We start from the raw sequence: 43,462 nt of genomic DNA on the forward strand, positions 1-43,462 counted from the left end.
CCGGTGGTCCGGTCGTCGCCGGGTGCGGGTCCGTCGTGGCTGGTCGCGCAGTTTCCCGCGCCCCTTGGGTTGGGCGGCTTGCGGCTTGCGGCGTTGCCAAGTCGCCTCAGCTGCCGGCGCTGCCGGGCCGTCCTGGCTTGCGGCGTTGCCAAGTCGCCTCGGTGGCCCCCTTGGCTGCGGGCAGTCGTGCCGCTGGGGCGGCACGGGTGGGCGCGGCGGCACCCCGCATGCGCGGGTGAGCGGTCCCACCCCCGGCCGGCCCCGGGCTACGCCAGCAGCCCCGAGGACCTCCAGAGTCGTCGGCCGACTCCCCGCAGTACACCGATGTCGTCCAGGAAGTCCGTCAACCGCTTCGCGCCCGTCTGCATGACCTCGCGCCGGTGACCGCTGGCCTTCACCTGGGCCATGGCCTGCCGTTTGTCCAGGCCGACGTTGGTGTAGACGTCCGGATTGACGAAGGCCACCGAGAAGATGCGGGCGAACTCGCCGGAGGTGACCCGGGTGAACTCCTGCGACCACTTCGGCGCGGTCAGCATCTGGCGGCGGAGTTCCTCACGGGCGTACCGGACATGGCGGGCCTCCTCCACCACGTGGATGCGGGTGACGCCCCGGATCAGGGGCTGCACGCGCTCGTCCGGGAAGGTCAGCCGCTGCATCCAGTCGAGGACCTCCTCGCCGAGCAGCGTGGCCGTGAAGGAGCCGGGCGTGGTGGAGATCGTCTTGAACAGCCGGCCCATGTTCTGGTGGACCCGGCTCACCGGGTACCAGGGCGTACCGCCCTGCGCGATCAGCCGGGCGAACATCTTCGAGTGCCGGCACTCGTCCTCGATCTCGGTGAGCGCGTACCGCACATGCGCGCTCGTCGCCGCCTTGTCGTAGATGTGCCGGACCAGCAGCTGCATCAGGATGATCTCGAACCAGATCCCCAGCGAGGCCAGCGCCGCCGCCTCGTGCCGCGACAGCAGGATCCGCTGCTCCTCGCCCATCCGCTTCCACAGCGGCGTGCCGTACAGCGACACCAACTCCGGCGGCCAGAACCACTTGCCCTCCTCGAAGGGCGCGTCCCAGTCCAGCTCCTCGTCGGGGTCGAAGGAGTGCCTGGCGGAGGACGCCAGCAGCCGCTCGGCCACCTGCTCCCGGTCCTTGAGCAGGCCCAGCGCGTCCCGCAGTCCGTCCAGCGCGTCGGCATCCGTGAGGGTCGTCATGGCTCTTATGAGACTGCTTGTCAGCAAGACCGTCAATCCCCCGGGTGGGACTTCTCGTCCCGAAGGCGTCCCGAAGGCGTCCTGAAGGCGCTGTCACACCCATGGAGTAACGTGCTGACGTGTCCACGCCTCCGCCGCCGCAGAACCCCTACGGCCCCCCGAACCCCCAGGGTCCCCAGAACCCTTACGGGCCGCCGGCCCCGCAACCTCCGCAGGGTCCGTACGCCCCCGGCCCCTACGGGCAGCAGGCCCCGCCGCCGTACGGGCATCCGCCCGCGCCGCAGCAGCCGCAGCCGTACGGCGCCCCGTACCCTCCGCCGCCCTACGGCTGGGCCCCGCCGCCGAAGAAGAGCCGGACCGGGCTGATCCTCGGGATCGTGGGCGGTGTCTTCGGCCTGGTCGTGGCGGGCGTGGTGGCGCTGGTGCTGATCGGTGTGAAGGTCGAGGGCGGCTTCCCGGACGCCGAGTACCGGCTGACCCTGCCCAAGACCCTCCTCGACGGCCGCTACGACCTCACCCAGGACCTCTCCGACACCCAGGGCGAGGAGATCGAGCAGGAGATGGACGGCGCCTGGGACGCCAAGGTCACCGACTCCCAGGTGGGGCAGTACGGCCTGGGCGGTGACGACACCCAGGGCGCGCTGCTGGTCTCCGGCATGTACGGCCGGTTCCAGAACACGGACGACAACCGCGACGACATGCTGAAGGGCGTCGGCGAGGCCGACGGCCTCACGGTGGCCGTCAAGCCCAAGGACTTCCGTCCGAACGGCTCGGACACCACGGTCACCTGCGAGGTGGTCACCCAGACGGAGGCCGGTACGACCCTGACGTACCCGGTCTGCGCCTGGGTGGACGGCAACACGGCGGCCGTGGTCGCCGAGATCACCGCGGCGAACATCGCCCAGGACCCCGCCGAGGTCGACCTGGAAGCGGCCGCCGAGACGACGCTCAAGGTCCGCTCCGAGACCCGCAAGCCGCTCTAGGCCTCCGGGGCTCGCGAGGACTCGCGGTCCGGGCCGCTCAGACCGAGCAGCCCAGGTCCTCCGGCACCGCGAAGCTCACGGGTTCCGCGCCCTGCGCCGGGAACGACGTGCGCAGGGTGAAGGCGTACGGCGTCGGGCCGTTGGTGCGCAGGTGCAGCAGCCGGGCCTCCGCCTCCGCGACGGTGGGGCGGTGGCCGGCCGGCACCCACCACAGGGTCGCCATCGCCTCCCGCACCCGCTCGAACCACTCACGCCGGCGCGAGAGCATCTCGCGGTGGCGGCCCTGGTACATGTACGCGGTCAGGGCGTTGGTGTCCCGCCACACCGACATGTTGACGATCAGCCACTCGTCGCCGAAGACCTGGATGTCGGTGGCGTCACCCTGCTCGGACTGGAGCCGCCAGACGAAGCCGTCCGCGGTGTCGGCGTCCGCGTTGACCGGGTCCAGCGCGTCGACGAAGTCCTTCAACTCCGGTGAGTCCAGCGGGAACCTGAGGCGGGCGATGTTGACCTGGGCGAGTTCGAAGGCGGCGGATTCCGTGGTCTTGGTCCTCGTGGCGTCAGTCATGCGCGAACGGTAGGACGGACCTGTCTCCTCCGGAACCCCCCGTCTCACGAAGCGAGCACCGCCTCCATCACCGCCCTCGCGATCGGCGCCGCCACCCCGCCCCCGGTGATCTCCCCGCGGTTGGCCGACCCGTCCTCCACCACCACCGCCACCGCCACACTCGGCTCGATGTCCCGCTCGCCCCGCGCCCAGGAGATGCACCAGGCGTACGGCGTCCCGGCGTTGCCGAGGCCGTGCTGCGCGGTGCCGGTCTTGGCTCCGACCCGCGCGCCGGGGATCGCCGCCCTCGCTCCCGTGCCCTCGCGCACCACGTCCTCCATCAGCTCCTGCAGTCGTACGGCGGTCGAGGGATACATCGCCTGCCGTGCGGAACGGGAGCCGGCCGTGGCCACCGTGGCGCCACCCCGCCGCGTGGTCCGCTCCACCAGGTACGGCTCGCGCACCTGGCCCCCGTTGGCCACCGCCGCCGACACCATCGCCATCTGCAGCGGAGTGGCCCGGGTGTTGTACTGCCCGATCGACGACAGCGCGAGCTGTGCCCGGTCCAGCGAGGTGTCGAAGGTGCTGGTGGCCACCGAGAACGGGATCCGTACGTCCGTGTCGTTGAAGCCGAACGCCTGTGCCGTGCGCGACATCCGGGCGAGCCCCACGTCCACGCCGAGCTTCGCGAACACGGTGTTGCACGACCACTCGAAGGCCTCCCGCACCGGAGCGTCCGCGCAGCCGTCGCCCGAGTTCGTCAGACGGGTCGTCGTCCCCGGCAGCCGGTACGGCACCGGCGAGTCGGTCGGCTCGTCCAGGTCCGTGACCACGCCCGCGTCCAGCGCCGCCGCCGCGGTCACCACCTTGAAGGTCGACCCCGGCGGATAGGTCTGCCGCACCGCCCGGTTCAGCATCGGCTTGTCGGGATCGCCGTTCAGCCGCGCCCAGGCGGCTTCGGCGCCCGGGTCGTTCCCGGACAGCAGGGAGGGGTCGTACGACGGACTCGACACCAGCGCGAGCACCCGCCCCGTCGCCGGTTCCACCGCCGCCACCGCGCCCTTGCGGCCGCCCAGTCCCTCGTACGCGGCCTGCTGCGCACGGCGGTCGAGGGTCGTGACGACGTTCCCGCCGGCTGGGCGGCCGCGCGTCACGTCGTTCCACAGGGGGAACGGCGAGAGCATCGGGTCCAGGCCGGAGAGCACGTCGTCCTCGGCGTGCTCCAGGAACGTCGTCCCGTACTCCTGGGAGGCGAATCCGGTCACCGGCGCGTACAACGGCCCGTCGCGGTACGTCCGTTCGTAGCGCAGCTGCTCGCCGGTGTCCCGGGAGCCGGTGACCGGCGCGTCGCCCACCAGGATGTCGCCGCGCGGCTGGCCGTAACGGGCGATGGGCTCACGGCGGTTGGCCGGATTGCCGTCGTAGGCAGCGGACCGGACGACCTGGACGCGCGCGGCGTTGACCAGGAGCGCCAGCAGGAGCAGGGCGCAGAAGACGGCGGCGTGCCGGATGTGCCGGGTCACTGCGGGACCTCCCGGGTCGTGGGGTGGACCTCCCGGGTCATGGGGTGGACCTTCCGAGCCGTGGGGTGGACCTCCCAGGTCATGGGGTGGACTTCCCGTCGTAGTGCCGCCGCGCCGAGTCGCTGACCCGGATCAGCAGCGCCACGATCGCCCAGTTGGTGACGACCGACGAGCCGCCCTGCGCCAGGAACGGCATCGCCATGCCGGTCAGCGGGATCAGCCCGGTCACGCCGCCCGCGATCACGAACACCTGCAGCGCCACGATCGAGGCCAGGCCGACGGCGAGGAGCCGGCCGAAGGGGTCGCGCAGGGCGAGGCCGGCCCGGTAGCCGCGCTCCACCAGCAGGCCGTAGAGGAGGAAGAGCGCCGACAGGCCGGCCAGGCCCAGCTCCTCGCCCGCCGTCGCCAGGATGAAGTCCGACTTCGCGGCGAAGCCGATGAGAATGGAGTGGCCGAGGCCGAGTCCGGTGCCGAGCACGCCGCCCGCGGAGAAGGAGAAGAGCGACTGGGCCAGCTGGTTGGGCCCCAGGCCCGCCTCGATCGACGCGAACGGGTGCAGCCAGTCCTCGATCCTGCTGTGGACGTGCGGTTCGAGCCGGCCGACGGCCACCGCGCCGAGCGTCGCGAGCAGCAGCCCCACCGCGATCCAGCCGGTGCGGCCGGTGGCGACGTACAGCATGATCACGAAGAGGCCGAAGAAGAGGAGGGACGTGCCCAGGTCCCGTTCCAGGACCAGCACGCCCACGCTCAGCAGCCAGATCGCGACGATCGGGCCGAGGACCCGGCCGGTCGGCAGCTGTATGAACCAGATCCTGCGGCCCGCGTACGCCAGTGCCGTGCGGTTGGCCGCCAGGTACGCGGCGAAGAACACCGCGAGCAGCACCTTCGCGAACTCGCCCGGCTGGATGGAGAACCCGGCGATCCGGATCCAGATCCGGGCGCCGTTCACGGCCGGGAAGAAGATCGGCAACGTGAGGAGCGCGAGCGCGGCGACCACGCTGACGTACGCGTACCGCTGGACGACGCGATGGTCGCGCAGGGCCGCCACGACCAGGATGAACAGCGTGATGCCGAGGGTGGACCACACGAGCTGCGTGGGCGCCGCCCGGTCGCCGGGTGTCTCCAGGTCCAGTCGGTAGATCAGCACCAGGCCGATGCCGTTGAGCAGCACACCGATCGGGAGCAGCAGGGGGTCGGCGTAGGGGGCGCGCAGGCGCACCGCGAGATGCGCCAGCAGCGCGAGCACGCCGAGCCCGGCGCCGTAGCCCGCGGCGCCGGGTGGAAGGGTGCCGTGCCGGGCGAGACCGACCGCGCAGTAGCCGTACACCGACAGCAGGACGGCTACGACGATGAGGGCGAGTTCGATGCCACGGCGGCGGGGGAGGCGTACCACGGGGGCGGGCGCGTCGGCCGAGGCGATCGCGGTCGCGGCTCCGACTCCGGCTCTCGTCATGTCCGGAACCTACCCAAATGAGGCTCCTTGTGAGCCTTGGATGTTTTTTCGTGTCAGCACCAGCGCGGCGCCTCGCCGATGTTGTCGATGTGGCGCGCCGCGGCCCAGGACCAGGTGCCGTCGGCGATGAGGTACCAGAGGGGGTTGCCGTCGACGCGCTGGCCGGAGGTCTTGCAGAAGATCGAGACGATCTGGCCGCGGTGGACGGCCCGGATCCCCTGGCTGCCCTGGGTGGGCCTGCTGCGCAGGAGGAGCTGGTTGGCGGTGACACGGCCGCGGTAGAAGCGCTGGTTGTTGTGGTGGCCGCCTTGGTCTCCGTTGCCGAAGCCGTCGCCGCCGAATCCGCCTTGGCCGCCGAAGCCGCCGAATCCGCCATCGCCGCCGTTGCCGAAGCCGCCGTCGCCGCCGAATCCGCCGCCGTTGCCGCCGAACCCGTCGTTGCCGCCCTGGCCGCCGAAGCCGCCGTTGCCGTTACCGAAGCCGCCTTGGCCGCCGTTGTTGTTGCCGCCTTGGCCGCCGTTGCCGTTGCCGAAGCCGCCGTTGCCGCCTTGGCCGCCGAATCCACCGTTGCCGTTGTTGTTGCCGCCGTTGTTGTTGCCGTTGCCGCCCTGGCCGTCATTGCCCCCTTGGCCGCCGTTGCCGCCGTGACCGCCGTTGCCGCCCTGGCCGCCGTTGTTGTTGCCGCCCTGGCCGCCGTTGCCGCCTTGGCCGCCGTTGCCGTTGCCGCCTTGGTTCTGCCAGTCGTTGCCCCCGCCCGTATTGCTGCCGTTGTCGTTCCAGCTGCTGTTGGCGTTCCAGTCTCCGTTGTCGCCCTGACCCCCCTCGTCCCAGTTGCTGGAGCCGGTGTTGCCGCCGTTGTTCCCGCTCCCGTTCCAGTCGCCTTCGGCGGTGGCGTGGGTGACGGTGGCCCCGGTGACCAGCGCGCCGACGGCGGTCGCCATGGCGAGGCGGTTGAGGGCGCTGCGGCGCAAGGACATGGCGATACCTCCACGAAGAGGGTGAAGCTGACTTATCGCCACATTAGGAGCGGTTCGCGCGTGCCGCCCGTCACGCTGCGCCATCGGGGAGGCCGTCCCCGTCCGGAGGTGTCTGAGGGAGCGTCAGAGTGGCCAGCGCCCCGCCCTCCGTCGCGTTGGCGAAGTCCAGCGCCGCCCCCAGGACCTCCGCCTGGCCGACCGCGATGGTCAGCCCGAGCCCGTGCCCCTTCGCCCCGCCCTCCGTACGGAACCGCTGCGGCCCGTGCGCGACGAGGTACTCCGGATAGCCGTCCCCGTGGTCCCTTACGGTGACCACCGGCCCGTCCACCGTGAGGACGACGGGCGCCCGCCCGTGCCGGTGCGCGTTGGCGACCAGATTGCCCAGCACCCGTTCGAGCCGCCGCCGGTCGGTCTCCACCCGGGCGTCCCGTACGACCCTGATCTCCGTGTCGGTCCCGGACGCCCGCACGGCCCGCCGGGCCAGCGCGCCCAGCTCCTCGGCGTCCAGCTCCAGCCGCTCCCGCCCGGTGTCGAGGCGGGAGATCTCCAGCAGGTCCTCGGTCAGCGTGCGCAGCGCGGCCACTCGGTCGCGCACCAGCTCCGTCGGCCGCCCCGGCGGCAGCAGCTCGGCGGCCGCGTGCAGCCCGGTGAGCGGGGTGCGCAGCTCGTGCGCCACGTCGGCGGTGAAGCGCTGCTCGCTCAGCAGCTTGCCCTGGAGGGTGGCCGCCATGGTGTCGAGCGCGGCGGCCACGGCGGCCACCTCGTCCTGGGGCCGGCCCGGCTGCTTCGTACGGGGGTCGTCGACCCGTGCGTCCAGATCGCCGCCGCTGATCCGCCGGGCCACCTGCGCGGTGGTGTGCAGCCGCCGGGTCACCCGGGTCACCGCGAACGCGCCGACCAGCAGCGTCGCCCCGATCGCCAGCCCCGAGGACCACAGGATCGCGGAGTCGAGCCCCTCGATGGTGCGGGCGCTCTGCAGGTAGTCCACCCGGACGGCGAGGGCCCGTTCCCCGTCGGCGGGACCGGCCGCCCACATGGTGGGGCGTCCCTGGTAGTCGGAGACCATCGTGCCGCGCTCCCCGGCCAGCGCGAGCGTCCGCAGCGACGGGGGCAGCCCCGGTGGGTCGACGCCCACGCCCCAGCCGAGGGTGTCCCCGGCCTCGAACGCCTTCGTCGCGTCCTCCAGCCGGGACAGTGCCAGGTCACGGGCCTGGCCGACGGTCTGGTTCGTCACCGACACATGGACGAGGACACCGAGCAGGGCGGCCAGCGCACAGCACATCACCGTGATGAACACGGCGGCCTTCACGGCGAGCGGACCGGCCCACCGGGGGAGCGCGATCCTCATCGGCCGCTCGCGGAGGGGTCGGGGGAGGCCCATGGGAGGGAACCGGAAGCGGAACCGGAGGCGGATGGGGACGGCGACGGGGAGGGGGAGCCGGACGGGTTCGCGGAGCGCCGCGGACCGCCGGTGCGCAGCATCTCGTCGTGCGTCAGCAGCATCGCGTGCTGCTGCTGGTCCCAGGTCCACTGCAGGCGGTACTCGTAGCCGGCCACCTCGGAGGGCGCGCGGATGATCACCGACCGGTCGGCCAGCTCGACCCCGCTCACGGCATCCTCGTAGGCCATGACCTGCACGAGCTTCTGGCCGCGGACCGTGTACACGCGTACGGCCGTGAGGTTGCCGGGCAGCTGGCGGAATCCGAGCGTCATGTCGTCGTGGCCGTCGCCGGTCAGATCGCGGTAGTACGCCTTGAGGACGGGACACGCGCGCCCCGCCTCCCCGCTCCTGCCGCAGTCGGCCATCCGCCGGGCGGTCTCGTCGTACGCCCCGGCGCTGTAGTCGCCCGGGGTCGCGGCTATCTCCGCGCGGACGACCGCCACCGGATCCACGGTGCGGATGTCCCCGCCCGGCACTGTGACGCCCTTGACCACCTCGGTGTCCACCTCGCCGATCTCGAAGGCGGGGCTGGAGGCGGGGGTCAGATCCGGCCAGAGCCGGTCCGGGCTGACGGCGGTCGGTGTGGCGCCCGCGCCCTGCAACCCGCCCGCGTCACCGCAGGCCGCGGCCGCCGAGGCCAGCAGGGCGGCCACGGTGACGGCGAGGGCGGTGCGGGTGGGGCGGCTGGGCGGCACGGGACTCCTGAGGTGCATGAGGGTGCGAGAGCCCGTACACCTTATTACTAATTAGTAGGGAAGTCCTTTTTGTGGACCGGGTAGGAGTGGATGAGCGGGAGTGGATGAGCGGGGGCGGATGAGCGGGGGCGGAGAGAGGAAACGATTGTGCATGGTCACTCCGCCAGCTCCTCCAGCAGTCTGGCCGTCGGCAGCCCCGCCTGCAGGTACTCGACGAACAGCTCGTTGTGCAGGGCCCACGGCGAGCGCCGCGACCGTATCAGCCGGATCGCCTCGTCGGCCGGGTGCCCCCGGCGCATCAGGGTGTGGGCGACGACCAGCCCCGAGCGGTTGTACCCGCTGTAACACCGGACGAGGACGCTCCGCCCCTCGTCCAGGGCCTCGCCCGCGGCCTGCGCCAGCCGGATCACGCCCGCGAGCTGGGTGCCGTCCAGCGGGCCGTCCGGAATCGGCCACACATGATGGACGACACCCGGGTCGGGTCCGTGTCCGGACCGGGCCGAGGTCAGTGTCTGGACGAGATCGAACTCGTCCCGCACGACGGCGAGCGCCGGCTGCCCGGCGGGCCCCCGGTACTCGTGCCCGCCCATCCACAGCCCCGGCACGATCTCGTCCCACGGACGGTCCGGAGCCGGTACGTCGGGTTGCTTCCTGCGGGTCCGCAACGGCGCCTCCCCACGCGCGCTCCCTGAGCCCTATGACCTGCCCAACTCCTCCCCAAGGTAACCGCCTTCTTGCCCTTGCAGCACCCCGCCTGTTCCCATGGTCGTGGGGTGATGGTGCATGACCGGACTGCGCGTGATACCCACCTGGCGGCATGGCCAGGAACGGCTCTACGTCTGTCTCACGGACGGCAGGAACATCGCCTGGTACGACCGTGAGGCGGCAAGGATCAACCTGCTCGCCGACGACCGCGAGGAGGACGTACTCGAAGCCCTCGGCCCCTTCCTGACCGGCCCGGTCACGGTCGGCCCGCCTCCCGTGCCGACCCCCGCCGAACTGGCCCGCCTCACGCTCCACCCGGACGACGACCTGGCCCCCAACCGCCCCGGCGAGGCCCTCCTGGTCGCCTTGGACCGCGATCCGGGCCCCGCCCACCGCCTCCGGCCCGACCCGCGCCGCCATGCGCTGGCCGCCGAGCAGACCATCGGCGAGGCCCTGGACCGCCTCGACGGCGCCGGCTGGCACACCCTCCACTCGATCCCGCTCCCGGGCGGCGACCGCGTCCACCACCTGGCCATCGGCCCCGGCGGCCTCTTCTCCGTCCACGCCCTCCACGCCCGCAAACAGCGGGTCCGTATCGCCGACCCCCTCGTCACCCTCGGCCGCCGCGATCCACAACCACTGCTCCGCCGCCTCCGCAGCGACGCCGGCCGCGTCTCCCACGCCCTCACCGCCGAGGTCCACCCCGTCCTCGCCCTCGTCGGCCCCTCGGGCGTGACCTTCACGGCGGCCCCCCGCGAGGTACGCATCCTCACCGACACCGAGATCGACGGCTTCGCCCGCCTGGGCGGCATCCTCAAACCAGCAGACGTCGAGGCCCTCCACGCAATGGCCCGAGACCGCAAAATCTGGACCGACGTGTAGCCCCCAGCTGCTTCACCTCGAGCCGCCCCGGCGCTGCGGGCGGGGCTGTCGCCGTCCCGAGCCCCCCGCTCACCGGTCGGGGGCTCGGCCTGTCGGTGCTGGCTGGGGTGTTTAGGGCCCGTCCGGTGTCTGCGGGCGGTGTTTGTGCCGTCCAGAGCCGCCGCCCGCCCGTTGGGGGGCTTGGCCTGTCCACGTCGGCCGGGGTGTGTTGTGCCGTCCCGAGCCCCCGCCGGCCTGTTGGGGGCGTTGCCTGTCGGTGTTGGTGGGGGTGGGGGTGTATAGGGCCTGTCCGGGGTCTGCGGGCGGGGCTCGTGCCGTCCCGAGCCCCCACCCACCCGTGGGAGGTTGGCCTCTCGGCGTCGGCCGGGGTGTGTTCAGCCTGTCCGGCGTCTGCGGGCGGGGCTCGTGCCGTCCCGAGCCCCCACCCACCCGTGGGAGGTTGGCCTCTCGGCGTCGGCCGGGGTGTGTTCAGCCTGTCCGGCGTCTGCGGGCGGGGCTCGTGCCGTCCCGAGCCCCCACCCACCCGTAGGGGGCCTCACCTGTCAGTGCCGGCCAGGTGCACTCAGCCCGTCCGGCGTTTGAGGACGAGGCCCGTTCAGGGCCGAAGGGGGGTCTGGGGGCGCAGCCCCCAGTGGGGTGCAGGGGCGAAGCCCCGCTGGGGCAGGGACGGCGTCCCGCCGGGTGCAGGGGCGGAGCCCCTGGTGGGGTCGAAGGGGCGGAGCCCCTGGGGGACGGGAAGGGTAAGGGCGGCGGGGGCGAGGTTGCTCGGGGTAGGGGCCCGGCGGGGCGAGGTTGCTCGGGGTAGGGGCCCGGCGGGGGCGAGGTTGCTCGGGGTAGGGGCCCGGCGGGGGCGAGGTTGCTCGGGGTAGGGGCCCGGCGGGGGCGAGGTTGCTCGGGGTAGGGGCCCGGCGGGGGCGAGGTTGCTCGGGGCAGGGGCCCGGCGGGGGCGAGGTTGCTCGGGGCAGGGGCCCGGCGGGGGCGAGGTTGCTCGGGGCAGGGGCCCGGCGGGGCCAGGTTGCTCGGGGCAGGGGCCCGGCGGGGGCCAGGTCGCTCAGGGCAGAGGGCCGGCGTGGGCCGGGTCGAGGAGGGGCGCCAGCAGATCTCCCCGCTCGCGGACCCGCACCGCCACATCCCCCGCCCGCAACTCCACCCGCTCAGCCGCCCCGGACTCCACAACCTCCCCCACCTCCTCCCAGCTCACCGGCGCCGACACCAACGGCTCCGCCCGAGCCCGCAGCGTGTACGGCGCGGCCGTCGTCTTCCGCGCAGCGTTCTGGCTCCAGTCCACGAACACCTTCCCCGCCCGCAGACTCCGCGTCATCCGGTGCAGCACCAGCCGAGGCATCGCCCGCTCCGCCTCCACGGCCAGCCGCTTGGCGTACTCCGTGACCCGTCCGGAGGACGCCCCCCGCACCGCCGCCAGCAGATGCAGCCCCTTCGACCCGGACGTCTTCGCGTACGCCTCGATCCCGTCCGAAGCCAGCCGCTCCCGCAGCCACAACGCGACCTCGCAGCACTCCACCACACTCGCCGGCGCCCCGGGATCGAGGTCGAAAACAAGCCGGTCGGCCTGTTCGGGGTCCTGAACCACCCACTGGGGCGTATGGAACTCGGTCACGAGATTCGCCGCCCACACCAGACTCGGCAGATCCTGCACGACCACCATCCGGGTCGGCCCCTCCGACCGCGGAACCTCGGCCGTCGTGACCCACTCGGGCGTCCCCGGCGGCACGTTCTTGGCGAAGAAGACCTGCCCCTCGGGCCCGTCCGGATAGCGCAGAAAGGACAGCGCCCGGTCACGCAGATGGGGGAGCAGGACGTCGGCGACCGTGACGTAGTAGTGCAGCACCTCGCCCTTGGTGAAGCCGGTCGCGGGATACAGCACCTTCTCCAGATTGCTGAGCGCGAGCCTCCGCCCCTCCACCTCTGTGATCGGCGTCATACGATGAGAATCACACGAAACCGGCACAAATTTCCCGTGCCGACGACACCGGACACGACGGTTCAGGAGGACGCTGCCCGTGCGATCCATATGGAACGGTGCCATCTCCTTCGGCCTCGTCAGCATCCCGATCAAGCTGGTGAACGCCACCGAGAGCCACTCGATCTCCTTCCGCCAGATCCACACCGAGGACGGCGGCCGCATCCGCTACCGCAAGGTCTGCGAGCTGGAGGACCGCGAGGTGAGCTCGGCGGAGATCGGGAAGGGGTACGAGGACGCGGACGGCACGATCATCCCGATCACCGACGAGGACCTGTCCCACCTGCCGATCCCGACCGCGAAGACGATCGAGATCGTGGCCTTCGTGCCGGGGGACCGGATCGACCCCCTCCAGATGGACGCCGCGTACTACCTCCAGGCGGGCGGCGCCCCCGCCGCGAAGCCGTACACCCTGCTCCGGGAGGCGCTGAAGCGCAGCAACAAGGTCGCGATCGCCAAGTACGCGCTCCGGGGCCGTGAACGCCTGGGCATGCTCCGTGTGGTCGGCGACGCGATCGCCATGCACGGCCTGCTCTGGCCGGACGAGGTCCGCGCCCCCGAGGGCGTCGCCCCGGACACCGACGTCACCGTCCGCGACAAGGAGCTCGATCTCGCGGACGCCCTCATGGACACCCTCGGCGAGGTCGACCTGGACGACCTGCACGACGAGTACCGCGACGCCGTCGAGGAGGTGATCGCCGCGAAGGCGGCCGGCGAGACACCCCCCGAGGCCCCCTCCCCGCCGTCCGGCGGCAAGGTCCTCGATCTGATGGCGGCCCTGGAGAACAGCGTGCGCGCGGCGAAGGAGTCGCGGGGCGAGGAGACGGAAGCCCCCGAGGAGGCCGAGGTCAGACCCCTCCCGGAGCGCAAGGCGGCGCGTACGTCCCCCAAGGAGACGGGCGGCAAGAAGTCGACGTCCACGGCGAAGAAGACGACGGCGTCCTCCGGCTCCGCGAGGAAGTCGACGGCGAGGACGGCCAAGACGGCGAAGTCGGCCCAGAGCGCGAAGAAGACGACGGCGTCGAAGAGCACGGCGGCGAAGAAGACCACCGCGAAGAAGACCGAGAAGACCGCCGCGAAGAAGACCACGGCGAAGAAGACGACACCCCGCAAACGCACGGCCTGACCCCGCCCCCTGCATTCCCCATCCGGCCCCCGCATCCGGCAACGCCCCACCCCCACCCCGACTTGACATCCCGCCCCACCCGCCCCGAGCCTCTCGACGTCATGAACGGCTGTCGCCCGAGAGGTGGTTGATGTCGCAGGCGCGCTTCGACCGAAGAGTCCGCACACTGGTCGAGGTCCGCGGCGGCCCCGACGACTGGGAGGAGGCGGAACAGCGCTTCCAGGCGCACGGCTGGCCGGTGCGCGGCTCCTCCCCGGCCGGGCAGGACCCGTACGGCACGGGCCTGGACCCCGACCCCGAGGCCACGTCCTCGGCGCTCTCGGCGCCCTCAGCCCGAAGGACCAACCTCACCGTGCGAACGCCGCGACCCTCAAGCGGCCTCCTCCAACGCACCCTCCACCGTCACCGCCCGAGGCGCACGCACCCGCCCCGGGAACAGCACCATCCCCGTCCCCAGCGCCAGCCCCACCGCGGCAGCGAGCGGAAAACGGCCGCCGTACGCGAAGCCGTGCCCGGCGAAATACGTCAACGCCCAGACACTCACCCCGATCCCCGCCCACAGCCGCCAGGCGGCAACTCCCCTAAGCCCGGCCTCGGGCCGCACCCGCGCGCCCAGCACCGCCAGCCCCCGCTCCAGCGGCCGCAGCGCGGCCACGACGCCCCCCAGCACACCCCCGAGCACCAGCAGCCACGGCACCCGCAGCGCCCACCACCCCACCGAGCCGTACGCGGGCTGGGGCGCGAGGCCGGTCAGATAGAAGGCGCCGGCGACCATCAGCACCGGCACCATGTGCCACAGGTACAGCGTCATGCTGGCGGCCCCCAGCCCCCGCACGGCCCGCCACACCGCCGCCCGCTCCAGCACCCGTCGCACACCGGGCGCGACGAGCAGACACAGCCCGACCTGCGCCACCGCCCAGGCCAGCATGGCCACCGACGGCGGATTGGTGTTGCTGGGGTCCTGCCCGGTCACCAGGATCAGACTCACGGGAAAGGGCCCGAGCCCGACGAGCAGCGCGAAACCGCCCCCGCCCACCGCCGCCATCGCGACGGGCACCACCCGTCTCCCGCGGCGCCCCTCACCCCCGCCCAGCAGCCCGTCCCGCCAGCAGAAACCGAGCTGATAGACCACACCCCACACGAGCAGGTAGTTGAGCGCCCCGAGTGCCTCGACGGCCCCGGCGTACCGCCCCTCGTCACCCAGGACCAGCGCCGTCCCCACCCCGAGCCCGACGACGCCCATCCCGACCGGAACCCGTAGCCCCCACCGCCGGTGCAGTCCATGCAGTGCCGGAGTCAGGGCGCTGAGCAGCAGATACACCGGCAGGAACCAGAACTGCATCGCCATCGCCCACCCCACCAGCGCGAGCGTGCCCGGATCCACACCGACCCCCGCACACACCCCGACGGCGAGCAGCACGAGAGCGCTGTACGCGGCCACGGGCAGCAGCAACCGCACCGCCCGCTGTCCCACCCACGCCGCGGCCGTCCCACCGCCGGCCCGGGCCCGCACCCACGACCCGCTCGCCGCGTACCCCCCGGCGAGGAAGAACAGCGGCATGATCTGGAAGCCCAGCGTCAGCCACTGCGTCCAGGGCACGCTCGCCAGCAGCTCCGGCGCCGTGATCCGGCCGTCCGGATGCCGGATCAGCCCAGTGATCAGCCAGTGCCCGAGCACCACGAGCAGGATGGCCCACGCCCGCAGAAAGTCGACGTACCGATCCCGACTGCTGTCCATGCCCAGATGCTCCCGCCCCTTCAACTCCCCGACACCGAACCACCCATGTCGCAACCAACCCGTGCCCGGCCCGACACCACCACCGCCGCTACCGCTCCGCCCACCGCCACGCGCGCTAATCCTCCCGCGCCGCGCCCCGGGACCGTACGAAGCGCAGGACGGCGATCCGCTCACCCGGCTCCGGGGGCCGGGTCCAGGACCGGGTCGTGAAGGTGTGCGCGCGTCCCTTGGTCAGGGCGAATCGAGGCAGCCCGACCCCGAACTCACCCGCGACGGCGTCCAGCAGACCCGCCTCGCCCGAGCCGCCGCTCCCGAAGAAACGCTCCGGATCGAGCGAGCCGGGTATGGCCCCCTGCCGGTCGGCGATCTCGTCCCTCAGGACGGTGAACGCGTACTGCTCCTGCCCGCCCCGCGCCACGGAGAGGTGGAAGACGCCCGGCCGTCCGGCATGCAACGCGGGGGAACTCCACACCACCACCGCCCGACGACCTTCCCTCCCGCCTCGCGAGGCGTCGACGGCCGGTGATGCGAACCGCTGGGTGTTGAAGGGCTGGGGCCGGTCGTCGAAGGCGAAGCTCCAGTCGTCCCCGGCGAGACCGACCGCCGCGATCCCCCGGTCCTCCCAGACGGCGGCGTCCTGGCCGGTGCCGCGCCCCGCTCCGAAGAGCGTCTCGAACCGGCTCTCCGGCCCCCGCAGTTCACCGTCGGCCTCGGCCCCCACGAGGCCGGGCAGCTCCTTCGGCCGGACCCCCTCCACGAGCACGAACCGGTACCCGGCCTGAAACTCCCCGGTCCGGCCGGCCTCGACCAGCCATGCCAGCCCGGGCGGGTCGATGTCGGGCGCCGCCGCGGGAGCCTCCCCCCGCTCGCCGGCCCGCGGAGTGGCCAGCAACTCCAGCCCCCGCTCCCGTATCCCGCAGACCGGACCGAGGACCGGATCCGCGAGCAACCCGACCGGCGCCAGATGCTCCGGCCCTCGGGGCCGCCACAGCGGCAGCGCGGCCCGCAGGACGCGCCACGCCTCGTCGCCCCGCCCCCAACGGGCCTGCTCCCGTGCCTCGTCCACGGCCTGCCCGAACTCCCCGCCGGGGGAGTACCGGAACGTCCCCTCCCGCACCTGCGCGAGCACGCTGTCGCCCAACTCCCGCACGGACTCGTCCGCCCCGGGCAGCCACATGCCGCTACCGCGACCGTCCCCGCGGCGGTCCCGCACCTGCTCGGCCGCGAGCACGGGCAGCAGTTCGGGCGCGTACACCGGATCGGTGGCGAGCGGCCCGAAACCGGCCATGTACGTACGCCCCGAGAGGCGCCGGATCTGGTCGCACATCCCCCTCGCCCGCGGTCTGCCGTACGCCATCGCCCTCGTCAGCGTCGCCTCGGCCTGCTCGTACCGCCCGCGCAGCGCGTCCAGGCGGGCCTCCTCCACGGAGGCGTCCACCGCGCGCGTCGTGTCGTTGACGAACGCCTCGCCCAGATCGCCCGCCCGCTGACAGTGGAACTCCTGGTGCATCGCCTCCATGAACTCCCGGAAGGAGCCGTACCGTTCGGGTGGCGCGGCCCGCCAGTGAGCCCACACGTAGACGGCCCACTCGCCGGACTCGTCGATGTCCCCCGGGTCCATCAGCACGTACGTCGCGTCCGACTCCACGTCCAGCCGGAGCGACCGCTCCCACATCCCCGCGCGGAGCACCTCCTCCGGCGTGGAGTCCTCGGTCAGCTCCTCCCGCTCCGCCTGCGCGAGCCCCGCCGCGTCCTCATGCCAACGGGCCTGCTCGGTTCCCGCGAGCACCCACACGAACCCCCCGGCATACCGCCACCCGTCACTCACCTCCACAAAGGCGCGGTACGAAGGCGGCAGCCGGCACCCCAGCCGCTCCTCGGCAGCGGCTGTCCGTGCCGAGCCGGCCCCCTCGAACCCCAGCCAGCGCTCCCGCCGGGACACCTCGTCCAGCTCCCCGCGCGATCGCTCCGGCTCCCAGGCATCCGCCCACTCCCCGCTCCAACGCCCCAGAAACTCACGCCAGTCGAACCCGCCCGTCTCCACCATGCCCCCATGCTGGCACCCCCCACTGACAACGCAGCGTGACCAGCCAGAACACCGACCAGCAGGCCAGGGTGCCGGAATGAGCACCGTGCCCGAGGTCCGCGAACCCCGACTGCGGCTGGGCGGCATCATCCTGCGCGGCCTGCTGCCCGGCCTGAAGGCGATTCCCGCCCTCCTCGCCGTCACCCTCCCGATCGCGGAGCACGACTCCCGCCGCGAGTTCCTCGGCCTCACCGTCGGACTGGCCGCCTCCGGGACTGGCGCACCATCAAGAGCCAGACCGACAGCTACGCCGTAGCGAGTCCTAGGTGTTTCATCACGTTGAGTGATCAGGGAAAGGAAGGCTGACCCGTAGAAGCGATTATCGAGCCGCGGGCGGCCGGCCCCGGCGATGTTTGTCCGGCCATCTTGACGCCGTGAATGTTACCGGTAACATCGACGCTCGTTCGGAGCATCACACCCCTGCCCACACCGCCGTGGGCCGTCCGCCCCTGGAGCCCGCGTGACCGATCACTCCACGCAGCAACGGCGCACCCCGCCGAAGCCGGGTGTCCCGGACGCACCCGCCGCCGTCCCTGCCGTCTTCAGTACCCCCGCCGTCGTCGCCTCCTGTGTGGGCTTCGTCCTGATCGGCGTGCTTCAGGCCCTCTACGGACCCGCGATCCCGGCCCTGCGCGAGGAGTTCGGGCTCTCACCCTCCGCCGCCGGGCTCGGCCTGAGCGCCCATTTCGTCGGCGGGGTCGCGGGTGTCCTCCTCTTCGACCGGCTGTACGGCCGGATCGGCAACCGGCGAATCCTCGGCACGTCGTACCTCCTGATGGCCATCGGCGCGGCAGCCTTCGCCCTCGCCCCGAACTGGCCCCTCGCCCTCACCGCCGCGCTCCTCGCGGGCGTCGGCTTCGGCGGCATCGACTACGGCCTCAACCAGCTCTTCGCCGTGGGCTTCGGCCACCGCTCCACCGCGATGCTCAACATCCTCAACGCCCACTTCGGCATCGGCGCGATCCTCGGCCCCGCCCTGATCGGCACGGCCGGCGCCGACCGCTACCCGACCGTCTTCCTGGCCTTCGCGCTGACCACCCTCCCCCTCCTCCTCTGCCTACGAGGAGTGAGCGACCACACCCCCCACCCCACCGCCCCCCGGACGGCCACCCCCGCCAGGACCCGCGCCCTGCGCTCCGTACTGGCGGTCTTCGTCACCCTCTACGTCCTGCACGTGGGCATCGAGGCAGGCGTCGGCGGCTGGGAACCCACCCACCTGGAAACCGCCGGCTACAGCGCCGCCATGGCCGCCACCGCCACCTCCGGCTACTGGCTGATGATGACCGTCGGCCGCTTCCTCGTCGCCCCCCTCGCCCTGCGCTTCTCCCCCCAGACCATCATCACCGTCTCCTGCGCCGGCATGACGGCCTCCCTGCTCCTGGCCGCGATACCACCCCTCGCCCCCTACGCCTACGCCGCCGTAGGCCTCTTCATCGCCCCGATCTTCCCCACCGGCCTCCCCTGGCTCCACCGGGCCGCCCCGACCGCCCGCCGCGCCGGCGCCCTGGTCATAGCCGCCTCCATGGCCGGCGGCGTGGCAGCGGGCCCCTCCCTCGGCAAGGTCATCGAGTGGTCCGGCGTCAACGCCGTCCCCCTCCTCCTGTCAGCCATCTCCGCCACCTGCCTGGCAGCAACCCTCTGGCTGACCCGAACAACACGCACGCCGACGACCCCTGAGCACACGAGGACGGCCCTCTAGGAGAGGGCCCCAGCAGACCCGCACCCGCCCTTCCCCAGGGAGGGGCCCATGCACCCGCACCCGCCCTCCCCCAGGGAGGGGGCCACGCACCCGCACCCGCCCTCCCCCAGGGAGGGGGCCATGCACCCGCACCCGCCCTCCCTGGGGGAGGGGGCCATGCACCCGCACCCGCCCTTCCCCAGGGAGGGGGCCATGCACCCGCACCCGCCCTCCCCCAGGGAGGGGTCCACGTACCCGCACCCGCCCTCCCCCCAGGGAGGGGCCCACGCACCCGCACCCGCCCGACCACGGGAGCGGGTCGTGGCGGTGCGTCGCAGCCCGTCGCTTACTTCGTCTCTGCCCCGTTCAACTGTGGCAGCGGGCAGCAGTACGCCCAACGCGCGACGGGCTCGACGCACCGCCACGACCCCGACCCACCCCCAGGCAGCAGGCGCACCCAAGAACCCGCGCGTCACCATCCCACTCCCGCAGAAGGAACCACCATGCCCGCCCTGACCACCACCCCCGACGGCTTCCTCCTCCACGGCACCCCCTTCCGCATCCTCTCCGGCGCCCTCCACTACTTCCGCGTCCACCCCGACCAGTGGACCGACCGCCTCCGCAAGGCCCGCCTGATGGGCCTGAACACGGTGGAGACGTACATCCCCTGGAACCTCCACGAGCCCACCCCCGGCACCCTCGACCTGGACGGCCTCCTCGACCTCCCCCGCTTCCTCCGCCTGGCCCAGGCGGAGGGCCTCCACGTCCTCCTCCGCCCCGGCCCCTTCATCTGCGCCGAGTGGGACGGCGGCGGCCTCCCCTTCTGGCTGACCGCCGACCCCGACATCCGCCTCCGCACCAGCGACCCCCGCTTCACCGGCGCCGTGGACCGCTACCTCGACCTCCTCCTCCCCCCGCTCCTGCCGTACATGGCGGCGGCGGGCGGCCCGGTCATCGCCGTACAGGTGGAGAACGAGTACGGCGCCTACGGAGACGACACCGCCTACCTCAAGCACCTGGAGAGCAGCCTCCGCTCCCGCGGCATCGAGGAACTCCTCTTCACCTGCGACCAGGCCGACGGCGACCACCTCGCCCACGGCACCCTCCCCGGCGTCCTCGCCACCGCCACCTTCGGCAGCCGGGTGGACCACCACCTCGCCCGCCTCCGCGAGGCCCAGCCCGAAGGCCCCCTGATGTGCTCGGAGTTCTGGATCGGCTGGTTCGACCACTGGGGCGGCCCCCACCACGGCAGGGACACCGCCGACGCGGCCGCCGACCTCGACCGTCTCCTCTCCGCGGGCGCCTCCGTCAACATCTACATGTTCCACGGCGGCACCAACTTCGGTTACACCAACGGCGCCAACCACCACCACGCCTACGCGCCCACCATCACCTCGTACGACTACGACGCCCCCCTCACCGAGAGCGGCGACCCGGGCCCGAAGTACCACGCCTTCCGCGAGGTGATCGCCCGTCACGCCACGGTGCCGGCCGAACCGGTCCCCTCACCGTCACCCAAACTCCCGCACACGGAAGTGGAGTTGACCCACCGGCTCTCGCTGTTCAGGCGACTCGGCCACGAGGGCACGCGCTCGATCGATCCCGTCACCGCCGACGAGCTGGGCCGGCGCGCCGGATACGTCCTCTACCGGACCACCATGTCCGCCACCGGGACCGGCCTGCTCCACTTCGAGGGCGGAGTCGGCGACCGCGCCCAGGTCTTCGTGGACGGCGCCCCCGCAGGCGTCCTCGAACGCGAGCGCTACGACGAGACACTGCCCGTCCACGTCCCCCGCCCCGGCGCGGTCCTGGACGTACTCGTGGAGAACATGGGCCGGGTCAACTACGGCCCCCGGATCGGCGTCCCCAAGGGCCTGCTCGGCCCGGTCACCTTCAACGGCGAGGCCCTGCGGGGCTGGGACTGCCACGCCCTGCCCGTGGACGAACCGCCCGCGATCGCCTTCGGCCCGGCGGACACGCCCGCCTCGGCCCAACCCGCCTTCCACAAGGGCACGTTCGAGGTGGCCGAGCCCGCCGACACCTTCCTCTCCCTCCCCGGGTGGACCAAGGGCCAGGCCTGGATCAACGGCTTCCACCTGGGCCGCTACTGGAACCGCGGCCCCCAGCGCACCCTCTACGTCCCGGCCCCCGTCCTGCGCCCCGGCTCCAACGACCTGATCCTCCTCGAACTCCACGGCACCACCACCCCGAAGGCCCACCTCACCGACACCCCGGACCTGGGCCCGGCGAAGTCCTGACACAGCCAACGACGCAACCCGCCCCTCCACCCCATCCCCTCCACCCCCGCCCGGGGCAACCCGCCCCTCCACCCTCCACCCCCCGCCCGGAGCAGCCCGCCCCTCCACCCCCGCCCGGAGACCCTTGATGCCGCACCACCACATCCGCGTCCCCACCCCCTCCGCACCCCCGCTCACCCCCGCTCCGAGGCCACCTCCCCTTCTCCGACGCCCCGTCCGCCCCCGACCCCATCGAAGTGACCAGTCGCGGGCTCACCCGCGGCGGCCGCCCCTGGTTCCCCGTCTCGGGCGAGTTCCACTACTCCCGCTACCCGGCCCGGGAGTGGGAGGAGGAGCTGCTGAAGATGAAGGCGGGCGGGGTGACCGCCGTGGCCTCCTACCTCATCTGGATCCACCACGAGGAGACCCAGGGGCACATCCGCTTCGACGACAACCGCGACCTGCGCCGCTTCGCTCACCTCTGCGCCCGCCACGGCCTGGACTTCATCCCCCGCGTCGGCCCCTGGTCCCACGCCGAGGTCCGCAACGGCGGTCTCCCCGACTGGGTACTGGCGCGCACTGCCGCGCCCCGCACGGACGACCCCGCGTACCTGACCGCCGTACGCCCGTGGTGGGAGGCGATCGCGGCGCAACTCGCCGGTCTGGACCGGGCGTCCGGCGGCCCCATCGTCGCGATCCAGATCGAGAACGAGCTGTACGACCAGCCCGGCCACCTCCTGACCCTGAAGCGCATGGCCCAGGACGCCGGCCTCGTCGCCCCCCTCTGGACCTCGACGGCCTGGGGCGGGGTCCAGCTCCCCGGCGACGAACTGCCCCCGCTCTACGGCGGCTACCGGGATTCATTCGCAGTGCCCCGGCCTTCAGGCCGGGGGTGAAGTGAATCGTGTGGTTGCGTCGCGGTGGCGTTCCGGCGGTGCCGGACCCTGCTTCGTGACGGTGACGGGTCGCTCACACGTTCCCGGTGACGACGTGGGTTCGACTTGCCTAGTGTGATCGTCATGCAGCTCCGGTACGCCTTCAGGTTGTACCCCGATGCCGCTCAGCGGGCCGCGCTGGCCAGGGCGTTCGGGTGCGCCCGTGTCGTTTTCAACGACGCGGTGCGCGCCCGTGAAGACGCCCGCAAGGCTGGGCACCCGTTCCCGACGGCCGGTCAGCTGTCCACGCGCCTGATAACCGGGGCCAAGCGGACAGCCGAGCGGTCCTGGCTGGGCGAGGTCTCCGCGGTGGTGCTCCAGCAGTCCCTGTAGGACGCCGAGACCGCGTACCGCAACTTCTTCGCCGCCCTCAAGGGAACCCGCAAGGGCCGAAGGCTCGGGCCGCCCCGCTTCAAGTCCCGCAAGGACGGCCGGCAATCGATCCGGTTCACCGCCAACGCCCGCTGGAACATCACCGACAGCGGCCGTCTGAACCTGCCGAAGATCGGCGCGGTGAAGGTGCGGTGGTCCCGCACGCTGCCCACAACACCCACTTCCGTGACCGTCGTCAAGGATGCGGCCGGCAGATTCTTCGCCTCCTTCGTCATCGACACCGACCCCGCCGCCGACCGGGCACGGATGCCCGCGACCGACCGCACCATCGGCATCGATCTCGGCCTCACCCACTTCGCGGTCCTGTCCGACGGGACGAAGATCGACTCCCCGAGGTTCCTGCGCCGGGCGGAGAAGAAGCTGAAGAAGGCCCAAAGGGAGCTGTCCCGCAAGCAGAAGGGATCGAAGAACCGGGCCAAGGCCCGCCTCAAGGTCGCCCGCGCCCACGCCAAGGTGGCCGATGCGCGCCGTGAGTTCCACCACCAGCTCTCCACCAGGCTGATCTCCGAGAACCAAGGGATCGCCGTGGAGGACCTGTCGGTGGCGGGACTGGCGCGCACCAGGCTGGCCAAGTCCGTGCACGACGCCGGATGGGCCTCGTTCGTCAGCATGCTGGAGTGCAAAGCGGAACGGTACGGCCGCGCCCTGGTCAAGGCCGGCCGGTTCGAACCGACCTCCCAGACCTGCTCCACCTGCGGCGCCGTGGACGGACCCAGAGCCCTCAACGTCCGGGAATGGACCTGTACCGCCTGCGGCACCGTCCACGACCGGGACCACAACGCCGCGATCAACGTGAAGACGGCCGCCGGACTGGCGGTATCGGCCTGCGGAGCGCAGGTAAGACCAGAACCCGTTCTGGCACAGCGCGAAGAAACAGGAAGCCATGGATTCGAGACCGGAAACCGTGCGGCGTAGCGGCACAGCCTCCAGTCGAGAAGGCCAGAATCCTCGCCCTTCAGGACCCCGTTGCTGGGTCCTTCAGGGCGAGGAGCATGTCAATCCGAGGCGTTCTGGACGGAGAGGCCGACGGCGGTTGGCCCGACACCAGCAGCAAGCACTTCTTCTCCGCCCGCCGGGTCCTCCGCCCGCCCCATGACCGGGGTCCTGGGCCGCGCGAGCGCCCCGGACGACGAGCCCTACGACTCCGTGGCGGCGGTGTACCGGGTGGACGTCCCCGGGGATCTCCCCGAGGGCACCCTCCTGCGTCTGCACTGGACGGGTGACGCCGCGCGGGCGTACGTGGGGGAGCGGTTGGTGGCCGACCAGTTCTTCGCGGGCCGCCCGTGGGACCTGGCCCCGGACCGGCTGCCGCCCGGGGAGCCGGTGCTCCTGAAGCTGCTGCCGCCGGCCGCCGGGGCGAAGGTGTTCGCGCCGGGGGAGGCCCCCGTGGGCGTGGCGGAGGTGCGGCGCGCGGAGTGGGTGACGCGCCGCAGGTGGACGCTCGGCCGGACCTGACCCCGTCGAGCGGGGGCGCGGGGCGTGCTGTGGGTTGCCGGCATGGGCCGCCTGTGGCGGACCTGGCCCGTTCCGCGCACCCCGTCCGGCCTATCCTGTGGGTCCGCCGGGCGGGGCAGGCCCGGTGGATCCGCGGTCGTCACCCGGAGCGCCCGCGGAGCAGCCCAGGCCGAAGGAAGCAGAGCACCCACCATGACGCCAAGCGCCGCAGACGGCCCGGCGACCAAGGGACGCAGCCGACGCAACTTCGCCGGCGCGCGCCCCGTGATGGACGACGTGGCGAAACTGGCCGGCGTCTCCAAGCAGACGGTCTCCCGGGTGCTCAACGACAACCCGGCCGTGCGGGCCGAGACCCGCGAGGCCGTCCAGGCGGCGATGCGCACCCTCGGCTACCGCCCCAGCCGCAGCGCCCGCTCCCTGGCCAGCGGCCGTACCCGCATGCTCGGCGTGATCTCCTTCGACGCCGCCCGCTACGGCCCCGCCTCCACCCTGACCGCGATCAACACGGCCGCGCAGGAGGCCGGTTACCTGGTCAGCTCGATCGCCCTGGACACGGCCGACAGGGCCATGGTGGTGCAGGCCGCGGACCGGCTGTCGGCGGAGGGCGCGGACGGTGTGATCGCGATCGCTCCCCAGCTGTGGGTGGCCCGGGCGCTGGCCGAGGCCCGCCTGGACACCCCTTTGGTGGTCATGGACAACGACCTGGGCGACGGCACCCCCATGGTCACCTCGGACGCCCGCAAGGGTGCCCGCAAGGCCACCGAGCACCTGCTGTCCCTCGGCCACCCCACCGTCCGGCATGTGGCGGGCCCGACCGGCTGGACCTCGGCCGACCGCCGTGCGGACAGCTGGCGGGACACCCTGAAGGCGGCGGGCGCCGAGATCCACCCCCCGCTCATCGGTGACTGGAGCGCCGACTCGGGCTACGACCTGGGGCGCGAACTCGCCGAGGACCCGTCCGTCACCGCGATCTTCGTCTCGAACGACCAGATGGCCCTGGGGGTCCTGCGCGCCCTCCACGAGGCCGGCCGCCGGGTGCCCGAGGACGTCAGCGTGGTCGGCTACGACGACGTCCCGGAGGCCGCCCACTTCCTGCCCCCGCTCACCACCATCCGTACGGACTTCACGGACATCGGCACCATCTCGCTGCGCATCCTGCTGAACCGCATCGAGGCGTCCTCGGCCCCGGAGACACCGGTGCCGCCCCTGACCCTCGTCCCCGTCGAACTGCGCGTCCGCGCCAGCACCCGCCGCCGCCCCGGCTGACGGGGGCTCAGAGGCTCTGCGGCACGAGGGCGCCGGTGCGTCCGCCGAAGCCGGCGTCGCGTGCCACGACCGCCGCCGTGGTCCGGTCGTGCACCTCGAGTTTCGTGAAAATCCGGGAGACGTAATTGCGTACCGTCTTCTCGGCCAGGAAAAGCTGCCGGGCGATCTGCTGATTTCCCAGTCCGCCCGCGAGCAGTTCCAGTATTTCCAGTTCCCGGCTGGTCAGCTCGGAGAGTCCGGTCAGTTCCGGCAGGTCCTGCACGGTGGAGAAGTATCTGCTGAGCCGGTCGGCTATGGTCGGGCTGAAAGCGGCGCCGCCGCCTGCGACTATCTGGACGGAGTGGAGCAGTTCCTCGGACGAGCCGATGCGCGCGAGATAACCGTTGACGCCCACGCGCAGGGCCGCGATGATCACGTCGTCCTCGTCGTTCTGGGACACCACGATCATTTTCGGGCGGGAATTCTCGCGGTACCGGGAGACGATCTGGCGGACGTTGTCGCAGATGGTCCGCTTCGAGGGCGGCTCACCGAGGATGATGACGTGGGGCTGTAACGCGATGTTCTCCAGACATCGCAGGCCGGAGGGGCCGTCCGGGGCCCGGCCGACGAGGGTCACGCGCTCGTCCCGGTCGATGATCGCCTCCAGCCCGGCGAGGGCGACCGGATTGTCGCTGATGAGGAACAGTTTGATGTCCATCTCTCCACGTCTCCTGGAAATTCACTGACACGGTTCCGGACGCCTGTTCGGAGTGTGGATTTCCGGAGATGATCATCGTGACCCCCGTTTTGCTTCCCCGTTGAACGGCGCGGTGCGCCCTTGCTGGTCGATGATTCACGAAGTGGGGCGGAGTCGGCGACGTAGGCACACTCGACGTCCCGTTTGTGATGGCGGCTGTTCTCGAGTATGAGTACGTGATCGACGTGAACGCAAGTTCGCCCCGGCGAAGTGGAAGATGACAGTTCCGCTTGATGGACGGCAATCGGTCACGGCTTCGCTCCGGCCGCGGCCGGGCATTCCAGCCTGACCTCGGCTCCTTCCCCCGGCCGGTTGCGAAGAGCGCAACGAATCGGTGGCCGAAAAACAGGTGACGCATGCGCCGAATAGTCGGACACAGAGAATTGCCGGCAAATGCAAAGACCCGCCGCTCGTTGCGCCCCACCGAGCCGACCGCATACGTTCGGGGCATGGGCGACATCCCTCTGCGGCGCTTGATCACACTGGACGTACTCGCCGCACTGGGGCTCGCGCTGCTCCCCCAGGTGTCACTGCTGCGGCCGGCCGCGGGCGACGGAGCGAGCGCCGGCACCGTATGGCTGCTGGCACTGAGCGCCGCCCTGCCCACGGCCGGCCGGCGACTGTGGCCCCTGCCGGTCTTCGGCCTCACCCTGGCCGCCGCCTGCGCCGCCCTGGCCGCCGGTGTCGGACCGACGCCGTTCCTCGCCGCCGCCTACGCCCTCTACACCGTGGCCGCCACGAGGCGACGCCCCGGACTCCCCGCGGCGGTCGTCGCCGGCCTCTGCGCGGCGGGCGCCGCCCTGCTCACCCTGACGGGCGGTCAGAGCTACCCCGGCGGCACCCAGGTCGTGCAGATCCTCTTCGGGCTGCTCGTCCTCGGCGCCGCCTGGGCCGCGGGCTCGTCCGTCAGGGAACGGCGGGAGAACACCCGGCGCGCCATCGAGCAGGCGGCCGAGAAGGCGAAGGCCGAGGAACGCCTGCGCATCGCCCGCGACCTGCACGACGTCGTCACCCACAGCGTCGGCCTGATCGCGATCAAGGCCGGTGTCGCCAACCACGTGGTGGCCACCCGGCCCGAGGAGGCACAGGAGGCGCTGACGGTGATCGAGGACGTCAGCCGCCGGGCACTGCGCGACATGCGGGCCACCCTCAAGGCGCTGCGTCGGGAACAGGACGGCGGCGCCCAGGACCTGCGCCCGGTCCTCGGACTGGCGGACCTGCCGGCCCTGGTCACCACCGCCGAGGCGGCCGGCGTACGCGTCGAACTGCTTCCCCGGTACGCGGAGGAACCCCCCGACGGCGTCGCGCTGTCCGCGTACCGGATCGTCCAGGAGGCGCTGACCAACGTCGTCAAGCACGCGGCACCCACCCGCTGTCGGGTGCGGCTCCTCGCGGAGCAGGGCACGCTGACGATCGACGTGACCGACGACGGACCCGGCGCCGGACCCCGGCCCAGCGTGCCCGGCGGCGGAATGGGCCTGGTCGGCATGAAGGAACGGGTCGCGGCACACGGCGGCACACTCGCCGCCGGACCCCGGCCGGGCGGCGGATTCCGGATCCTGGCGACCCTGCCGTACTGAGCCCCCCTCCGCCCCACTGAGCCCCCCTCATCCCCGGGACTCATCCTCAGGTATGGGTTCCGCCCGCGCGGACCGCCCGCCGGTCCCGTCCCGGGACCGATGTGCCCGGCAGGGGGCCTGAACCAGACTCGCCCTGTGATTGACGTGCAGAACCTGACCAAGCGGTACGGGGAGACCACCGTCGTCGGCGGCCTCACCTTCACGGTGCGGCCCGGCACCGTCACCGGCTTCCTCGGCCCCAACGGGGCCGGGAAGTCCACGACGATGCGGATGATGCTCGGCCTCACCCGGCCGGACGACGGAACCGCCCGCATCGACGGCCGCGCCTACCACGAACTGACCTATCCCGTCCGGCAGGTCGGCGCCCTCCTTGAGACGGCCGTACCGCACAAGAGCCTGACCGCAGTGGCCCATCTGCGCTGGCTCGCGCACAGCAACCGCATCGCCCGGCAGCGCGTCGGCGAGGTCCTCGAGATGGTCGGCCTCGCCGACGCGGCCCGCCGGCGGATCGGCACGTTCTCCCTCGGCATGGGCCAGCGGCTCGGCCTGGCCGCGGCGCTGCTCGGTGATCCGCCCGTGCTCGTGCTCGACGAACCCGTCAACGGCCTAGACGCGGAAGGCATCCGCTGGCTGCGCGAACTGCTGCGCGGGATGGCCGCCGAAGGCCGCACCGTCCTCGTCTCCAGCCATCTCATGACCGAGATGTCCCTGGTCGCCGACCACCTGATCGTCATCAACCGGGGCCGGCTCGTCGCGGACACCGGCACCGAGGACTTCGTCCGGCGCCACGGACGGACGTACGTCCGCGTACGGACCTCCGAACCCATGCGGCTGCACGGCGCACTCGAACACGAGGGAGCCTCGTTACGGCTGGCCCCGGACGGCAGCCTGGAGGTCACCGGCCTGGCCGCGGCGGAGGTCAACCGGCTCGCGGCGGCCGGCGGCATCCCCCTCGACGAACTGAGCACCCACACCGGATCCCTCGAGGACACCTTCCTCGAACTCATCGCCAAGGGCGGAGGCACCACCCGTGTCTGAGACCCTCGCCGCCGTCCGCGCCGAGTTCACCAAACTGCGGGGCGTGCGCAGCACGTTCCTCGCCCTGCTGCTGTTCGTCCCCCTCAGCATCGCCGTCGCCGCCCTCGGCGGCTGGTCCGCGAAGAACGCCATCGACTCCGACAACCCCGGCCTGCGCTCCGACTTCACCCCCGAACAGGCCGGACTGGACGGCATCCTCTACGGCCAGCTCGCCCTGATCGTCTTCGGCGTCCTCATCGTCGCCGGCGAGTACACCTCGGGCATGATGCGGGTCTCCCTGCTCGCCGTGCCCCGGCGCGGCCGGCTCTACGCGGCGAAGACCGCCGTCACCGCCGTCGCCGCCCTGGCCGTCGCCGTCCCCGTCACCCTCGCCTCCTACCTGGTCACCCAGTCCGCCCTCGGCCCCCACGGCGCGTCGATCGGCACCGACGGCGTCCCCCGCGCACTGGCGGGCGCCATCGTCTACCTGACGCTGATGAGCCTGTTCGCCGCGGGCGTCGCCGCCACCGCCCGCAGCGCCGTCCTCCCGCTCGCCGTGCTGCTCCCGATGGTGCTCGCCGGCTCCCAGATCCTGTCCGTCATCGGGGCCACCAAGGACGTCGTCCGCTACTTCCCCGACCGCGCCGGCACCCAGCTGCTCACCGTCGGCTCGCACGACGCGACCACCGGGTTCCTCGTGCTCCTCGCCTGGACCGCCGCGGCCCTGGCCGCCGGCTACCTCCGCCACCGCCGGTGGGACACCTGACGGGACAGGCATGAGGCAGCTGCCCCATGCCAGTGGGACATGCCGCGCCATAGGTTCCCGGACAGGTCACGGGCCGAACAGGTCGGCCCGGCCACCTGACCCACCGGGAGGAACCATGTCCGCGATCTACGAGCCCCCCACCCTCCAGGAAGTCGGCGACTTCGACGAGCTCACCAAGTGCCTCGGCGTCGGAAGCTGCAACGACTTCGCCGGCTGTGGCTACGCCATCGTCTGCTTCTGGTGATCACACCGGTGCCGGTGCGCCCCCGGGCGTACCGGCACCGCCCGGGGAACGAGGCGACATGGAATTCGTAGTTCTTCCGGACTGCCCGGCCGCCGCCGCGCTCGCGGCGCGGCTGCCGGCGACCCACCGGATCGATCACGCGTCGGGGCGGCCCTGGATCCTGGGGGACTGGCCCGCGGACGAGATCACCGTCGTAGAGGCGGGCCCGCGCCGGACGGTACTGCTGGGACACACCCGGCTGGACGTCGCCGCCGCCACGGCCGCACTCGGCCGGATGCGCTCGCTCCACGACGTGGACACCTTCGCGTCCCGGCTGCCGGGACTCTTTCATCTGACGGTCTCGATGGACGGCAGGACCCGGGTCCAGGGCTCCGTCGCCGGCGTACGACAGGTCTTCACCACCGTGATCGACGGGGTGACGGTCGCGGCGAGCGGCATGGCACCGCTGCTGCGCCTCACCGGCGCCGGCCTGGACGAAAACCTGCTGGCCGCCCGGCTGCTGGCGCCCGGCGGCGCCCCCTGGCCGCTCGCCCTGCACCCGGTCCGCAAGGGCATCGAGCCGCTCCGCACCGGGCACTGGCTCGCACTCGAGCCGTCCGGCCGCGCCCGGCAGACCCGCTGGTGGACCCTGCCCGACGCCACCCTCTCCCTCGCCGAGGGCGCCCGGGCCGTGCGCACGGCACTCGAGGAGGCGCTCGCCGCCCGCGTGCGCCCCGACCGGACCCTCAGCGCCGATCTCTCCGGCGGCCTGGACTCGACCTCGCTGTGCTTCCTCGCCGACGCGGCGGGCGCCGACCTCGTCACGTACCACGTCATGCCGCTCGACAGCGCCAACGAGGACACCCCCTGGGCCCGCAAGGCGGCGGCCCTGCTCCCCGGGGCCCGCCACCACCTGCTCTCCGCGGACCGCGCCGAGAACCTGTTCGACATCGGCTACACCTCCGGCCGTCCCGGCGTGGCCCCCGAAGGGCCCTCGACCTGGGCCTCCGGACTCGCCCACGTCCAGGACCTGGCACGGCGCGCCACCCAGGAGGGCGCCTCCCTGCACCTCACCGGCTTCGGCGGCGACGAACTGTTCGGCCGGATGCCCGCCTGCGCCTGGTCGCTGGCCCGCGCCCAGCCGGTCGGCGGGCTGCGGCTGGTGAACCGCTACCGCCTGGCCAACCGCTGGTCGTGGGGCGCGACCGTACGGGCCCTCGCCGACCGGTCCGGCTTCGCGCGGAACCTCACCGCCGTCGCCGCCCGGATCAGCGCCCCGCCCCCGCCCCTCGACGAACCCGACTTCGGCTGGGTCTTCGCACCCCGCATGCCCACCTGGGCCACCCCGGACGCCGTGACGGCCGTACGGGACCTGCTGACGACGGCGGCCCGGGAGACACCCGAACCGCTGGACGCCGACCGGGCCCGCCACCAGGCCCTGGCCTCGATCGTCTTCGAGGGGAACACCGTCCGCCACGTCAACACCGCCATCGCCGGCACCGGCACGGTCTGGGACGCGCCGTTCCTCGACGACCGGGTCCTGGAGGCGGCGCTGTCCACCCGGATCGACCAGCGCCTGGCGAGCGGACGCTTCAAACCGCTGCTGACCTCCGCCGTGCGCGGGATCGTGCCCGACGACATCCTCGACCGGCGCGACAAGGGCGAGTTCAGCGCCGAGGCCTTCCGCGGCATCGAACGCAACCGCGCCCGACTGCTGGAGCTCAGCGAGGACTCGCGGCTCGCCCGGCTCGGCCTGATCGACGCGGCGGCCTTCCGGGCCGGCGTGCTCAACCCCGGCCCGATGTCGCACCACCTCCAGCCGATCGAGTCCACCGTGGCGTGCGAGAGCTGGCTGCGGACGCACACCCCGCCGGACGGCCGCCCGCACCCCCACGACACCGGAGAACGCCGATGAAGCTGAGTCTTGCCCGCGACGTCACGCTCACCCCCGTCGAGTCCGGGGCCGTCCTGCTCGACGGACGCCGAGGCCGCTACTTCCAGTTGAACGCCTCAGGCTCCACCATCCTGCGCAAGCTGCTCGACGGGGAGGCCCCCGACGCGGCCGCCGCGAGCCTGACCGCCTCCGCACCGGTGAGCGACGTCCAGGCACGCCAGGACGTCCAGGCCCTCATCGACGCGCTGAGCGCCGCCCACCTCGTGGAGGTCGCCCCGTGACCACCCCCGCCGTGGCCGAACAGGCCCCACGGCTGCCGTGGCACCGGCAGCTCGCCCCCCGCTGCGCGGCCGGCGCCGCCCGCCTGCTGGTCCAACTGCCCCCGGCCCGGCTGCAACGGGCGCTGCGCGTGGTCAGCCGGGGCACCCGCCCCGCCACGTACGCCCAGGCGGCCCGGGCCCGCCGGTCGGTCGTCTCGGTCAGCACCCGCTGCGCCGGCCTCGGCTGCCTACAGCGCTCCGTCGCCACCGTCCTGCTCTGCCGCGCCCGGGGCACCTGGCCCGACTGGTGCACGGGTTTCCGCACCCAGCCCTTCGGCGCGCACGCCTGGGTCGAGGTCGACGGCCGGCCCGTGGACGAGCCGGGCGAACTGAGCGTGTTCCGGACGGTCCTGGCGGTGCGCGGGGGAGCAAGGGGCGTGGGGGATCGGCGGGATGCGGCGGATCGGCGGGATGTGGGAGATCGGCGGGATGTGCGGGACCGGAGGGATATAGGGGACCGGAGGGATGCGGCGGATTGGCGGGATGTGAGGGACCGAAGGGATGTGGGGGACCGGAGGGATGCCGGAGACCGGGGGGATGCGGGGAACCGGGGGGATGGCTCATGACGGCGGTCAAGGCCGAGGGCCTGTACGCGTATTACGGCACCACCCCGGCCGTCAACGGACTCGAACTGACCGTGCCCGACGGCGTCACGTACGGCTTCCTCGGGCCGAACGGCGCCGGCAAGACGACCACCATCAGCATGCTGACCACCCTGCTCAGGCCCACGGCGGGCCGCGCCGAGGTGGCCGGCTTCGACGTCACGACCCGGCCCGCCGAGGTCCGCCGCAGGATCGGCATCGTCTTCCAGGAGTCCACCCTCGACCTGGAGCTCACGGCCACCGAGAACCTCCGCTTCCAGGCCGACCTGTGCGGACTGCCCCGCCACGAGGCACGGACCGCGATCGCCGCGATGCTCGACATGATGGAGCTGTCCGAGCGCAGCAGAATCCCCGTACGGCAGTTCTCCACCGGCCTGCGCCGCCGACTGGAGATCGCCCGCGGACTGCTCGGCGCACCCCGCGTCCTCTTCCTCGACGAGCCGACCACCGGCCTCGACGCCCAGACCCGCGCCGCCGTCTGGGAACACCTGGACCGGCTGCGGCAGGAGCGCGGCATCACGGTCTTCTTCACCACGCACCAACTGGACGAGGCGGAACACTGCGACCGGATCGCGATCGTCGACCGGGGCAAGGTGATCACCGAGGGAACGCCCGCGGAGCTGAAGTCCGTCATCGGATCCGACCTCGTCGTCCTGCGCACGGAGGACGACCCTCGCGCCGCGACCGCCCTGGCCGACCGCTTCGGACTGGTCGCCGAGCCCGCACCGGACGGCCTGCGCCTGCGCGTCGCCGACGGCGCCGGTCTGGTGCCGCGACTGTGCACCGGACTGGGCCTGACCGTGCGCTCGGTGACCGTCACCCAGCCGACCCTCGACGACGTCTTCCTGCACCACACCGGCCTGGCCATCAGGGAGAGCACCGGCCCGCGCACACTCGGCAACCTCGGGGAGGGACTGCGATGAGCCGGACCGAGACCGTCCCCGGAGGGACTGCGATGAGCCGGATCTCGGACCGTCCTGGGGGGACTGCGACGAGCCGGATCTCGGACCGTCCTGGGGGGACTGCGACGAGCCGGACCCCAAACCGTCCTGGAGGACTCCGATGAGCCGGACCGAGACCGTCCTGCAGGGACTGCGACGAGCCGGATCTCAGACCGTCCTGGAGGGACTCCGATGAGCCGGACCGAGACCTCCCTGGAGGGACCGCGATGAGCCCGACCGACACCGTCCTGGAGACTCCCCCCGGCCGGGCGGCCCCCGCCGAGGTGCCCGCCACCACCGGGCGGGGTTCGTCCTTCCGGCCGTACGCGCTGCTGTGGCGGCGGGAGATGACCCGGCTGCGGCACAACCCCGTACGCCTCGCCATGGGCCTGGTGACGCCACTGCTGTTCCTCGTCGTGCTCGGCACCGGCCTCGACGCGGCGTCCTCCAGCCTCGGCAAGGCCCAGCTGAACGACTACCGGGCCTACCTGTTCCCCGGCACGCTGGTCATGTCCGTGCAGGCCCCGGCGATCGCGGTGGGCATCTCCCTGGTGTGGGACCGCCGGCTCGGCGTGCTCCGCCAGATGCTCGTCGCGCCGTTCCCGCGCTCCAGCATCGTCCTCGGCCTCGCGCTCGGCGGAGCCACCACGGGCGGGATCTACGGCCTCATGGTCCTGTCGGTCGGCGGCATAGCGAGCATCCGCTACACGCCGATGCTGCTGGTCGTCCTGCTGGAGATCCTGCTGGTCTCGCTGATGTTCACCGCGCTCGGACTGCTCGCCGCGGTCACGATCCGGCAGGTCGACACCTTCCAGATCGTGGTGAACCTGAGCCTGATGCCCCTCATGTTCTTCTCCGGCGCGATGTTCCCGCCGAACGGACTGCCGGGCTGGCTCGACGCCGTCGTCAAGCTCAACCCGCTCACCTACGGCGTCGACGCGGTCCGCCGCACCCTGCCGGGCCCCGACGTGCTCACCTCGGACCAGACCCGGCTGATGCTGGGCGACTGGAACCCGCCCGTGATCGCGGAACTGGGCCTGCTGGCCGCCCTCACCGCCGTAGCGCTGGGCCTGGCCACCTACCGTTTCTCGCGGACGCCGTGAACGGGGCCGTGAGCGACGGGCCCGTCGAGGACAGGGCCGTCGAGAACAGGAGAGGGAAGCCGGCGGTGCTTTTCACGCACCCCTGGCTGGGCACCGCCGCGCGCCTGCTGCTGGCCGGGGTCCTGGGCTACGCCGGCCTGGTGAAGGCCAGGGACCTCACGGAGTCCGGCCGTACGGTCGCCCTCTACCGGCTCGTCCCCGACGGCGCCGCCCAACTCATCGGCGGCGCACTGCCGTTCATCGAACTGGCGCTCGCAGCCCTGCTGATCGCCGGACTCGCCACCCGGGCCGTGGCGGCGGCCACCGCCGTGCTGATGGTGACGTACATCGCCGCCATCGCCTCGGTGTGGGCCCGGGGACTGTCCATCGACTGCGGCTGCTTCGGCGGCGCGGGCACCGTCACCAGCGGGGCCCAGCGCGGCTACGCCGTCGACATCGCCCGCGACCTCGTCTTCCTCGGCGCGGCCGCCCTGCTGATCCGCAATCCGCGAACCCGATACGCGCTGGACCGCTGGGTCCTGGACGCGAAGGAGGGATAGACATGCAGTCGACGGACGTCATGGTCGAGGAGATGGTGCGCAGGCGCCACCGTCGGCGGCGCACCCTGGTGGTCTCGCTCGTGGCCGTGGTGGTGGTCGTCGGTGCCGCGCTGGTCGGCGCCGGTCTGGTCCGTGCCACCAACACCGCGCCGGACAAGGCCCCGAGCCGGGTCCCCGCCGCCGTCTCCGACGACAAGGCGGGCCTGGTCGCCTCCGAGGGGACGGTACGGATCGACGTCTACCTCGACTACCTCTGCCCCGAGTGCCGCCGTACGGAGAAGTCCCTGGCCGGCGCACTGCGCACCCTCAAGGCGAGCGGCGACGTGAGCGTCGTCTACCACCCCGTCACCTTCCTCGACAAACGCAGCAGCCCCGCCGGCTACTCGACCCGGGCCGCCTCCGCCGCCGCCTGCGCGGCCGACCAGGACAAGTTCGAGGAGTACACCGGCGTACTGTTCGCGCAGCAGCCCCCGGAAGGCGGACCGGGCCTCAGCGAGGCCCAGTTGATCGCCGCGGGCCGGGACGCCGGCATCACCGGCGACGCCTTCGAACGCTGCGTCCAGGACCGTACGTACACGCCCTGGGTCGGGTACGTCTCCGACTACGCCGCCTCCCGCGAGGTCGCCCTGACCCCGACCGTCCTGGTGGACGGCGAGCGCGTCGAGGTCACCGGCTCCGACCCGGCCGCCGCCCTCACCCGCGCGGTGACGGAGGCCCGGAAATGAGCCGGCTGACGCTGGCGCTCTCCGGCGACTGCATGGCGACCAGAGGAGCGCTGATCACCTCCGCCCCCGCCGCCGAGGAACTCCACGGGTTGCTGCACAGCGCGGACTTCGCCTTCACCAACCTGGAGGTGGTCCCCGCCACTGGGCGCGGCCACCCCGTGCACAACGCGGCGAGCGGCGGCGGCCTGATCGCGGACGCAGGTGTGGTGGACGAGATCACGAGGGCCGGCTTCACAGTCCTCGGCTGCGCCAACAACCACGCACTGGACCTCGGCACGGAGGGCGTCCTCGGCACCACCGACCTGCTGACCGCCAAGGGGATCCCCCACGCCGGGATCGGCGCCGACCTCACCGCCGCACGACGACCCGTCTACGTCGACCGCCCCGGCGGCAGCCTCGCCGTGATCTCCTGCAGCTCCACCTTCCTCCCCGGCCAGGAGGCGGCCGCCCCCTCCCCGGACCTGCCGGGCCGCCCCGGCCTGAACCCCCTGCGCTACACCGCGACCCTGCACGTGACCCCGGCCCAACTCGACGTCCTCCGCGAGATCGACGGCGACACCGGCCTGCGCGCCCGGCGGGCCGAGGCCCGCACCCTGCTCGGCTTCGACCCCGCCATGCCCGGCCCCGACCGGCTCACCCTGTTCGGCACCCGCTTCCAGGCCGCCGACACCCCCGGCTTCACCACGGCCTGCGACCCGAAGGACCTCGACGACATCGCCCGCTGGGTCGCCGAGGCCCGACGCCGCGCGGACCTCGTGCTGGTCAGCGTGCACTCCCACGAGCCCGGCCCGACCCCGGACACCCCCGGCGAGTTCCTGCGCGAGTTCGCCCACCGCATGATCGACGAGGGCGCCGACGTCGTGGTCGGCCACGGCCCCCACCTCCTACGGGGCCTCGAACTCCACCACGGCAAACCGATCTTCTACAGCCTCGGCAACATCGTCAGCCAGATCGAACTGGCCGACCACATCCCCGCCGAGGACTACGCGAAGGTCACCGCCCCCGGCGCCCCTCACCCCACCCCCGGCCACTACTTCGCAACCCTCTCCGCCAACGGCCGCCGCCTCTTCGCTCCCCACCGCCGCTACTGGCAGTCCCTGCTCCCCGTCCTCACCTTCGACGCCGGCACCCTCACCACGATCGACCTCCACCCGATCGACCTGGGCCACGGCCACCCGGTCCACCACCGAGGCCGCCCCCGCCTGGCGGATGCCCCGCTCACCAAGGAAATCCTGACGGACTTCGCCGCCCTCTCGGAGGGGTACGGGACGAGGATCGAGGTCGGGGGGACGGGGGTGGTCGAGCTGCCGACGAGCTGTCCAAAACCACTCCACACGACGGACGTTGCCGGAAATCCCGCTGCTAGGGTGGCTGGCTGACTCCGTGGCTGACCCCACGACCAAGACAGCACACCTTGCGAGGACAGCGGGATGGCCGAGGCGGTCCGAGTACTGATCGCGGACGATCAGGCACTGCTCCGCGGGAGCTTCCGCGTCCTCGTCGACTCCACCCCCGGCATGGAGGCGGTCGGCGAGGCATCGGACGGCGCCGCCGCTGTCGAACTGGCCCGCAGACTCAAACCGGACGTGGTCCTGATGGACCTCCGCATGCCCGTCATGGACGGCATCGCGGCCACCCGAGCGATCTGCTCCGACGAGACCCTGACCGGCGTCCGGGTGCTCGCCCTCACCATGTTCGACATGGACGAGTACGTCTACCCGGCCCTCCAGGCAGGAGCCAGCGGCTTCATGCTGAAGGACGCCTCCCCGTCCGACCTGGTCGCCGGCATCCGCGTCATCGCCACCGGCGAGGGCGTCCTGGCCCCCTCGGTCACCCGCCGACTCATCGCGAACTTCTCCACCACCCCCGAGCCCCTACGCCCCGCCCCGAAACTGGTGGGCCTGACCAAACGGGAACAGGAAGTCCTGATCCTCATCGCGAACGGCCTCTCCAACGCCGAGATCGCCACCCACCTGGTGATCAGCCTCCCCACCGTAAAAACCCACGTGAGCAGCCTCCTCTCCAAACTCCACGCCCGCGACCGCGCCCAACTGGTGATCATCGCTTACGAGAGCGGCTTGGCGGAGCGGGGAATGCCGGGCTGAACCGTGTCCCATGGCCTCGTCGTCGGTGAATGCCTCACCTCAACGGATAGCCAATCCCCGCGATGTCCTGCGCAAGGTCGGCCAGAGTGACCCCCGGGTTCAACGCGCTGACGACGCTCTCGGTCAGTACACGGGAAGACAACACATGCCGAACGGCCTCCAGATCAACCGGGACCTCGTAGTAGTCCTCGGCCCACCGCTGAAACCCTTCAGGCGAGCGGTCAACCAACAACTGGAAGAGACGCCCGGCGCCATCCGGGTCTCCCTTGTCGGGAAAGTCGATCGTCCCAGTCCTCCACCCGCCGTCCCCCGTCTCTCGCCACATACAAGCGGTGACGACAGGCATCCCGTCCTCATCCGAGAAGGCGGGCTCCTCCACGCACGACCGGAAGACATCGGGAACCTCATCGAGCACCCCGGGCCATGGCCCGTCCCCCGCGTAGGGGCTCATGGCCGATTCATGATCGAACCCTCGGATGTAGGCGCCGGCGGCCGAGAAGGCAATCGAGTACTCGCCGCCCGACCCGTCCCGCATCGAGCCCATCGACTCCTCCTCGGACCAGCGGTCATCAAAGGAGTAGTACCGATCACCCCGTTCAGGGCTAAGGACCGCCTCCAGCATGGCCAGGGAACGGCAGTGCTCACGGAGGACGGCTATCTCGGGCAACTGCCGAGCAACATCTTGAACGGTCATCCGCTCATCCAAGCGCAGACCTCTGACACACACCGGGTTCCTGTCCGTGCCGGGCGGCTGCCTCGTCAGCCAGGGGAAGCATCGAGAGCCCTCGTCACCCGCGACAATGCTCCAAGATCCCTTCCAGCGCGCCCGCGGACCCGACATCCCACCCTCCGGGCGGAATACGCCTGCGCCTACGCAAAGACCCCGCACTCAGCGTTTCCGCCGGTCACGGGGTCTTAAGGCGTCATCTCACGTGGTGAGGCGCTCCTCTTCGGGCCTACTTCGTGACGCCCGCAATGAGTGTGTGGATCTCGACGGCGAGGTTGCGTATGTCCTCGCCTGCTGCGTGCACCGTGGTGGTCGCGAAGTGCCATTCCTCCGAAGGCGCTCGGTCGTGGATGCCCCAAGTCAGTTGGACGTAGCCACCGGGGCGGTGCTCCGCTGAGAGGGTCAGGTCGTAACAGAGGGAGTGCCAGGTACGTACTCCTTCCCAGCCCCGGAAGTCTTCGGCAAGCGAGGTGAGGAAGGTGTCGAGGTCGTCGCCGTCCCAGGTCTGTACCGAGGTCTCGACGTTTCCCCATGGCCCGCAGGCCCTGATGAGGAAGTCGAGCGTTGGTTCGTCCTCGAACGGTCGTGTCGGCTCCGAGAGCAGTAGGCGGGCAGGACCGGAGTCTCCCACTTGGACCACAGGACGGCCGGATTCGTCGTAGTCGATCACGCCAACAGATTAGAAGAGCGGGCTGGGCAACCAACCACCGCTCCCGGACGGCCCGGCGTCGGGCGTGGCCGCCCTGAGGCATGAGCGTCCACTGTGGCCATGGATCTTGAGCGTGATCTGGTTCCTGACGGGCTGTGGGAGATAGCAGCGCCGCTGATACCGCCGTTTCAGCCGCGTCGCCAGGGCGGCGGAACGGCTCCGGTGGCGGACCGGAAGGTGTTCTGCGCGATCGTGTACGCGCTGACCACGTCGTGTGCCTGGCGTCGATTGCCGCCCTGCTTCGGCGTGAGTCCGGCCACCGCACACCGCCGGTTCGCCGCCTGGACAAGCGCCGGCTTGCGGCGGCGCCTCCACACCGAGTCCTCGACCGGCTTGGCGCCGCAGGAGCGATCGACTGGTCTGCCGCCCTGGTCGACTCTGCCTCGATCCGGGCGAAAAGGGGGGGCCAGCTCGTCGGGTCGAATCCGGTCGACCGGGGCAGACCCGGCGCCAAGCTTCACATCCTGACCGACGCCCAGGGGCTGCCGCTGGTCACCGCGGTCTCCGCCGCCAACACCCATGACAGCCTTGCCCTCAAACCGCTGGTCATGGCCATCCCCGCCGTGCCTCGCGCCGCGGGCCCCGACGCCGCAGACCCGCCAAGCTCCGCGCGGACAAGGGCTACGACTATCCCGAGCTCCGCCACTGGTTGCGGCACCGGAACATCGCACCCAAGATCGCGCGACGCGGCATCGAGTCGAGCGGACGCCTGGGCCGCTACCGCTGGAAGGTCGAGCGCAGCATCTCCTGGCTGTTCAACTACCGGCGCCTGACCGTCCGCTACGAACGCAAGAGCCGCCACTTCGCCGCCTTCCTCGGTCTTGCCGCCATCCTGATCTGCTACAAGCAGCTCGCCAGACTCACCACGTGAGATGGCGTCTAAGGCGCCTCACACAGGGTGCCCCGGCAGGATTCGAACCTGCGTACACGGCTCTGGAGGGCGATTGAGCTTGTCGCATTTCTTGCTGGTTACAACGCTGCGTCGGCGTACTTGGTGGCCCTTCGTCCATTGCTGGTCCACGGTCGTTCGCGTCGACTCACCGAGTAGCGGGTAGCAGGCGGCTTGCAGTGAAGTGGCCTAGACCGTACTTGAAACAGGCTGAGCTGAGGCGGGACGGAAGGAAGCTGAGTGGCCAACTGGCCCCGGACACTGCGAGCGACGCACGCAACCCGATACGGGCGTCTCTGATTACTTCTCCAAGTAACCCGGTGACTGAGATCATGCCTGCGAGGACGAGTGGCGTGGCCTCAGGAGGCGAGGGCCGTATGAGTGGTAGCGACATACTTCAAGGCATCGGCGCGCTGGCGAGCGTTGCAGGGATCGCTGGCGGCTACTACGCCTGGCGTGCTCTGGACGATACAAATGTGAAAGCGTCGCAGGACCGTTTCCGAGCGGTAAGAACCGAGTTTCGAGAGAGCCTCGGTCGGATAGCCAACATGGCGGCTGACCTCCACACTGCCGCAATGCCGCAGCTAGAGCGAATCGGTGGCAGCGCGGTATTAACAACTCCGACGTTGCGCCCACCTGTTCCGCTGCCAATCGACCGGGTCCGTCTGCTCTGGGAAGAGGCTGGACGACCAGAAGATCGTGCTCTACGGTCCGCAGCTCGAAGAGTTCTACCGCGACGCACGCGGTGGAGCAAGTATTCCGGTTACGCCGAAGCACTCGACGCGCTTATGCGGCCAGCTCTCTTTGAGAATCGGTCGGCATTCCGTTTGCTCCATGCCGACTGGCAGCACCCCGATGGTCCGGTGATGTCGTTCGGCCCAGGTCGGTACTTCGACCTCGTGGACCAGGGCGAGGCGCTCTTTCATGAACTGGCCCGCGCTGCCGGGAGGGGAACGACAGCACCGTCCCTTCGCCGATTGCCCATGAGGGCTCTGCTGATGTCAGATCCCCTGTCTCTGCCACGACGCGGCGCTATTCCCTCGATCGGTACTCTCACGGTCCGGCGTACAGCCCCCGGACACGGCACGTTCTTTCTCATTTACCGTACGTCCGGGCAGGTTGCGACAGGTGAAGAGACCTACAACGTAATTCCCGGTGGAATCTTCCAGCCCGCGTCTTTTTCACCCCTTGGCCACCGACGGGATCTGGACCTGTGGCGGAACATCATGCGGGAGTTCAACGAGGAACTTCTCGGCGCCCCGGAGGCAACCGGCGCAGGCGGCTCTGAGATCGACTATGACGCGCCTCCCTACTGCGACTTCACTAGAGCCATAGCCGACGGCCGCCTGAAGGTATGGAACTTCGGCATGGGCATCGAGGCGCACAACCTAGTTCCCTGTCTCCTGACCACCGCAGTATTTGATGCCGACGTCTTCGACACACTCTTCGCCTCGATGGTCGAGCGCACCAGCGAAGGCATCCTCATCAGCGGACCGCGTGGCAGCACTATTACGGGCCTGCCGCTGGAAGCAGACACGGTCCGCGACCTGCTCGCGTCACCCCAGCTCTCCCCAATACCAGCCGCACTGCTTCATTTGGCCCTGCAGCACCGCACGTTGCTCCTCGGCAGCAGCACCTGAACTAGTACGTCACGCCGGCCCCGGTCGGTGGTTCTTCGCCGGGCGCGCCGCCCCCCCCCAGGCCGGACTGTGACGGCCGGAGCTGGCCGATCCGTACGAGCCCCACGACCAACGACCACGCCGCCGCTCCTCGCACCGCTTTCCGACGACGGCCGAACCGTGACTCTCGGTGGGCTGTCCGATACTTGATCAAGAAACCGATGGCGCTGCTGACCTGAGACGATTGGACTTCTAGGGAACCGAACACACCAGGAGCCCCGTGGTCCATGCACAGGTGTCACCGTCGACATGTGTCCCTGTGGCTGGTGGATCGCGCTCATCGGTACCGCCAGCGGGGCGCTTGCCCCTGGGCGACGCTCCGGCCGAGATCGCCATCCCAGTGGCGCTGCTGATCGTCCTCGACGTCCGCGTCCGCCGTTGCAGCCTAGCCCACCAAAAAGCCCCCATCCTGCCAAGAAACCGCAGGTCGGGGGCTTACTGATGCGGCCTTACTTCTTCTTGCCCTGGGTGTTGCCGGGAATCTTGGTGAGCTGGGTTTTTGCTGGTCAGGGGCGGTGGGCTTGAGTGCCTGGTGGTCGTCATTGGTCGCCCTCGGCCACTGTTGAGCGTCCTCGGACGGCCCAGGGACGGCCCAGGCTCCACTCGTCAGTCGGGTCTCAGCGCGTCCAATGTGCCCTCAGCATGCGGACGCGTCTGCTCGATGGGCAAGCGCGGTGGCACTTTGCAGCGTTTGGCCAGCGACGCGAACGAACTCGTTGTAGGTCTCGGCTGCGGTTCTGAGGTCACTGCGATATTCGGTGCGCCAGCCTTCAAGCTCTTGCCGCCGTGCTCCCTCCTGACTTGCCGTGAGTAAGTGAGCCTGATCAGGTTCCCGGGCCGCAGCATCGCTCCACGAGAACAGCGTCCCAGCAGCGCGCCTGATGCGAGTCCTGAGCTCACCTCCGATGTCCTGCACTGGCTGTGGCCCCCAGAGCGCCAGCTGACTTATCGCGGCTTCGAGGGCCACGACCGTGGCTCGCATGTCTTGCTTATCGGGCTCACCGAGCGGTGTCCCTTGCTTCAACTGCTTCGCAGCCGCCACCAAGTCCACTCCGGCCGTCACGTAGAGCTCTACGACTCGCGCGTACAGGGTCTGTCGCTGACCCAGTGAGCATGTTCGACAGCACCTTGATCCTGGACCTGCCGCAAGGCGGCCGTTGCTGCCGTCTCCGCTGCTCGCTCGCTACCCCGTGCGCTCATGATTCCGCCGCCGAAGGCTCCCACCACACCGCCGACCGCTGCAGCGGCGCCGGCGATCAATGCTGCTATCCCCTCATCCATCGCCTCATGATCCGCGCTGATGGTGCTGCATGCAGCAAGACGGCGTGATTGGTTGGCTGGCTGCCCACCATGAGCTTGGGAAGCTTGGGTTCTTTGGCGGCGGTTGCTGCGCTGACCTGCGGCGGAGTCACGTTGGTGTCCTGGGACGCACCGCGGGCAGCTTCCCGCTGTTCCCCGTGGTTCCCCGCAGGATCTGGCACGCGAATGGCACGGCCTCTTCGCCCGTAAGAGCTTGTAACACGATCTTGTTGAGGTGTCCTGGCCGGGCGTGACCGATGTGACGATTCGGCCGTTCGGGAGGGTGTGAGTACTCGGCCGTG

The 43,462-nt window shown here is 71.4% G+C and carries 36 protein-coding genes and 3 pseudogenes; 25 read left to right on the forward strand and 14 right to left on the reverse strand.

The window, feature by feature from the left end; all coding sequences use genetic code 11:
* Positions 1–266: 266 nt before the first annotated feature.
* Entirely contained in the window at positions 267–1,205 is a 939-nt protein-coding gene (locus ACIRF9_RS29545; protein WP_403828167.1) for a diiron oxygenase, read from the reverse strand.
* Positions 1,206–1,324: 119 nt separating this feature from the next.
* Here ACIRF9_RS29545 and ACIRF9_RS29550 point away from each other — a divergent pair, with 119 nt between their 5' ends.
* Positions 1,325–2,188 (forward strand): hypothetical protein, encoded by an 864-nt coding sequence (locus tag ACIRF9_RS29550; protein WP_403828169.1) that lies wholly within the window; start codon positions 1,325–1,327, stop codon positions 2,186–2,188.
* A 37-nt stretch (positions 2,189–2,225) separates the two neighbouring features.
* On the opposite strand, the gene ACIRF9_RS29555 is transcribed toward ACIRF9_RS29550, so the two are convergent.
* The 7 genes from ACIRF9_RS29555 to ACIRF9_RS29585 all read right to left on the reverse strand — a co-directional run bounded on the left by ACIRF9_RS29555 (position 2,226) and on the right by ACIRF9_RS29585 (position 9,489).
* The gene (locus ACIRF9_RS29555; RefSeq protein ID WP_403828171.1) at positions 2,226–2,756 is read right to left on the reverse strand and encodes a DUF3291 domain-containing protein; all 531 of its coding nucleotides are present in this window, start codon (positions 2,754–2,756) and stop codon (positions 2,226–2,228) included.
* A 44-nt stretch (positions 2,757–2,800) separates the two neighbouring features.
* Entirely contained in the window at positions 2,801–4,258 is a 1,458-nt protein-coding gene (locus tag ACIRF9_RS29560; protein ID WP_403828173.1) for a peptidoglycan D,D-transpeptidase FtsI family protein, read from the reverse strand.
* Between the two features lie 79 nt (positions 4,259–4,337).
* Positions 4,338–5,711: an FtsW/RodA/SpoVE family cell cycle protein gene (locus ACIRF9_RS29565; RefSeq protein ID WP_403828175.1), complete on the reverse strand. Its 1,374-nt coding sequence runs from the start codon at positions 5,709–5,711 to the stop codon at positions 4,338–4,340.
* A 53-nt stretch (positions 5,712–5,764) separates the two neighbouring features.
* Positions 5,765–6,688 (reverse strand): SH3 domain-containing protein, encoded by a 924-nt coding sequence (locus ACIRF9_RS29570; protein ID WP_403828177.1) that lies wholly within the window; start codon positions 6,686–6,688, stop codon positions 5,765–5,767.
* Between the two features lie 70 nt (positions 6,689–6,758).
* A complete protein-coding gene (locus ACIRF9_RS29575; protein ID WP_403828179.1) occupies positions 6,759–8,036 on the reverse strand; it encodes an ATP-binding protein in 1,278 nt (425 codons plus the stop codon).
* Positions 8,033–8,824 (reverse strand): hypothetical protein, encoded by a 792-nt coding sequence (locus ACIRF9_RS29580; RefSeq protein ID WP_403828180.1) that lies wholly within the window; start codon positions 8,822–8,824, stop codon positions 8,033–8,035. The genes ACIRF9_RS29575 and ACIRF9_RS29580 overlap by 4 nt, the downstream gene beginning before the upstream one ends.
* Positions 8,825–8,979: 155 nt before the next feature.
* Positions 8,980–9,489 (reverse strand): protein phosphatase, encoded by a 510-nt coding sequence (locus ACIRF9_RS29585; protein ID WP_403828182.1) that lies wholly within the window; start codon positions 9,487–9,489, stop codon positions 8,980–8,982.
* Between the two features lie 118 nt (positions 9,490–9,607).
* Here ACIRF9_RS29585 and ACIRF9_RS29590 point away from each other — a divergent pair, with 118 nt between their 5' ends.
* On the forward strand, positions 9,608–10,411 hold the full coding sequence (locus tag ACIRF9_RS29590) for a nuclease-related domain-containing protein (protein ID WP_403828184.1): 804 nt from the start codon (positions 9,608–9,610) through the stop codon (positions 10,409–10,411).
* A gap of 1,051 nt (positions 10,412–11,462) precedes the next feature.
* Here ACIRF9_RS29590 and ligD read toward each other — a convergent pair.
* Positions 11,463–12,353, reverse strand: a complete 891-nt coding sequence (gene ligD / locus ACIRF9_RS29595; protein ID WP_403828186.1) for a non-homologous end-joining DNA ligase — start codon at positions 12,351–12,353, stop codon at positions 11,463–11,465.
* A 79-nt stretch (positions 12,354–12,432) separates the two neighbouring features.
* Between ligD and ACIRF9_RS29600 the strand changes: the two genes are divergently transcribed.
* Positions 12,433–13,518 carry a Ku protein gene (locus ACIRF9_RS29600; RefSeq protein ID WP_403828188.1) on the forward strand — a complete coding sequence of 362 codons (1,086 nt, stop codon included), beginning with the start codon at positions 12,433–12,435 and terminating at the stop codon, positions 13,516–13,518.
* A gap of 370 nt (positions 13,519–13,888) precedes the next feature.
* Here the strand turns inward: ACIRF9_RS29600 and ACIRF9_RS29605 are convergent, their stop codons facing one another.
* Together ACIRF9_RS29605 and ACIRF9_RS29610 are read right to left on the reverse strand one after the other, a co-directional pair.
* A complete protein-coding gene (locus ACIRF9_RS29605) occupies positions 13,889–15,256 on the reverse strand; it encodes an acyltransferase (RefSeq protein WP_403828190.1) in 1,368 nt (455 codons plus the stop codon).
* 115 nt (positions 15,257–15,371) lie between these two features.
* Positions 15,372–17,303 (reverse strand): SMI1/KNR4 family protein, encoded by a 1,932-nt coding sequence (locus ACIRF9_RS29610; RefSeq protein ID WP_403828192.1) that lies wholly within the window; start codon positions 17,301–17,303, stop codon positions 15,372–15,374.
* A 76-nt stretch (positions 17,304–17,379) separates the two neighbouring features.
* Here ACIRF9_RS29610 and ACIRF9_RS29615 point away from each other — a divergent pair, with 76 nt between their 5' ends.
* The 7 genes and pseudogenes from ACIRF9_RS29615 to ACIRF9_RS29645 all read left to right on the forward strand — a co-directional run bounded on the left by ACIRF9_RS29615 (position 17,380) and on the right by ACIRF9_RS29645 (position 25,306).
* On the forward strand, positions 17,380–17,598 hold the full coding sequence (locus tag ACIRF9_RS29615) for a DUF6336 family protein (protein ID WP_403828194.1): 219 nt from the start codon (positions 17,380–17,382) through the stop codon (positions 17,596–17,598).
* A 204-nt stretch (positions 17,599–17,802) separates the two neighbouring features.
* Positions 17,803–19,041, forward strand: a complete 1,239-nt coding sequence (locus ACIRF9_RS29620; protein ID WP_403828196.1) for an MFS transporter — start codon at positions 17,803–17,805, stop codon at positions 19,039–19,041.
* A gap of 482 nt (positions 19,042–19,523) precedes the next feature.
* Positions 19,524–21,278, forward strand: a complete 1,755-nt coding sequence (locus ACIRF9_RS29625) for a beta-galactosidase (RefSeq protein ID WP_403828198.1) — start codon at positions 19,524–19,526, stop codon at positions 21,276–21,278.
* 161 nt (positions 21,279–21,439) lie between these two features.
* Positions 21,440–22,123, forward strand: a pseudogene (locus ACIRF9_RS29630) (beta-galactosidase); the annotation flags it as partial.
* 153 nt (positions 22,124–22,276) lie between these two features.
* Positions 22,277–23,500, forward strand: a pseudogene (locus tag ACIRF9_RS29635) (RNA-guided endonuclease InsQ/TnpB family protein).
* A gap of 177 nt (positions 23,501–23,677) precedes the next feature.
* Positions 23,678–24,040: a hypothetical protein gene (locus ACIRF9_RS29640; protein WP_403828200.1), complete on the forward strand. Its 363-nt coding sequence runs from the start codon at positions 23,678–23,680 to the stop codon at positions 24,038–24,040.
* 192 nt (positions 24,041–24,232) lie between these two features.
* Complete coding sequence (locus tag ACIRF9_RS29645; protein WP_403828202.1) at positions 24,233–25,306, forward strand: LacI family DNA-binding transcriptional regulator; 1,074 nt, start codon at positions 24,233–24,235, stop codon at positions 25,304–25,306.
* Between the two features lie 7 nt (positions 25,307–25,313).
* On the opposite strand, the gene ACIRF9_RS29650 is transcribed toward ACIRF9_RS29645, so the two are convergent.
* On the reverse strand, positions 25,314–26,003 hold the full coding sequence (locus tag ACIRF9_RS29650; RefSeq protein WP_403828204.1) for a LuxR C-terminal-related transcriptional regulator: 690 nt from the start codon (positions 26,001–26,003) through the stop codon (positions 25,314–25,316).
* 488 nt (positions 26,004–26,491) lie between these two features.
* Here ACIRF9_RS29650 and ACIRF9_RS29655 point away from each other — a divergent pair, with 488 nt between their 5' ends.
* The 13 genes from ACIRF9_RS29655 to ACIRF9_RS29715 all read left to right on the forward strand — a co-directional run bounded on the left by ACIRF9_RS29655 (position 26,492) and on the right by ACIRF9_RS29715 (position 37,857).
* The gene (locus ACIRF9_RS29655) at positions 26,492–27,622 is read left to right on the forward strand and encodes a sensor histidine kinase (RefSeq protein WP_403828206.1); all 1,131 of its coding nucleotides are present in this window, start codon (positions 26,492–26,494) and stop codon (positions 27,620–27,622) included.
* Positions 27,623–27,757: 135 nt separating this feature from the next.
* Complete coding sequence (locus ACIRF9_RS29660; RefSeq protein WP_403828208.1) at positions 27,758–28,660, forward strand: ABC transporter ATP-binding protein; 903 nt, start codon at positions 27,758–27,760, stop codon at positions 28,658–28,660.
* Complete coding sequence (locus tag ACIRF9_RS29665) at positions 28,653–29,405, forward strand: ABC transporter permease (RefSeq protein ID WP_403828210.1); 753 nt, start codon at positions 28,653–28,655, stop codon at positions 29,403–29,405. Before ACIRF9_RS29660 ends, ACIRF9_RS29665 begins: the two co-directional genes overlap by 8 nt.
* A gap of 115 nt (positions 29,406–29,520) precedes the next feature.
* Positions 29,521–29,649 carry an aborycin family tricyclic lasso peptide gene (locus ACIRF9_RS29670; protein ID WP_403828212.1) on the forward strand — a complete coding sequence of 43 codons (129 nt, stop codon included), beginning with the start codon at positions 29,521–29,523 and terminating at the stop codon, positions 29,647–29,649.
* 58 nt (positions 29,650–29,707) lie between these two features.
* The gene (locus tag ACIRF9_RS29675) at positions 29,708–31,543 is read left to right on the forward strand and encodes a lasso peptide isopeptide bond-forming cyclase (RefSeq protein ID WP_403828214.1); all 1,836 of its coding nucleotides are present in this window, start codon (positions 29,708–29,710) and stop codon (positions 31,541–31,543) included.
* Complete coding sequence (locus ACIRF9_RS29680) at positions 31,540–31,803, forward strand: lasso peptide biosynthesis PqqD family chaperone (RefSeq protein WP_403828215.1); 264 nt, start codon at positions 31,540–31,542, stop codon at positions 31,801–31,803. The genes ACIRF9_RS29675 and ACIRF9_RS29680 overlap by 4 nt, the downstream gene beginning before the upstream one ends.
* A complete protein-coding gene (locus ACIRF9_RS29685) occupies positions 31,800–32,408 on the forward strand; it encodes a lasso peptide biosynthesis B2 protein (protein ID WP_403828217.1) in 609 nt (202 codons plus the stop codon). The genes ACIRF9_RS29680 and ACIRF9_RS29685 overlap by 4 nt, the downstream gene beginning before the upstream one ends.
* Positions 32,405–33,367: an ATP-binding cassette domain-containing protein gene (locus tag ACIRF9_RS29690; RefSeq protein ID WP_403828219.1), complete on the forward strand. Its 963-nt coding sequence runs from the start codon at positions 32,405–32,407 to the stop codon at positions 33,365–33,367. Before ACIRF9_RS29685 ends, ACIRF9_RS29690 begins: the two co-directional genes overlap by 4 nt.
* A gap of 245 nt (positions 33,368–33,612) precedes the next feature.
* Positions 33,613–34,488, forward strand: a complete 876-nt coding sequence (locus ACIRF9_RS29695; RefSeq protein WP_403828221.1) for an ABC transporter permease — start codon at positions 33,613–33,615, stop codon at positions 34,486–34,488.
* Positions 34,489–34,553: 65 nt separating this feature from the next.
* A complete protein-coding gene (locus ACIRF9_RS29700; protein ID WP_403828223.1) occupies positions 34,554–35,027 on the forward strand; it encodes a MauE/DoxX family redox-associated membrane protein in 474 nt (157 codons plus the stop codon).
* A 2-nt stretch (positions 35,028–35,029) separates the two neighbouring features.
* Entirely contained in the window at positions 35,030–35,752 is a 723-nt protein-coding gene (locus tag ACIRF9_RS29705; RefSeq protein WP_403828225.1) for a DsbA family protein, read from the forward strand.
* Positions 35,749–37,131: a lasso peptide C-terminal Trp epimerase gene (gene mslH / locus ACIRF9_RS29710; protein ID WP_403828227.1), complete on the forward strand. Its 1,383-nt coding sequence runs from the start codon at positions 35,749–35,751 to the stop codon at positions 37,129–37,131. The genes ACIRF9_RS29705 and mslH overlap by 4 nt, the downstream gene beginning before the upstream one ends.
* A gap of 51 nt (positions 37,132–37,182) precedes the next feature.
* Positions 37,183–37,857 carry a response regulator gene (locus tag ACIRF9_RS29715; RefSeq protein WP_403828229.1) on the forward strand — a complete coding sequence of 225 codons (675 nt, stop codon included), beginning with the start codon at positions 37,183–37,185 and terminating at the stop codon, positions 37,855–37,857.
* Positions 37,858–37,891: 34 nt separating this feature from the next.
* Here ACIRF9_RS29715 and ACIRF9_RS29720 read toward each other — a convergent pair whose 3' ends face one another.
* Positions 37,892–38,551 (reverse strand): hypothetical protein, encoded by a 660-nt coding sequence (locus ACIRF9_RS29720; RefSeq protein ID WP_403828231.1) that lies wholly within the window; start codon positions 38,549–38,551, stop codon positions 37,892–37,894.
* A gap of 262 nt (positions 38,552–38,813) precedes the next feature.
* A complete protein-coding gene (locus tag ACIRF9_RS29725) occupies positions 38,814–39,254 on the reverse strand; it encodes a DUF6228 family protein (RefSeq protein ID WP_403828233.1) in 441 nt (146 codons plus the stop codon).
* A 99-nt stretch (positions 39,255–39,353) separates the two neighbouring features.
* Here ACIRF9_RS29725 and ACIRF9_RS29730 point away from each other — a divergent pair.
* Together ACIRF9_RS29730 and ACIRF9_RS29735 are read left to right on the forward strand one after the other, a co-directional pair.
* A pseudogene (locus tag ACIRF9_RS29730) lies at positions 39,354–40,164 on the forward strand (IS5 family transposase).
* A 395-nt stretch (positions 40,165–40,559) separates the two neighbouring features.
* Positions 40,560–41,822: a transcriptional regulator gene (locus ACIRF9_RS29735; RefSeq protein WP_403828235.1), complete on the forward strand. Its 1,263-nt coding sequence runs from the start codon at positions 40,560–40,562 to the stop codon at positions 41,820–41,822.
* Positions 41,823–43,462 lie beyond the last annotated feature (1,640 nt).

This window comes from Streptomyces sp. NPDC096132 (assembly GCF_044763345.1).
In the GTDB taxonomy this organism is placed as follows: Bacteria; Actinomycetota; Actinomycetes; order Streptomycetales; family Streptomycetaceae; genus Streptomyces.

Coding starts and splice junctions, on each gene's coding strand:
- ligD (WP_403828186.1), bottom strand. CDS start 12,353: ATGACGCCGATCACAGAGGTGGAGGGGCGGAGGCTCGCGCTCAGCAAT.
- ACIRF9_RS29590 (WP_403828184.1), top strand. CDS start 9,608: ATGACCGGACTGCGCGTGATACCCACCTGGCGGCATGGCCAGGAACGG.
- ACIRF9_RS29655 (WP_403828206.1), top strand. CDS start 26,492: ATGGGCGACATCCCTCTGCGGCGCTTGATCACACTGGACGTACTCGCC.
- ACIRF9_RS29675 (WP_403828214.1), top strand. CDS start 29,708: ATGGAATTCGTAGTTCTTCCGGACTGCCCGGCCGCCGCCGCGCTCGCG.
- ACIRF9_RS29670 (WP_403828212.1), top strand. CDS start 29,521: ATGTCCGCGATCTACGAGCCCCCCACCCTCCAGGAAGTCGGCGACTTC.
- ACIRF9_RS29610 (WP_403828192.1), bottom strand. CDS start 17,303: ATGGTGGAGACGGGCGGGTTCGACTGGCGTGAGTTTCTGGGGCGTTGG.
- mslH (WP_403828227.1), top strand. CDS start 35,749: ATGAGCCGGCTGACGCTGGCGCTCTCCGGCGACTGCATGGCGACCAGA.
- ACIRF9_RS29575 (WP_403828179.1), bottom strand. CDS start 8,036: ATGAGGATCGCGCTCCCCCGGTGGGCCGGTCCGCTCGCCGTGAAGGCC.
- ACIRF9_RS29605 (WP_403828190.1), bottom strand. CDS start 15,256: ATGGACAGCAGTCGGGATCGGTACGTCGACTTTCTGCGGGCGTGGGCC.
- ACIRF9_RS29735 (WP_403828235.1), top strand. CDS start 40,560: ATGAGTGGTAGCGACATACTTCAAGGCATCGGCGCGCTGGCGAGCGTT.
- ACIRF9_RS29650 (WP_403828204.1), bottom strand. CDS start 26,003: ATGGACATCAAACTGTTCCTCATCAGCGACAATCCGGTCGCCCTCGCC.
- ACIRF9_RS29645 (WP_403828202.1), top strand. CDS start 24,233: ATGACGCCAAGCGCCGCAGACGGCCCGGCGACCAAGGGACGCAGCCGA.
- ACIRF9_RS29720 (WP_403828231.1), bottom strand. CDS start 38,551: ATGACCGTTCAAGATGTTGCTCGGCAGTTGCCCGAGATAGCCGTCCTC.
- ACIRF9_RS29640 (WP_403828200.1), top strand. CDS start 23,678: ATGACCGGGGTCCTGGGCCGCGCGAGCGCCCCGGACGACGAGCCCTAC.
- ACIRF9_RS29565 (WP_403828175.1), bottom strand. CDS start 5,711: ATGACGAGAGCCGGAGTCGGAGCCGCGACCGCGATCGCCTCGGCCGAC.
- ACIRF9_RS29625 (WP_403828198.1), top strand. CDS start 19,524: ATGCCCGCCCTGACCACCACCCCCGACGGCTTCCTCCTCCACGGCACC.
- ACIRF9_RS29690 (WP_403828219.1), top strand. CDS start 32,405: ATGACGGCGGTCAAGGCCGAGGGCCTGTACGCGTATTACGGCACCACC.
- ACIRF9_RS29570 (WP_403828177.1), bottom strand. CDS start 6,688: ATGTCCTTGCGCCGCAGCGCCCTCAACCGCCTCGCCATGGCGACCGCC.
- ACIRF9_RS29555 (WP_403828171.1), bottom strand. CDS start 2,756: ATGACTGACGCCACGAGGACCAAGACCACGGAATCCGCCGCCTTCGAA.
- ACIRF9_RS29615 (WP_403828194.1), top strand. CDS start 17,380: ATGAGCACCGTGCCCGAGGTCCGCGAACCCCGACTGCGGCTGGGCGGC.
- ACIRF9_RS29695 (WP_403828221.1), top strand. CDS start 33,613: ATGAGCCCGACCGACACCGTCCTGGAGACTCCCCCCGGCCGGGCGGCC.
- ACIRF9_RS29715 (WP_403828229.1), top strand. CDS start 37,183: ATGGCCGAGGCGGTCCGAGTACTGATCGCGGACGATCAGGCACTGCTC.
- ACIRF9_RS29680 (WP_403828215.1), top strand. CDS start 31,540: ATGAAGCTGAGTCTTGCCCGCGACGTCACGCTCACCCCCGTCGAGTCC.
- ACIRF9_RS29705 (WP_403828225.1), top strand. CDS start 35,030: ATGCAGTCGACGGACGTCATGGTCGAGGAGATGGTGCGCAGGCGCCAC.
- ACIRF9_RS29545 (WP_403828167.1), bottom strand. CDS start 1,205: ATGACGACCCTCACGGATGCCGACGCGCTGGACGGACTGCGGGACGCG.